This is a genomic window from Dysgonomonas sp. 511 (assembly GCF_010501105.1).
Lineage (GTDB): Bacteria > Bacteroidota > Bacteroidia > Bacteroidales > Dysgonomonadaceae > Dysgonomonas.
The window spans coordinates 2631-60301 of the sequence record NZ_QVMQ01000010.1; the positions used below are offsets into that span (position 1 = coordinate 2631).

50 protein-coding genes and 1 pseudogene (1 of these 51 only partly in view) are annotated in these 57671 nt (G+C 41.7%); 8 read left to right on the plus strand and 43 right to left on the minus strand.

Going from position 1 to position 57671, the window contains the following annotated elements; all coding sequences use genetic code 11:
• From D0T57_RS16080 to tssD (D0T57_RS05805), 26 genes and pseudogenes are all read right to left on the minus strand, one after another.
• A pseudogene (locus D0T57_RS16080) lies at positions 1–102 on the minus strand (hypothetical protein); the annotation flags it as partial.
• Between the two features lie 357 nt (positions 103–459).
• The gene (locus D0T57_RS05685) at positions 460–1011 is read right to left on the minus strand and encodes a hypothetical protein (RefSeq protein ID WP_163271768.1); all 552 of its coding nucleotides are present in this window, start codon (positions 1009–1011) and stop codon (positions 460–462) included.
• A gap of 47 nt (positions 1012–1058) precedes the next feature.
• Entirely contained in the window at positions 1059–2459 is a 1401-nt protein-coding gene (locus D0T57_RS16015) for an RHS repeat domain-containing protein (RefSeq protein ID WP_163271770.1), read from the minus strand.
• A gap of 328 nt (positions 2460–2787) precedes the next feature.
• A complete protein-coding gene (locus D0T57_RS05695) occupies positions 2788–3495 on the minus strand; it encodes a hypothetical protein (protein ID WP_163271772.1) in 708 nt (235 codons plus the stop codon).
• A 55-nt stretch (positions 3496–3550) separates the two neighbouring features.
• On the minus strand, positions 3551–8098 hold the full coding sequence (locus tag D0T57_RS16020; RefSeq protein WP_163271774.1) for a DUF6531 domain-containing protein: 4548 nt from the start codon (positions 8096–8098) through the stop codon (positions 3551–3553).
• An 89-nt stretch (positions 8099–8187) separates the two neighbouring features.
• Positions 8188–8454: an immunity 17 family protein gene (locus D0T57_RS05705; RefSeq protein WP_163271776.1), complete on the minus strand. Its 267-nt coding sequence runs from the start codon at positions 8452–8454 to the stop codon at positions 8188–8190.
• A 107-nt stretch (positions 8455–8561) separates the two neighbouring features.
• Positions 8562–9905 carry a hypothetical protein gene (locus tag D0T57_RS05710; RefSeq protein ID WP_163271778.1) on the minus strand — a complete coding sequence of 448 codons (1344 nt, stop codon included), beginning with the start codon at positions 9903–9905 and terminating at the stop codon, positions 8562–8564.
• A gap of 6 nt (positions 9906–9911) precedes the next feature.
• Positions 9912–11726, minus strand: coding sequence for a type VI secretion system Vgr family protein (locus D0T57_RS05715; protein WP_163271780.1), 1815 nt, complete (start codon positions 11724–11726; stop codon positions 9912–9914).
• A gap of 32 nt (positions 11727–11758) precedes the next feature.
• A complete protein-coding gene (locus D0T57_RS05720) occupies positions 11759–11941 on the minus strand; it encodes a hypothetical protein (RefSeq protein ID WP_163271782.1) in 183 nt (60 codons plus the stop codon).
• A 12-nt stretch (positions 11942–11953) separates the two neighbouring features.
• Complete coding sequence (locus D0T57_RS05725; protein WP_163271784.1) at positions 11954–14440, minus strand: ATP-dependent Clp protease ATP-binding subunit; 2487 nt, start codon at positions 14438–14440, stop codon at positions 11954–11956.
• A 124-nt stretch (positions 14441–14564) separates the two neighbouring features.
• The gene (locus D0T57_RS05730; protein WP_163271786.1) at positions 14565–16364 is read right to left on the minus strand and encodes a type VI secretion system baseplate subunit TssF; all 1800 of its coding nucleotides are present in this window, start codon (positions 16362–16364) and stop codon (positions 14565–14567) included.
• Between the two features lie 27 nt (positions 16365–16391).
• Entirely contained in the window at positions 16392–18914 is a 2523-nt protein-coding gene (tssR, locus tag D0T57_RS05735; RefSeq protein WP_163271788.1) for a type VI secretion system protein TssR domain-containing protein, read from the minus strand.
• A 12-nt stretch (positions 18915–18926) separates the two neighbouring features.
• A complete protein-coding gene (locus D0T57_RS05740; RefSeq protein WP_163271790.1) occupies positions 18927–19817 on the minus strand; it encodes a PKD domain-containing protein in 891 nt (296 codons plus the stop codon).
• A gap of 3 nt (positions 19818–19820) precedes the next feature.
• Entirely contained in the window at positions 19821–20327 is a 507-nt protein-coding gene (gene tssO, locus D0T57_RS05745; protein ID WP_163271792.1) for a type VI secretion system TssO, read from the minus strand.
• A gap of 5 nt (positions 20328–20332) precedes the next feature.
• Positions 20333–20827, minus strand: a complete 495-nt coding sequence (gene tssO, locus D0T57_RS05750; RefSeq protein WP_163271794.1) for a type VI secretion system TssO — start codon at positions 20825–20827, stop codon at positions 20333–20335.
• A gap of 54 nt (positions 20828–20881) precedes the next feature.
• Complete coding sequence (locus tag D0T57_RS05755; protein WP_163271795.1) at positions 20882–21820, minus strand: type VI secretion system baseplate subunit TssG; 939 nt, start codon at positions 21818–21820, stop codon at positions 20882–20884.
• A 13-nt stretch (positions 21821–21833) separates the two neighbouring features.
• A complete protein-coding gene (locus tag D0T57_RS05760) occupies positions 21834–22991 on the minus strand; it encodes a type VI secretion system baseplate subunit TssK (protein ID WP_163271798.1) in 1158 nt (385 codons plus the stop codon).
• Positions 22992–23012: 21 nt separating this feature from the next.
• Positions 23013–23891, minus strand: a complete 879-nt coding sequence (locus D0T57_RS05765; RefSeq protein WP_163271800.1) for a TssN family type VI secretion system protein — start codon at positions 23889–23891, stop codon at positions 23013–23015.
• Between the two features lie 9 nt (positions 23892–23900).
• Positions 23901–25751: a hypothetical protein gene (locus D0T57_RS05770; protein WP_163271802.1), complete on the minus strand. Its 1851-nt coding sequence runs from the start codon at positions 25749–25751 to the stop codon at positions 23901–23903.
• Between the two features lie 21 nt (positions 25752–25772).
• Positions 25773–26219, minus strand: a complete 447-nt coding sequence (locus tag D0T57_RS05775) for a GPW/gp25 family protein (protein ID WP_163271804.1) — start codon at positions 26217–26219, stop codon at positions 25773–25775.
• Between the two features lie 24 nt (positions 26220–26243).
• A complete protein-coding gene (locus D0T57_RS05780; protein WP_163271806.1) occupies positions 26244–26675 on the minus strand; it encodes a hypothetical protein in 432 nt (143 codons plus the stop codon).
• A gap of 21 nt (positions 26676–26696) precedes the next feature.
• Complete coding sequence (gene tssD / locus D0T57_RS05785; protein ID WP_163271807.1) at positions 26697–27140, minus strand: type VI secretion system tube protein TssD; 444 nt, start codon at positions 27138–27140, stop codon at positions 26697–26699.
• The gene (gene tssD, locus D0T57_RS05790; protein ID WP_163271809.1) at positions 27140–27556 is read right to left on the minus strand and encodes a type VI secretion system tube protein TssD; all 417 of its coding nucleotides are present in this window, start codon (positions 27554–27556) and stop codon (positions 27140–27142) included. The genes tssD (D0T57_RS05785) and tssD (D0T57_RS05790) overlap by 1 nt, the downstream gene beginning before the upstream one ends.
• 93 nt (positions 27557–27649) lie before the next feature.
• On the minus strand, positions 27650–29002 hold the full coding sequence (locus D0T57_RS05795) for a DUF5458 family protein (RefSeq protein ID WP_255490517.1): 1353 nt from the start codon (positions 29000–29002) through the stop codon (positions 27650–27652).
• Positions 29003–29033: 31 nt separating this feature from the next.
• Positions 29034–29492, minus strand: coding sequence for a hypothetical protein (locus tag D0T57_RS05800; protein WP_163271813.1), 459 nt, complete (start codon positions 29490–29492; stop codon positions 29034–29036).
• Positions 29493–29692: 200 nt separating this feature from the next.
• Complete coding sequence (gene tssD, locus D0T57_RS05805) at positions 29693–30088, minus strand: type VI secretion system tube protein TssD (RefSeq protein ID WP_163271815.1); 396 nt, start codon at positions 30086–30088, stop codon at positions 29693–29695.
• A gap of 1039 nt (positions 30089–31127) precedes the next feature.
• Here tssD (D0T57_RS05805) and D0T57_RS05810 point away from each other — a divergent pair.
• Positions 31128–31868: a TetR/AcrR family transcriptional regulator gene (locus tag D0T57_RS05810; protein ID WP_163271817.1), complete on the plus strand. Its 741-nt coding sequence runs from the start codon at positions 31128–31130 to the stop codon at positions 31866–31868.
• 205 nt (positions 31869–32073) lie between these two features.
• Here D0T57_RS05810 and D0T57_RS05815 read toward each other — a convergent pair whose 3' ends face one another.
• The 5 genes from D0T57_RS05815 to D0T57_RS05835 form a co-directional block, all read right to left on the minus strand.
• A complete protein-coding gene (locus tag D0T57_RS05815; RefSeq protein ID WP_163271819.1) occupies positions 32074–32466 on the minus strand; it encodes an HIT family protein in 393 nt (130 codons plus the stop codon).
• A 6-nt stretch (positions 32467–32472) separates the two neighbouring features.
• Positions 32473–32940: a transcription elongation factor GreA gene (gene greA, locus D0T57_RS05820; protein WP_163271821.1), complete on the minus strand. Its 468-nt coding sequence runs from the start codon at positions 32938–32940 to the stop codon at positions 32473–32475.
• Positions 32941–33094: 154 nt separating this feature from the next.
• Positions 33095–34273, minus strand: a complete 1179-nt coding sequence (locus tag D0T57_RS05825; protein WP_163271823.1) for a TlpA disulfide reductase family protein — start codon at positions 34271–34273, stop codon at positions 33095–33097.
• 117 nt (positions 34274–34390) lie between these two features.
• Entirely contained in the window at positions 34391–35044 is a 654-nt protein-coding gene (locus tag D0T57_RS05830) for a thiamine diphosphokinase (protein WP_163271825.1), read from the minus strand.
• A gap of 45 nt (positions 35045–35089) precedes the next feature.
• Positions 35090–35761 carry a hypothetical protein gene (locus D0T57_RS05835; protein ID WP_163271827.1) on the minus strand — a complete coding sequence of 224 codons (672 nt, stop codon included), beginning with the start codon at positions 35759–35761 and terminating at the stop codon, positions 35090–35092.
• A gap of 167 nt (positions 35762–35928) precedes the next feature.
• Between D0T57_RS05835 and nspC the strand changes: the two genes are divergently transcribed.
• Entirely contained in the window at positions 35929–37071 is a 1143-nt protein-coding gene (nspC, locus tag D0T57_RS05840) for a carboxynorspermidine decarboxylase (protein WP_163271829.1), read from the plus strand.
• Positions 37072–37490: 419 nt separating this feature from the next.
• Here the strand turns inward: nspC and D0T57_RS05845 are convergent, their stop codons facing one another.
• On the minus strand, positions 37491–38321 hold the full coding sequence (locus D0T57_RS05845; RefSeq protein ID WP_163271831.1) for a hypothetical protein: 831 nt from the start codon (positions 38319–38321) through the stop codon (positions 37491–37493).
• A gap of 163 nt (positions 38322–38484) precedes the next feature.
• On the opposite strand from D0T57_RS05845, the gene D0T57_RS05850 reads away from it, so the two are divergent.
• Complete coding sequence (locus D0T57_RS05850; protein ID WP_163271833.1) at positions 38485–39531, plus strand: tyrosine-protein phosphatase; 1047 nt, start codon at positions 38485–38487, stop codon at positions 39529–39531.
• A gap of 556 nt (positions 39532–40087) precedes the next feature.
• Here D0T57_RS05850 and D0T57_RS05855 read toward each other — a convergent pair.
• Both D0T57_RS05855 and D0T57_RS05860 read right to left on the minus strand, forming a co-directional pair.
• Positions 40088–41230 (minus strand): dipeptide epimerase, encoded by a 1143-nt coding sequence (locus tag D0T57_RS05855; RefSeq protein ID WP_163271835.1) that lies wholly within the window; start codon positions 41228–41230, stop codon positions 40088–40090.
• Between the two features lie 3 nt (positions 41231–41233).
• Positions 41234–42430 (minus strand): C40 family peptidase, encoded by a 1197-nt coding sequence (locus D0T57_RS05860; protein ID WP_163271837.1) that lies wholly within the window; start codon positions 42428–42430, stop codon positions 41234–41236.
• A 195-nt stretch (positions 42431–42625) separates the two neighbouring features.
• On the opposite strand from D0T57_RS05860, the gene D0T57_RS05865 reads away from it, so the two are divergent.
• The 4 genes from D0T57_RS05865 (at position 42626) to trxA (ending at position 49177) form a co-directional block, all read left to right on the plus strand.
• Positions 42626–43888 carry a putative DNA modification/repair radical SAM protein gene (locus D0T57_RS05865; RefSeq protein WP_163271839.1) on the plus strand — a complete coding sequence of 421 codons (1263 nt, stop codon included), beginning with the start codon at positions 42626–42628 and terminating at the stop codon, positions 43886–43888.
• A gap of 46 nt (positions 43889–43934) precedes the next feature.
• Complete coding sequence (locus D0T57_RS05870; RefSeq protein WP_163271841.1) at positions 43935–44696, plus strand: TIGR03915 family putative DNA repair protein; 762 nt, start codon at positions 43935–43937, stop codon at positions 44694–44696.
• Between the two features lie 317 nt (positions 44697–45013).
• On the plus strand, positions 45014–48763 hold the full coding sequence (gene dnaE / locus D0T57_RS05875) for a DNA polymerase III subunit alpha (protein WP_163271843.1): 3750 nt from the start codon (positions 45014–45016) through the stop codon (positions 48761–48763).
• 96 nt (positions 48764–48859) lie between these two features.
• Positions 48860–49177: a thioredoxin gene (trxA, locus tag D0T57_RS05880; RefSeq protein ID WP_163271845.1), complete on the plus strand. Its 318-nt coding sequence runs from the start codon at positions 48860–48862 to the stop codon at positions 49175–49177.
• 635 nt (positions 49178–49812) lie between these two features.
• Here the strand turns inward: trxA and D0T57_RS05885 are convergent.
• The 7 genes from D0T57_RS05885 to nusB form a co-directional block, all read right to left on the minus strand.
• Positions 49813–50592: a metal ABC transporter ATP-binding protein gene (locus D0T57_RS05885; protein WP_163271847.1), complete on the minus strand. Its 780-nt coding sequence runs from the start codon at positions 50590–50592 to the stop codon at positions 49813–49815.
• Complete coding sequence (locus D0T57_RS05890) at positions 50589–51476, minus strand: metal ABC transporter solute-binding protein, Zn/Mn family (RefSeq protein ID WP_163271849.1); 888 nt, start codon at positions 51474–51476, stop codon at positions 50589–50591. The genes D0T57_RS05885 and D0T57_RS05890 overlap by 4 nt, the downstream gene beginning before the upstream one ends.
• Positions 51477–51571: 95 nt before the next feature.
• Positions 51572–52219, minus strand: a complete 648-nt coding sequence (locus D0T57_RS05895; protein WP_163271851.1) for a carbonic anhydrase — start codon at positions 52217–52219, stop codon at positions 51572–51574.
• Between the two features lie 42 nt (positions 52220–52261).
• On the minus strand, positions 52262–52843 hold the full coding sequence (gene coaE / locus D0T57_RS05900; RefSeq protein ID WP_163271853.1) for a dephospho-CoA kinase: 582 nt from the start codon (positions 52841–52843) through the stop codon (positions 52262–52264).
• Positions 52844–52901: 58 nt separating this feature from the next.
• Entirely contained in the window at positions 52902–53885 is a 984-nt protein-coding gene (locus D0T57_RS05905) for a YbbR-like domain-containing protein (RefSeq protein WP_163271855.1), read from the minus strand.
• Positions 53886–53939: 54 nt separating this feature from the next.
• Entirely contained in the window at positions 53940–54278 is a 339-nt protein-coding gene (gene yajC / locus D0T57_RS05910; protein ID WP_163271857.1) for a preprotein translocase subunit YajC, read from the minus strand.
• Between the two features lie 126 nt (positions 54279–54404).
• On the minus strand, positions 54405–55331 hold the full coding sequence (gene nusB, locus D0T57_RS05915; protein ID WP_163271859.1) for a transcription antitermination factor NusB: 927 nt from the start codon (positions 55329–55331) through the stop codon (positions 54405–54407).
• A 222-nt stretch (positions 55332–55553) separates the two neighbouring features.
• Between nusB and D0T57_RS05920 the strand changes: the two genes are divergently transcribed.
• A complete protein-coding gene (locus tag D0T57_RS05920) occupies positions 55554–55979 on the plus strand; it encodes an HIT family protein (RefSeq protein WP_163271861.1) in 426 nt (141 codons plus the stop codon).
• Between the two features lie 106 nt (positions 55980–56085).
• On the opposite strand, the gene der is transcribed toward D0T57_RS05920, so the two are convergent.
• Complete coding sequence (gene der, locus D0T57_RS05925; protein WP_163271863.1) at positions 56086–57399, minus strand: ribosome biogenesis GTPase Der; 1314 nt, start codon at positions 57397–57399, stop codon at positions 56086–56088.
• Between the two features lie 101 nt (positions 57400–57500).
• Positions 57501–57671, minus strand: partial view of a hypothetical protein gene (locus tag D0T57_RS05930; RefSeq protein WP_163271865.1) — the 3' end only. The gene runs 405 nt beyond the window's last position; the window shows 171 of its 576 coding nt (coding positions 406–576); its start codon lies off the right edge, out of view — the gene reads right to left on this strand; its stop codon occupies positions 57501–57503.

Below are 57671 nucleotides of genomic sequence, written 5' to 3' on the forward strand. Positions count from 1 at the left end.
GCTGGTTACCTGTCCGCCAAGGTTGCGCCGGTATTTGCGGGTCAAACCATCGAAACCGATTTCTTCCACCACATCGCCCTGTGCATCGAGCTTGAAGGTGTAGTGTTCGCCGGCCTCGTTGGTTACGGCACGAAGCTGGTCTTCGGTATCGTAAACGAAGCGAAGGGTGGCGCCTTTCTCGGTGCGGCTGGCGAGTTTGTTTTAATATATTTTCACAATATATGGTTGAAAAGTAACAAAGGTAACGCTATTTCGCAGTTTTTCGATTGTTACTTTTTTTCTTCGCTTCGCGCAAAAGCCTTTCTCTTTGGTGCGATGGAAAAAAGTAACAGATGTTACACGTTTGAGGGCGTTTTAATCTGTTACTTTTTTTTAATTTGTCAAAGGGCTTTGAGTATAGATAAAGTCATTAGAAAATTATACTTTTGCCACGCGATAGAATCGCGCGGCAACGAGGAATTATTTTGGAATTAAACGTAGCCTCCGAGCATATATACCTTTTTTATTTATCTTATCATATAAGCAAGAATATTTCTTCTTCGATGTTTTTAAAAAGAAAATAGAATCATCCATTGCAAAATCGCCATTAGGTATCCCATATTCTTTTTGATTGTCAAATTTCACATTATAAAGAGATTCCGTTGCCCAAAAAACAAATAAAAATTCTGTATTTAAAATCAAATTTCCTATATTTATCTCCTCCTCTACAGGAATATTAATTATATCTTCTTTATCCAAATCAGAATCTTTCTCTGACGACCATACTTTGATTAATAAAATATCATCATTATTTCTATAAATTTTCACGATACCTGCCCCTTCTAATTCCCATGCGATTGGCAGATAGTTCTTAAATTTCACATTAAATCCCTCTAAAGTTAAGTCTGAATCGAATACTTCACATAATTGTTCATAATCTTCTCCATCAATCCCATCCCAGTTATTTATTACGCTAGAATCTGAAATGATTAAAGGACCTCCTTCTGTACTAATATATCCAAGGTAGTTCATATATTTATGCTCTTTGTACAACTTTTACATATGTATTTCATATAATATTAAAAGCCACATTGCTTTTTCTTTTTCTTAGAGTAAGCAGCGGCTTTAGCTCCTTGCCTCCTTTGCTCCTTTGGTGTTGCTGCTTTTCCGTTATTAATATCTTGTGCAAATTTTCTACGTTCTGCATTTGTCATATTATATCCTGGCAATGAGCCATCAACACCCTCATAATAATGTTTTACTAACATTGGATCATGGTCAAACTCCATTCCTGCCGGAACAGAGGATTTTTGCGCTGCTGTCGGAGTATTGCCATAATGTTTTTGTCTATTATATGGCTCTGTTGGAAATAATGTTAATTGATATGATCCATCACTATATTCTTCAATCAACCCTAATCTATCCACCCAAGTATTCGTGTCCTTCACATACGAATACAACTCTAATCCTCCTATTATCCTTATCGGATCCTGACTAATATACATCCCCTCCTCCGGAGAGTAATAGCGGAAGCGATTATAGTACAATCCAGTCTCACTATCTTCATACTGACCTTGATACCTGAACGGACAATCTACCTTCCACTGACCCTCAAAGTTACGCACTTTTCCATAAGAATCAAGGGTGCAAGACCAAACTTTTGAACCCATTTCATCATACATCGCTTCGGGCGTGCCCAGATAATTGGTAACGATAGAAAACTCCTGATCTCCAACCAGCTTGGCAGTCGGCACAAATGTCCCTTCCTCAAACACCCAAGTAGTTACAGGCTCTTTCGTTATTTTTAGATACTGCCCTTCCTCTTCACTGTATTCTGTGGAATGTACCTCGCGCCACTCATGTAGCGGCACATTGCCATCCCATACAAACTTGGTAGTAGTGCGTGCAAAATGCTTTTCTGTCCTTCTGCCAAGGGCGTCATACGTAAACAATACCGAACGGCCATCGGGACGCTTCACAATCGACAACATACCAGCAGCATTCCAATAATACTCCCATGTTTCGCCATGCTTGCCCTTCTTTTCTTTCAGATTACCTTCTTTGTCGTATTTGTATGTCCAATCCTCGGCCTTTACAAGCTGACCGCCTTTGGCGTACTTCCTGTCCATGCGGTCGAGGCTCTCGAACAGGTTACCCGTCTTGTCAGGATTGCGGTGTTCGATTTTGCCATCGGGGAAGATCGTTTTGCTCAGGTTGCCCCAAGTATCGTAGCTGAACTTGGTCTGCTTGCCATTGTCATCTATTTGCAGGAGTTGGTCGTTGATGCCCCACAGGTAGGATTTTTCGGACAAACTACGGTTGTTGTGCTGAATACCGTGCCCCGTTACCCTACCCAGACGGTCGCGAGTAGTGCGCGACGACAAGCCGCCTTGCATTGTCCGTCCGATTTCAAGTCCGAAGAGATCGCGCTGGTACTGGGTTTGCCAGCCGTTGGCGTGAAGGCTGGTAAGGTCGCCCATAAGGTTGTAGCCCGCGCGGATGTCGGCTCCCAGATCGGACGTGATGCCGATTAAATTAACCTATTTTTACAATATATGGTTAAAAAGTAACAAAAGTAACGCTATTTCGCAGTTTTTCGATTGTTACTATTTTTTCTTCGCTTCGCGCAAAAGCCTTTCTCTTTGGTGCGATGGAAAAAAGTAACAGATGTTACACGTTTGAGGGTGTTTCTATCTGTTACTTTTTTAAAATTTGTCAAAGGGCTTTGGGTATAGATAAAGTTATTAGAAGATCATCCTAGCCCCACGCGATAGAATCGCGAAGGAGCAAAGGGGAGAATATAGAAAACTAATTTGGCATATTATTAATATCAATTCTTGCCGTATCTTCAATCAAAGCCCAATTCCTAGTAGAAGATAAATAAAAACAATTAAATGCATCCAAACTTAATAAGATTATTCCATTTTTATTATTTCTTATATCATTTTTTTCTCGAACGACATTTTGAGTTATTTCTCTAACTTCGTTCAAGCTATCCTCTTTTGAGCAATTCTTTTTTCTAAATCCTTCCAATATAGAGAATAAAACTTTTATATATGTTATATATTCTTTGTATTTTCCCGATTTTTGAATAATTGACAATAAGTTTTTATTTTCGGTTATAAATTTTTTATCTGCTATTTTAATTGCATCAAAAAACACGTCAAGTTCTTCAATTATATCAATCTTCCACCATAAATCATTTACATACCAATATTCTCTACTGGATAACACTTTCTTTTGAGATAAATCTAATAAACTTCCTATCCTCTGATAAGCTTCGGAAGGCAAAAATTCCGGAGTATGTAAAGGCCATGTATATGACACAGCCATATAAAAAGAGCATGTAAATGTATTACTATATAATCTTGACCGCTCTATTGCAAGAGAAAGGACCATCCCGTTATCTAACTCTTTATAAAAAATAATATCATTTTTATTCCTTTTCTTTTCAAGAAATTTATAACCTAATATCTCTAATTTCACTTTTAGTAAGTCTTTTATTTTCTTTTTCATATATAACACATTGATGCTTTTGATAAATTTAACTTCTAATTTTCACTTAGTTTCTTTAAGGACATTTTTTCTTTGGTCCAATATAAGTACTTGATGTAGGAAGATACTTCGAATCTTTTGGATTATAGTACCAAATAAAAGTTTTAAATTTATTTTTTTGCATCAATGCAGCCCTTTTCTTAGCCTCTCTCCTGCCTGTTCTTGTATTAGGTTTTATAATTACAACAATATTACCTTTTTTCCCATCCTTTCTTACCCTTTCTCCTGATTTTAAATCAATTGTAACTTCTGTATCATAACCTATTTTTTCTATTTTAGCCTCAATTTGCCTATGAGCTTCTTTTCCAATGGAAGCACCAGAACTATTACCACTTGTTCCTGATTTCGCTAATCCAAATTGATCTAACCATGAATTAATATCATGCACATAAGAATAAAGTTCAAGCCCCCCTTCTGTCCTTATCGGATCCTGACTAATATACATCCCCTCCTCCGGAGAGTAATACCTAAAACGATTATAATATAATCCCGTTTCCGAGTCCTCGTACTGACCTTGGTACCTGAACGGACAATCTACCTTCCACTGACCCTCAAAGTTACGCACTTTTCCGTAAGAATCAAGGGTGCAAGACCAAACTTTTGAACCCATTTCATCATACATCGCTTCGGGAGTACCCAAATAATTGGTAACGATGGAAAACTCCTGATCTCCAACCAGCTTGGCTGTCGGCACAAATGTTCCTTCCTCAAACACCCAAGTAGTTACAGGCTCTTTCGTTATTTTTAGATACTGCCCTTCCTCTTCACTGTATTCTGTGGAATGTACCTCGCGCCACTCATGTAGCGGCACATTGCCATCCCATACAAACTTGGTAGTAGTACGTGCAAAATGCTTTTCTGTCCTTCTGCCAAGGGCATCATACTTAAACAATACCGAACGGCCATCGGGACGCTTTACAATCGACAACATTCCAGCAGCATTCCAATAATACTCCCAGGTTTCGCCGTGCTTACCCTTCTTTTCTTTCAGATTACCTTCCTTGTCATACTTGTACGTCCAGTCCTCGGTCTTTACAAGCTGACCGCCTTTGGCGTACTTCCTGTCCATACGGTCGAGGCTCTCGAACAGGTTACCCGTCTTGTCGGGGTTGCGGTGTTCGATTTTGCCATCGGGGAAGATCGTTTTGCTCAGGTTGCCCCATGTATCATAAGTAAACTTGGTTTGTTTTCCATTGTCGTTTATCTCTAACAACTGGTCGTTGATGCCCCACAGGTAGGATTTTTCTGACAAACTACGGTTGTTTTGCTGAATGCCGTGCCCTGTTACCCTACCCAGACGGTCGCGAGTAGTGCGCGACGACAAGCCGCCTTGCATTGTCCGTCCGATTTCAAGTCCGAAGAGGTCGCGCTGGTACTGGGTTTGCCAACCGTTGGCGTGAAGGCTGGTAAGGTCGCCCATAAGGTTGTAGTCGGCGCGAATGTCGGCTCCCAGGTCGGACGTGATGCCGATACGGTTGCCGGCATCGTCATAACGGCTTTCTACAGCATAGCCGTTGGTAATTTCCCTTATCACCCGCCCCAGAATATCCCGCTCGAGGATCACTTCGGCGGCACCGTTCTCGGCCTTTATCAGTGCGCCGTCTTTGCGGTATTCGTAGATTTCTTCTTCGCGGTTCTTACCGGTGGGATCGTAGATCACTTTGGTAACGCGACCTACAGGATCGTACTCGTAGCCTATTTCCTTGCCGTTGGGGCGAAGGACGCTGGTTACCTGTCCGCCAAGGTTGCGCCGGTATTTGCGGGTCAAACCATCGAAACCGATTTCTTCCACCACATCGCCCTGTGCATCGAGCTTGAAGGTATAGTTTTCGCCGGCCTCGTTGGTTACGGCGCGAAGCTGGTCTTCGGTATCGTAAACGAAGCGAAGGGTGGCGCCTTTCTCGGTGCGGCTGGCGAGTTTGTTCACGCCGCGATAGGTGAAGCGCACTTCGCGTTGTTTGTCCTGGGCGTGTATTACGTTACCCTCTACATCGTAGGTCAGACGGCGGATGTTGCCGTCGGGCTCTACCACTTGGGTGACGTCGCCCAACAGGTTGTAAACATATTCGGTGACACCGCCCATAGCGTTGCTATAGCGGGTGCATTGCCCCAGATGGTCGTAGCACCATTCGTTGCGGCCACCGTCGGGCGAAAGGGTTTCTATCAGGTTGCCATGACGGTCGTAGGTCAGGCGCGTGCGCTGCCCCTGCGAACCGGTGATGGTGGTCAGCAACCCGTCTTCGTATTCGAAGTGGGTTACCGCGCCCAGTGGGTCGGTGCGCTTGACGAGGTTGCCGCACAAGTCGTACTCCCATGCCCATTTGCCACCTGCTGCGTCGGTAGCCGAGGTAGGCAGGTATGGCAATTCCGGGTTTTCGTATTCCAGTTTGGTAAATCCGCCGTCGGCTGCGGTCATAGATACCAGATTGCCTATATCGTCGTGTACTTCGCCTGTCATATTACCCAATGGGTCGGTAGTCCATTCGGGTTCGTTGTAGCGGTTGTAGCGGAAATCGTATTCACCGCCGTTAGGATCTATACGTTTGGTTACCAGCCCATAGCGATGATAGTAGATCGTCTTTTCGCCCAGCGAGTTGGTTACCTCCGTGCAGTCGGGGGCCACATAGCTCAGCTTGTGGTGGAACAATCCGCCGCTACCCCTGATTTCGAGACATTTGGCATCGTACTTAGTGCCATCGTAGGTTATATCCCATGTAGTACCGTTTCGCCATGTTTCTTTGGTCAGCAATGTACCTTTATATTCAAAGTACATGGTATTGCCCAGCGCATCGGTCTGCGCTGTCAAGCGTCCGTGCGTATCGTACTCGTAAGACGAGGCAGGGAAATATTTGCGCGGGTCTTCGGCATCGGGCAGGAGGATAGTTCTTATATGCCCCTTTCCATCGGTTTCGAAACGGATAATGCGGCCTGCTGTATCTGTCATGCGGCTAAGGACACCATCGTTATCGTATTCGAGGCGAATAGAATAGCCGTTCTTATTGCTGATACTTTGCAGCAGGTTGGCTTCGCTCTTATTGTGAGGGTTCTTATATATCTTCGCCGTAAAGCGGTATATCAACCCTGTAAGGTCGGTAATATAATAACTGTCGGTATCGTCGCGATAGAGCCATAGCTTTTCCTGCCGGTTGAAGCAGGATTCGCCTACGCCTATATGGTCGAAGATGGTCAGCCGCCCGTCATTCATCCGCAGGGTTATGCAATCGGCATCGGGCGACAGGTCGAGCGCCATATCGTAGCTATGATGCCATCCTGTACCCAGAGGTCCATCGTATTCGCTATACGAATAGTAGGTACGCTCCCACTCTATTGGAATGATACCCGGCAACGAGAAATCGACATTGTCGGTGTAGAAGTTACCGGATGCCACATCGGCAGGGTGAGAAGTTCCTGTTCCTATCAACTTGGATACGGCGGTAAAGAACTTACATTTCAGTTTGGTGTTTTTGCCGTTCGCCTTGCTTTTGGTCGATAGCTTCCTTATCATGGCTTCGTTTTTTCGGCGCATTTTACCTAAACCTGCTTTAAAGAGGCGGGTGCCTATTGTAAGCGGATTGATAGGTGTAGGTATGATATTGGTAATAACCTGCTTTGCCATCGGGATAGGCATAATCACTCCCGACGGGACATAAAGATGGGCTGGGAATATTGGTTTTTTGTCGGCATTACGGTTGGGCTTCTTGTTGTGTATGGAAAAGATGCCGACATCCCAACAATCGTTGTGCATATGCGGTGCTGTACCTGTAAGCGGCGAAGCATCGGCTACCACAAAGAAGCTGCCCAACAGCGAGTGCCCGTTGTTCTTAGCCACCATACGCGAATAGACGGGATGGAAGCCTGCTCCCATCGGGATATGCGGAATCATCTTGGATGGCGTTCCTGCCACTACGCGCGGGAAAGGACCGACCTTGACGCTTGCTCCCAGCATAGAGACTACCATAGTGGCTACAGTATAACCCAGATTAGCTGCTTTTACGGCATTGGCTTCTCCCAAGGATACCCCACCTTCGTTGCCTTCTTCGCCATCGTCTACAGGTGGTACTTCCGGCGGTACAGGAATCAATTCTAAGGCTGCACATGAAACGAAGTCCATCAACCGGAACATTATCCCACCATAGAAATGCGGCATCGGTATCGGGGCTGGCGCCGGAGGAATATTTACCATATGTACATCTATTCCGAATACAGGATCCATCAGCTTGGTCACCGGTAAGATAGCCTGTCCTTTAAAGGCGGCAAGTTTTTGCATTATAGGCATCATCACCGATTCGCTGATCTTTGTGCTCAAAGATGTTATGGTACCGAATGCCATTATTGCGCCTTCGCCAGCATTTAGAAGAGTTGCCGCAGCTTTTTCGCCATCTGTAGCTTTCTTGTTATTGTTAATTTTATCTTGTGCCTCTTTAAGCCCTGACAACTGCTGCGCTACCTGGTTTATTTCATTTTTGGCATGCGAGGTGGCCGTATAGCCATCATTGGGGTCTATATCGAAGACTTTGCCATCTCCTTTTGGCTTACTATTTGAAGATGTATTTTTTTTAGCCATAATGTTTTATTGTGTAGGTTTTATAATTCTTATTGATATCAAAACATTGTGTTTTATTCTGAAAACAAGTAGTAGCCGTAATTATTAATTCACATAAGAAAATATAGAATCACTCCAAATACAATTAATATAGCACCTGTAGTTCCAACAATTATACGTGCTAATTTTTCACTTACATTATATTTAACCCATGCTAGATTAAAAATACGACCATCATCCTCGAATATCCACTTCCAGTTTCTAATTGCTCCCAATAAGAGAATAAACCCAAATAGAGGAAGGATAAGTTTTGCATACTGAGGATTTTCAGAAAAAAATCTCTTTACTGCATCATAAGCATTTTGAATAAACTCCATTTCAGAAAAAACAAATTAAGAATTAAAAATATATTATTGCGAACTACCCTTTCTTTAATATCTTGACCAGGCAATTAAAACCTGATACATAATATACCCAAAGGAAACTAGCCTTCTTCAAACAAATATTTCTCTGATATTTTCTTGAGTTCGTCCCTCCATTCCTGCCCCCAAATGGGTATAAGAATACTATCCAGTTCTTCGTCGCTAATCTGCTTCTGATAATCAGTCTTGAGTAATTGGCTTATCAACATGGTATAACTCGAAGCTTCTATAACGTCCGGTGCGATAAGAGTCCCTAGCTTCGCCCCCTTTACAAGCGGGGTAACAGGATCGCCTCCCCATATTTTTTTTGCAATATATCCTTCCATCCTAAAGGCTTCTACCTGCAATACATAATCGTTGCAGGCTTCGTAGGCCGCACCTGCCGCCTGGCTATCGGCAAGTGCTTTTTCCCATTGCTTTTCCATACTATATATTCCGGCTCGGTATAAAAAAGCCTGTCCCTGCTGCCTATAGTATATTTCGCTGTCGAGAAACTCTTCGCCCATTTGAGAAACGGCAACTGCACTATCGGCATAATAGTACATCTGCTTTTTGTCTTTAAATGCCAGATAGGCATTACTCAGCATCATATACAGGCCGATGAGCTGCGATATCCAATATGGATTTTTAGCAACATTGTCGGTAGCTATTTTCAGACATTCATCTCCATGTTTTTTTACGAGTTTCTTATCTTTCTTCCCTATTGCCTGTATCAGGCAAACAAAAGAATACCGGTATGGAGTGGCAGGGTCTTTAGGATCGCCACTGGCTGCAAGCTGAGCCATAATATTGTCCATATCAACCTCCGGCTTAACGGTTATTAATTGATTGGAATGGTTTAAGGCCAGTTTCCCGAATACGGGGTTTTCTTCGGTATCGCATATTGCAATTCGGACTAAAGGAGAAATACCGGCATCCAACGCATCGTTTAACCAGTTATTTATAGCCTTCGTTTTATTACTATAAAACATCAACACGGGGGTGAGCACAGTTCCTTTTTCCAGATTCAGGGATTCTGCAAAATTGTTGATATTAGCAATAAATAAATTTGCCGAATTATCTTTCGACTCCAATGTGTAATCGGGCTTCCAGTCGATTGGCTCGAAGTCTATGCCTTCTGCTTTTTCTGCAGTGTTCCATTCGTTTAATATCTCTTCCAGTTCTTCGAGAAGGGCTTTACTGAATGTATCTTTACTGCTAAATTCGGTTTCGAAACAGAATGCGATATCATCGGGCAAGGATTCGGGGCTTAAGAGATATTTAAAGAATGTATCGACAAACTCTATGTCTTCATTGCGCTTTGCATGCACTCTGATAATACGTCCCTGCTTGTTTTCAGTGGCTTCGATCCACTTCTCGGAAAAGTCTTCGAGCTTCTGGTCGACTATTGTGGTTTCTCTGTACATGATTTATTAGTTAAGTTTCACTATCGCTCCGTCTATTACCGTCTGCCCTGTTGCTGTAATCATAGTCTTTGTTTGCCCCGAAACTGTTGTTGTATTTCCGCCATGTACAGTAGTTTCTGTACCGGTAACATTAGTCTTAGCTCCTTCTGCGGCAAAACTGGCACTGGCAGCACCACTGGCTATGGTTGCCGAAACTGCACCATTTACGGTCACTTCTTCTCCCTGAATCGTTATTTTTCCCGCACTTGTCATAGAAATCATGGATTTTCCCGTAGACAGGGTTATGCTCTGATTAGAATTGACCGAAACATTTCCTTTTCCATCGAGTGTAACTGTAGAGTCTGCTCCTTGCTTGTCTTTTATGGTAATACTTCCTGCCTCGTCGTCAAATGTTATTGAATTGCCACTGCGGGTAATAATACTTTTGATATGATTGTCAGACGTTCCACCGGCTGCATTGCCTGCGTGGAACATGCTACCCATCACATACGGACGGTTAGGGTCGCCATACTCGAAGCCTACCATCACCTGATCTCCTTTTTCGGGAATAAATACCAAGCCCCGGTTTGTACTTGCGGCATCGCTCGAACCGGCATCGGGGGTCATCACACGCATCCAGATTTTACTATACTGGTTGGCAAATGCGAAGTCGACCTGCACGCGTCCCTGATTTTTAGGGTCTTCGTTGCTGGTTACATGCCCCAATACAGACTCAGCTACAGGCATCTTAGGTTCGGCTACAGGCATGGTCTGGAGGGAGGCTGGAACGGCTTCAAATTCATTGCTGTATCTTAAACGTTCGTTTATGCGGTGTATGGATTTTACGACGCGATATGTCCCAAGTTCCTTATTCATCGAAAATTCACCCGGTATGCAAATGGTTATTAAACGGCCTATGGTAGATTCGAAGGTCTTCGATTTGCCTGTTACATAAACCGTCTGGGCTGCGGTACGGGTTTTATCCCTCTTTACCAGTTCTTCCAATCCCGAACGGTCGTTTACCGGAGCACCAATCTGGTTTACTGCCGGCTTTTCGGATGTCAATGCAAGGTTTTGCTCTGCGGCTTTGTCGAGGAAGGGATTGGAATTTTCAATTTTATCGGGGGATTCCTTATCCAGAAAAGAATCCTGTTCGGCAACATACTGATAGTAAACGGATTGATTTGGAAGCATCCGCGTACAGAACTCGATATCCGAGATTTCTTTGTCGTATGTCAATTTGATGGCTTCCCATTCTTCATAGGCTCCGAATAGTATTTCGCTACCGCTATAGAAGAGGTTTTCTCCATATAGATATGCTATACGTTTGAGAAACTCCCAGTCGGTTTCGTTATACTGCATCAGGAAGTCTATCTTATTTTCGTAAGTAGGCTCGTTCACGCACTTCATATAATCGGTATATACTCCCTCTATCAGCTTTTTGAATATATTGCGAAGCGTCATATCCGAATAGACATCCATACGGCGGCCTCTTTCGAGCATAATGGTCGGGCTTGAGCCTTCGAGTATCAGAAAGCCATTACGGCCGTCGATACCTGTCATCCTCACTTTTGTTACAACGCCCTTGAATACATAGGCTCCACCATTGTTCTCTCCGTGACGGATGTCTATGACCACCATACTGCCAATCATTTCTATTTGCTCGGTGGGTTTGCCCATAAAGGTTTTTCCTGCTATATCGGAATCTAACCGTACGGTGAAATGATGGTGTTGTCCATATTCCTGCACGATTTCCAGATCTACAAACTCTAATTCTTGTCCTCCAACGCGTAAAATGGCGTTGACCATATTCTTTTTGTCGAGTAAGCTTGTGATATTCATGATTGAATGTTTATTGTGGTTAAAGTTTCTTTTTACTTCTTATCTTTCAATGCATCGTCTTCAATACCTATATGATATTCTTTTTCTTTTGTCCAGTAGGTGACATAATCTATCTTGTAGCGTATGCCGGAACGGTGGGAGCGGATTTTCACTTCATTATCCCCATATAATTCTTGTTGCTGTTGCAGCTGGCTTATTAATTCACTGATTTTCATAGGCTCACATTTTTAATTTATATCCCATGTCAATTCATCATTTCCATCTTTCCCCACAGTGAGCTTCTGCCCGTGAGACAGTTTATTGCCAACTATCAACCGGGATATCGGCCGTCGCAGATAAGTACGTATCGTCCCCGCAATCTGCCTTGCTCCATACTTTGGTGTAAATCCTCTTGAGGATAGCATTTTGCGGGTTTCATCATCTACCTCCAATTCTATGCCTTGTTTGCTCAATGCATCTTCGAGGCTGCGAAGCTGGATGTTGAATATCTTAAGCAACATGGTTTCGTTGATTGGCGAGAATGGCACAATTTCGGAAAGGCGAGCCAGAAACTCTGGGCGAAAATATTGTCCCATCACTTCCATCAACTGCGTAGTTTCCGGTGTAATACCCTGATTTAACTGTTCGGTAAGCCACTGGCTACCAACATTGGATGTAAACAGTACAATGGCATTCGAAAAATCACCTTCTTTACCCAAACGGTCGTGCAGCTTACCTTCGTCCATTATCTGAAGGAAGATATCGTACACCGACTGGTGCGCTTTCTCAATCTCGTCGAACAAGACCACAGCATAAGGCTGTTGGCGTATTTTATTTACCAATAATCCCCCCTCTTCGTATCCTACATATCCCGGAGGTGCACCATACAGCAAGGCTGCCGAATGTTCTTCTTTAAACTCCGACATATCGAAACGGATCATTGCCTTTTCATCGTTGAACAATACTTCGGCCAACGATTTTGCAAGTTCTGTCTTCCCCGTACCTGTTGGCCCTAGTAAGAAGAATGAACCTATTGGCTGCCCGGCTTTATTCAATCCGCTTCGCGATTCGAGAATGGCATCTACCAACGATTTGAGTGCACCATCCTGCCCTACCACCCTGCGGCGAAGCAGGTCTTCCATATTCAGCAGGCGTTCTTTTTCCTGTGCCTGCACTTTTCCGATAGGAATACCTGTTTTGGATGATATAATAGCCGCAATTTCGTGAGGTTGTATCGCTGTTATTTTTTCTTTTGCGAAATCGCGCAACATATCCAGAGCCTTGTCGATATAATCGAAAAGCTTTTGTGGATCTTCTATTTCTTTTGCATCCGTTTCGTCTGTAATAATACCCAGCATAATAGGACTCAACCTGTTTTGCATAGAGAAATGGAGAAAATGCAAATCTTCGAGCTTTTCTTCATCTGTTTTTTCAAAAGATCCTTCAATATTCGCCAATTCCTGTGTAAAATACTGGATGTCATCTTTTGCCGTTTCATTCACCATCTTGGTAGCCGACATGGTTCTGTCCATCAAGTCGATAGCCGAATCGGGCAAACGACGGTCTTTATCATAGCGTTTGGCTAGGCGTACGCATTCTTCTACAGCATCTTTAGTTATTTCCAGTTTATGAAATTCAGAATAACGGGGCAAAACCGAATGCATCATCAGTATCGCGGAAGAAATATCCGGCTCGTTAACCTGCAATACTTCGAAGCGGCGGCTAAAGGCATGGTCGGGTTCTATCGTCTTACGATATTCGTCGATAGTAGTAGCCCCGATAACGGTCAAATCGCCTTTCGACAGTTCAGGTTTCAGTATATTGGCGGCTCCGGAGTTTCCTTGCTTCGAGTCGAGCAAGACATGTATTTCGTCAATAAAGAGAATAGCATTGTCTACTCCGCGTATCTCTTTGATAATGTTTTTTATCCGGTCTTCTATTTCTCCTTTATATGTTGCCCCCGCAATCAAAGCGCCTGTATCCAATTCATAGACAACTGCACCTGCCAGGTAAGGCGGTACTTTTCCATTTACTATATCGTGGGCAAGACCATCGACAAGGGCTGTCTTTCCAACACCCGAATCCCCGATAATCATTACATTGGGCTTGCTATGGCGTCCCAGTATTTCCATCATCATGCGGGTTTCTTTGTCGCGGCTGACGATACTATGTACCTTCAAATCCAGAGCCAAAGCCGTTTTGTCTACGCAATATTTCATCAAGTTGACCAAAGGCATCGCCCCGCTTTCTTCCGAGCCGATGAAAGAAGATGCTGCCGGTACGCCTATAGACGAAACTACCTGCTTGCCACTGACATAGAGGTCGAATATTTCATTCTCGCGCAAGGGGAACGATTTTAACTGATCGGGTGTAAAAGCTACGCTCGGACGGGCTAAAGCAGCCAGTACACAGATTGGATTTATTTCCAGCAAGCCCAATTTCAGTCTCACATTATCGGCCTCTTCGAAAAGAACGGGAATTTTGTCATCAGGCAGTATTTCGGCAACGACTCCCGCCTTCGGAAAATCTTCGATACGCATCTCAGCCCATTCTTCGAAATAGCCGAGGTCTTTGTCCATACTCTCCAAGAAGGGCTTCAATCCTATTTCTTTATGTAGGAGGGCTTTTAATAAATGCCCTGCCCCGTAATGGGAATTATAATATTCGCGGGCTATAGATTGGGAAATCCTTACCGCTGTTTTTACTGATTCGTTTAGATTTATAAAATCTGCCATAAAACCATTATTTTTCTATTAAGTATAATTCATTATCAAGTTGAGCGTATGGAGGATTCTATTCCTCCATACTGCTCTTGGCAGAAGATAAGAAGCCTGTCGCCGACGGGCAGCTATCCTCCTTTTAGTGCGGGAAAACCAAAGGCGATTGTTCCCCTATGTTTATGTTATATATAAAATCGTCGGGCGAACGTTCCTGCAAGCGCACTTTCAGGCTTTTCAACGTTCCTTTACGGCACAACAAATCCGGATAACCAGCTGATGGATATAGCGTTATATTAACAACCCTTATAATCCCCTCTTTCGGCTTCGGACTTATTTTCCCTCCCAGGCTAATTTCTACTTTTTCGATGGCACGCCCCAGTTCGCTTTCGCAAAAACATTTGATATTGTGCTCTGTAATTATCCTGTCTTTGGATGTAAAAAGATACCTGTCGATAGACATTATATCCTGTATATCGGTAAATTCCTTTGCACCATAAACTTCGCAAAGAGATTGGGCTATCAGCCCGTCTATTTTAGCAGTTTTATCCGATGTGAATATTTTGCCCGACGGTATGTTGTTTAAGTGTTTACCATAAGTCACCCAATAGCTGACATTTACCATCGACGTATTTTTGTAGGGACTTATTAATAGTTGCGTTATTTCTTCTCCTGTGTTTCGGTTGTTGATATCAGTTTTTTGAGCATCCTCATTGCCCGTATTTGCTAAAGTAGACATGACTTGGGTAACCTTGTCTTTGTCGATAGCTGAAAAAACAGTACGCTCGTCGTCCATCATATCCAACAGATGCTCGATATAATCGGTAAGGCCAAACTCTTCGATAAATACTTTATTTACAGATTCGAGATGATATGTACCGGGATCGTTGTTACCGGTAATTACATCTAATGTGAAACTGCGATCTCTATTATCAGTTATGGAGTCGATAGATAACAGTTTTTCTCCCAATTCGGACGAAAGCATTGTCATCTTCGACAGGTTTTCCCTGATAATATTGGTCTTCATTAGTTTCTTGTTCGAAACAGGGAAGGTATTGACGGCAATTACAATATTCTGAAGAATATCGACGGTGAAATAGGATAAAAACTGTAATTTGACCCAGTATTTGGGTTTCAGGTCACTTACTTGCTCCAGATTAATTATATCTTTCAACTCTTCTGGCACAAGTTCCTGTTTCAGATTATTCACCTCTACTTTTTCGTCAATCCTCAAATAGTGATCGTTGTAGAAATGCAGTATATCGAGGTCGAACTCCATCGATGGCTCTTCCTGAGCCGGAAAACCTTGTTTGAGGCCAATCTCTTTTCCATTTATAAAGCATTTGGTAAAAGGCAATACATCGTACAATTCGTGTATCTCCGATAATTTAGGAAAATCTATGTAAAAGGATAATCCTTTCAGGTTTTCCACCTCCTGATTGATATCTAAGCCCAACCATAGAGAATTGCTAACCGGCTGCTTTTCGGCATTTACTATTAATTGCTTCTTTAGATTACTATCTACAGCGTATAATTGCTTATAGTGGAATATATTGTCTATCTTGATATTGTAAAGGCACGTATTTGCTACCGGATGGAATATGATGGCATCCGCTTTTTCGTCGACAAACCCGTCGGGCACCCATTCGAGTGTAAATGTGTTGTTTTGCTCAAGCAAAACTACAGGATGGTTTGGTGTCATGTGAAGAATGGTATGAGCCGGCCGTACAGACATGTATTTCTCGGGAGTCAATTTCCTGGCAATTTTCTCCAATAACGTCGTATCTATATCATTCAGCTTGTTTTGTACCAGATACAACTCATTGGCAAGTGTTCCGACCATCATTTGTACCAAGAGGTCTAAACGCTCAATTTTCCTTGTACCCCATATCTGGTTGGTATAGGATAAAATCTGGTTGCGTATGGTTTCTTTACTTTTCATTCACAAATTCCTGTTTTTTCGTTCTGCTTAAGGCAACAACTTCCTGTCTACCCAATAATACGTTTCGCTGTTCGACTCGAATTGCTCTGCTTTATCGAGTTCTTTCTTCATCTTTTTGTAATAAATTACCAGATTATCAAGCTCTTCGTCCGTTACAAGTTTTTTGTCTTTCAGTTCCTTTATCGTTATAGAGTTTAACAGTTGATTTGATGTTGGACAACCTGTTATCCGGTATTGAGCCTCAGCCAAGGTCAACGTATTCAGTATCTTTCCCTTTTCTTTGCACAGCTTGCAATACTTGATAGGGCTGAGAAATACTTTTACCAAATGTTTGCGGACTTTTTTCGTGTTGGCATAAGTCCCTGCTTCGGGCAATATGGATGTATTCACCGAATCTGTTGCTGCACCATCGTTTCCGGCCTGAGGCTCTCCTCTTTCGAGTTCGGCAAATAAATCGTCTTCGGGGCAATTGCACGGCTTGCGCTTTTGTTTCGCCTTCTTCTGTTCGATAACCAGATCCACTTCTTCTTCCGACAGGGAAGCGACAAATTCTTTGAGCTCCTTCATTTCCGCTTCGGACAACATCAGTCGGTAAGCCAGTGCATTATTGGCCGAATCATCCAACAGTACTATTCTGGATGGCATATACCATCCCGGGGTTTCGTTTACAAAACTGGCTATAAGCTTCTTTTGAGGTATCCGGGCTGTATCTATGCCGTAATGCTGAACAAAAAGACTGTCGAAGCGGGTGCGATTGTTGCCAACCGAGCGAAAAGCCCGCGACATATATTGTGTAATACTGCTGTTGTCTTGTCTGATCTGCTGTATCATGGTATCTACATTATGCGTCAATATTTCCATCGGCAGTGTCTCCGATTTCTGCGGAAAGAATAAAGCACCCTGTGTAATACTGTTGTCGGGAAAATCGAGGCGGTAGCTGTTTTTATGCTCCCCTACCTGTTTGTAGTAATTCATCCGTTTTATCTGTTCGGGAGATACCAGAATATCCCGTTTTTTCTTTATCATGCCATCGGCATAATGATTTATCATATCTTCTATTTCGAGTACGAAGTTGTTGTAATCGTCCCCCTCTCCGGCATAGACCTGAAAACCGATTATGCGACAATTGTTTTTCAGTATCCGGTTTACAAAAACGGAGTCGATACCCGAACTGGTTACTTTTTTATCACCGATCAACACAATCAGATTATTAGCATCTTTATACTTGTCGAACAATTCTACCGACTTGCGTAAAGCAGGCCAGGAATTACGAGGGGCTATTATCGGACGCAGCTTGTCTTTCAGGTTGGCCTTGTCTGACAAGTAGTTGACTATTTGTGTATAATCGTTTGTAAATGCAGTGCTGACAGGGCGTAGAATCCTACCACTTTCGTCGAATGTCATAACACTGTTGAACTGATAGCTATAATTATCGTCTTGTTGTTCGAACAGCGGTTGCAGGTTTTGCAATGCATTTACTATTTGGGGAAATTGAGCAATGGTCTGGTCGCCGCCATCGAAAACAAAAGAAATATTTATCCTCTTAAGCCCTTTGGTAATATTTTTGAATTTTTTGTAAGAAATCGGGCTCCCATTTACATTGAATATATAGTTGTTGCTATAATCGAATACCGGCATTACCATCCGTGTTCTGAACGCTACCAAAGAGTCTTTTGTGGAATATGACGATACCGGAGTATATTTGAGGGTCTTATATTGGTCTGACAGCATCCTGCTCGCATCTGTAATATCTTCCGTCAATGTAATATCTTCATACTTACGGATAAAGAAGCGTTTCTGTGCCTGAGGTACAGTTCTTAGATTTACATGAAGGCCTGTGCCTATATCTTTTATCAGCGAATTATCTATCCAGCCCAACACATCATTTTTCACCTCATCGGGTTGGAGGTAAGGCTTCCGGGCTATGAGGCTCATAGATTTATCTTCCGATTGTTTCAACTGATAGACAACACTATAAGGAGAAAGCACGCTCGCCGGAATTTTAAATTCCAAGCCTTTGTATAGCTTGATAGAATCGTCGGCAAAGAACTTTTCGGGTTCGTTGATCGATATACTGTCGGCAAATATGGTGAGTGTTTTATTTTTCTTGCCGCTCGAAATATCTGTTACCGACTGCTGGTAAAGCAATAATTTCGACTTGTGCATCCAGCCATAGTACTCTGCTTTTTTATAGTCCAGTTTGCCATTTTGCAATATTTCGGGTGTATATTTTATCAATTTGAGATACTCTCCTTTTCCTTTCTTGCCAATCACGAGAAACGGATCGAGGAAATCTACATCTTTGGCTTTAACCTTCCCGCCGGCTTTGTTGAAACTTTCGTTTTTCGTTCTGTCCGAGTACACTATCCAAGGTTCGTTATTCAGCTCGCTTCTTGGCGCTTTAATATCTTCGCCACAATAGTTAAGAGAATATTGGCGCGGTATTTTCTGAACTCTCGTAAAACGATGTACAGGACCGCACGAAGTGCTTATCAGAATGAGTATCCCCAATAGAAGTATAAGCGTTTTATATATAGTCTTGTTAAGCATATTTCTTTCAGTCTATAAATCTGTTTGAATGACAATTAGTTTAGTGACACAGACACCCTCTTCCGCTTCTTTTACATCAATAAGCACATCTTCTATTATCACTTTGTTTTTACCTATGATCTTCAATCCCTGACAATATGAATAAAAATCGTTTTTCTTATTGTTATTTACAATTACCAATGCATTTGGATTTCCACATAAATATTTAGTCTTTATATGATTATAGTGCGTATTGAAAGACTTCTGATCCACTATAGCTTGCAAATGTTCTTTTATATCATTGCCTTTGACCGAAGCATTATCTTGGGCACCTTCTTCCGAATATAAAGGGATAATATCTATGATATGCTCAATCGGATATTTAATTTCTTCTGTATATAATTTTACAATATAGCGTCCGGGCTTTTTATATTGGCATATAGTAGTTTTCTCAAAAGCATCCATATGCCCTGTTTCTCCAAACATCCAACGCCACTCTTTAGATGACCCCTCTCCGCGAAATGTTATGTACTCGTCTACTAAAGCCTCTGTAGGCCCTATAATTTTTATTAACTCCAGCGACTCGTCTCTTTTCGGTCTACGTACGCTTACCGTAAATGTCTTTTGCATATTGTTGTTCACAGTGAGGCGTACCTTATATCTGCCTACAGAATCGTAGATATGTTGCCCTCTTTGGGCATAAGATGTAGTAATAGCTGTATCACCAAATTCCCAACACCATTTTTCGGCACCTCGTGTACTATCCGAAAATGAAATAGGGCTGCCCAATTCCACTTCCAAAGGATCTACAGTAGCCTCTATTTCTTTATCGTACATACAAGAACGCACAAAAAAAGTAATAGCCAAGACGAACAATATGGATATGAATACAATATAAATCCGGTGATTCAATAATTTACCCATAGTTTATTTTTTTATATTCTTCAGTTCTTCATTCTTTTTCTCTAAGCCTACGCGGCATTCTTCAAGATTCTGTCTGACTAGTACAATATTTTGCTTCCTGCTCCAAAGCTCCCTTCTATCAGAAAACCACATGTTGTAAAAGACAGATGTTTGCGAGAATATCTTATACCGGCCATCTGTGGCATTTTTGTTGTATATTTCTTTGAAGCCATCTAAGTATATCCTTATATCATTGGCCTCATACGTAGCCTTAACAGACAAATCGAAACATTTTATTTTATTATAAATAGAATCAACAATTATCATTTGTTCATTCTGAACGTTTTGGAACTTACGGATATAATCCATTTTGGCGATAACAAATCTTTTGTTTGTTTCAAATTTTGTATCAGCATAGTAAAACAAAATGCTACAACAGATAAAGGTGACCAACAGGAATAATGCGGATACATATACAAAACCTATGTTTTTTTCACGTTGGTTTTTTGTTATTTTCTTTTTTTGCTCCATGTCCTCTATTTTTTCGCAGTGTTGCCACTCTTTATTTGCTGTGCTACCTCTGTATTTTTATTTCTACATGTTTTCAATTCTTCTTTTGCGAAATCCTCATCACCTTTGATTACACTGATAGAATCCTTCACACTCAAAAAGACATTGATTTCATTCATAAGCTTCTGATAAAGACGAATATCGCGACTGTTCATGCCATCCATTACAGACAGGATTTCCTGTTTATGCCGGCTCACCAAATGATGTAAATGAACGTCATGATATTTTGTATTAAACAACGTTGTATATTGGTAAAGCGAATCTATCCGATTGGTCAGGTCTATTTGTTTTACATATATTTTGTCGTATTCATCAGTCTTTTCTATTATACGATTGACCTCGACATTCGAAGTCCAGATGTAGCAGGTATAAACCAATACTCCCGTAACGACACAGGCTATCAGATAACCTGAGAATTTCAGATATCCACGGGTAACTTCCTTATGATTTTTAGCGCGCATAAATCAGCATATTTTATTTGTGCAAATTTCTTTTAACTTCTTAGTAACTGTTACTTACAATCTGGTATTTATTCCCAGATAGGCTGTATGCGTTTTGTCCGACAAGCGGAATTTTGCATATTCTTCCAATGTTTTATATCTCACATTCCTTTGTGTATTTGCAGGAAGCATCATCGTTATCAACTGTTCGAGAATAAGGTAATTGTTATAACCTTTCGAAAACGACTTCACTATTTCAGGATGTACGGGCCCTATGGTAATATTTATATCCCTGTATCCATCCTTGAATGTGTTACCCAATGTTGAATTTACTCCCAGTTTCCACTTTCCGGGTGTTATCTTTAAAGGGATAGCTGTTTTTATTTCCGACAATTCGCCCAATTCTACTTTGACCGGAGCTTCGAGGATTATCCCCATCAGTTTCCCTACCAAATCGAAACTTGTAGTTACACGATGCAGGATAGGGATTATCTTGATGAAAAAGACCGCCTGTTTCAGCGTCAAAAGCTTCAAGACAGACCAGTAGCCGGAAAAGATGTCTTTCAGATTACTGTGGAAATTCTTTTTATCGAACTGCCGCTCGTATAACTGTGCATCTATCAACAATTGATCGACAGCCATTTCGAAAGGCTGGAAATACCTTCTAGCATAAAATTCTTCCTCGCGATGGCGGCGTATCTCATTGATTATATCTTCCTGCGTCTTTCTCTTGGCTGTTTCGAACGGCTGATGAAAAACATTTTCGGGTATGGCATCGTAAATGCTGTTCCGGTTGGTATAGATATAGAGGTATTCCATCAGGTCTTCTTTGGAGAAGTCGTTTTTTACTTCAGCAATGTCTTTCGAAACATAACGCTTATCCCCTTTCTGACGAACAATAAGTATCTTATCCGCATCTAAGCCAGATTCTATTATCCCGGCAGCTACGACTTCCGCTCTATAATCTGTTTCCAGATTATTTATAGCATTATATTTATTGTTTTCCTCTCTCATTTATCATTGTCTTTTAGTCCAGAATAGTCCAGCCACCTACTTTCTTCACTATTTCGTGGCTGTTAGACCTCTCTCCTATAACGATATTTTCTTTGTGTTGCCCAATGTATTCGAGTGAGCTCAACTTGATCCACAGCTCGGAGATGATCCTCAGGAATGTTTCAACCTGCATCATCATCGCCCTTATATTGTTGTGGTCATAGATAATACCCAATGTGTTAGACAACAATTCTTCGAACGAGCCCGGCTTTACATCGCTCCATTCGTAGAAATAGCGGAGGAGTTCTTCTTTCTCTATCTTATTGATAAAGTTCATGTTGATATAGCAAATATGCGCCAGTGTAGAGAAATAGTTGACGATGGTTATAGGAGTTGCATCTAAACCAACATTGCGGTAATTGAAATAGACGGAGGCAATATAGCGCATCATATCTTCGCACATAGTACCGATATGAGTAGCTATGGTCGAATTTTGACTACGATTGCGTATCTTGGCAATAATAACCTTTGAGGCATTTTCTATATCGTTCATCAGCGAACCGAACTGTTCGAAATAACGTGTCAGGTCGGTATGGCTGGCCATAGATGTGCATGGTGGAATAAAGTTGGAGTCTACAACATAGCGTTCGCCAAAATGGCGGATACGTCCTATCACCAGATGATATGTTCCCAAAAGTTCGGTATTAAGTTCTCCCTTAGGCACAATAGACAACCCGTAATATGTGCTCACATCGGGGTGGCGCGGAGGAGTTTCCGAAGCATCGGGCATACCCGAAGGAACTCTGCGGTATGGGTCGGCAGTGATAATAACATCCCAATAGACAGTGTCGGAAAGGTTTTCCTTGGTGTTTGCATCGAATGTATGCACATATTCCATTGCTTCGCCGAAGGAAGGATTATAGTTTATCCGGCAGCCACCTATCATAATAGCATTACATTTGCGCAATTTTATTTCTACCGTACCTGTCACCCTTTCGCTGATGTCGAACTCACTCGAATTAGCTTTCCTGTCGGCTGACGGCAATAGGCCAAAGTTGTTTTTATTTAGCTGTATTGCTGAAGACTGGCATATGAAATTGGTAAAATAATTTTCTGTCTGTTCAAACAAATCGAAACGGACATCCATGCCTTCTGTCCAGTTTACCCGTTTATATTCCATTTTGTTGCTCATTGGTATATTGTTATATTTCTATTAATCTGTTATCTGGCTAAAATCCTCGTAGCGTGTCCTTTTCGCTATAATGATCCGGTGTTCCTTAATCTTATTTTTGGCAAAAGACAAATCGGGGTCGATATACCGTTTGCGTCCAAGTATCGACGTAATAGTATAGAATATCCACCCGTAAGAATTTTCGTAATCGGCATAAACAATAGGGGAAGCCGACGACTTGATATTATAATCGTTAATAAACACCTTGAACCATACCCCAAACGGCATATCTTCCTGAGCCTTCGCCTTTATATTGAGAGGAACCGTATCTGATATCTGGCGAAACATTTCCATCTCCACTACTGTAATCTTACCGCTATCAATCATTTCGCCATCCCAGCTATCTTCTTCCTGGTTATCGTATGACCATATTTTATATACCTCTAATGGTATATCCATAAAAGTCTGATATGCTTTACGGAAAACCGAAGGGAATATAAAAGGTAGGATACAGGTACATGCCCACAGGCCATATTGCAGTTCGTTGCAAAGGTTGAACACCAATGAGAACAACGTTCCGCCTACAACCATTATCACAAATACAAACAGGAATTCAACATAATAAGGTTTTTCTTCGATACCTTTTATCACCGATTTCAACAATTTCAGGGCATACCATCCCAAGAAGAAATACAATACCTGCAAGCTTATATAGGCATAGGGCATAAACCAATAGTCGATAAAGCCCAACAGACCCGGCAGGGCAAGTATCAGGCTGGCTGCCAAAAAGAAAAAAATCAGTTTCTTGTCGCTCAACAGCTGGTTTTTCTGAGCGATGATATATGTAACAATCCCGAAAATGATCCCTATAAGGGGTAATAGTAAATACAGTAATACAAATTCTCCTATTGCCAGTTCCATATATATATTTTAGATTTTATTATTTATATATACCCGGTAATTGAATGTTGCCGGGGAGTTTTCTTGTAATAGTTGTTTGAATACCTGCACTTCTCTCTCATCGAAAAAGTGCTGAAGTTCTTTCTTCGGCGCAAATAAGATATCCGTGGTACGGACAAATCCCTCGTTTTTTTCCGGGCTTTCCATTACTCCTTTACGGATTTCCACATCGTTAATCATATCGCCAAATCGTTCTTTGCAAAAACGTATTATATCGTCATTCGTGGTCAGCATCTCCCTGTCTGTCAATGATTTTACACGAAGCTTTTGCTGCTCCGAAGCTTGGGGCCTATTTTTGCCCCCGCTTGTTGGCGAAAGGGTGAAAAGACTAGAAGTGTCTATAGAAATATTCGATGATGTACAGTCTAAAGCGGTATGTTGCTTTATATTGTTGGCCTGCTCGCAATTTGTTGTCCAGTATTTTACAAAAAACACATCGTTTTTTTCGAACTGGTCGATCAATATATAGCTTTGTACTTCCAGTTTTTCTTTGGTCTTCGCTAATTGTTTTTTTATGTGCTTTATTAGGCTATGTACCCCCTGTAGGGCTTCGCCGTCATTATCTCCCGATCCGTTATCGACTCTGATCGACGAATGGCTTTCCAACTGATTAACCAAGTTTGTGAGGTATTCTACCCCCTCGCGCTTGCTATAGCGTTCGTATCCTCCCCGCCGTAAGGAATATGTACTGTATTGCTTTTCCGATGTATTGTCGAATGGAAGTTCGCAATATAACTTACCCTGTGTATTTGTTACCGAATGCACCGACAGCAGCGATTCGTTGTTTACGGTTTCTAATGCTATTACCGGCAAGACATCGTTTACTTCGACTGTCTTTTCCCTCAAATTTTTATTAGCTACCGGAAAGGCGTTAATACTCACTACCATTGTATCTATTACAGCTGTCTGCAACCTCGATGAATATTCGATCTCCAGCCATAGCAAAGGTCGGGTAAAATCTTCGGTGAAATGCCCCGGAAAGAAATTGACTAATTCGTCCGGAAATCTCTTTTGCTCTGCATTAATATTCAGTTCGTCGGTAATGGTGAGAAAATGGCGGTTGTAAAAATTGAATATCGAATTATCTAATTTTTTCGAAATATCAAAACTATCGAACAGATCAACGATACGATCTTCCGAATTATGTTCTATTTCGTATAATCCCTGCTTGCTGATCAATTTTCTTCCGTTTAGCTTCCATGTCATGAAAGGGAGCATACTCAAATACTCACCTTTATTGGTTATTCCTAAAAAATCGAAATAAAAAGACAGGTCTTTCAATATTTCGACCGACTCATCAAATTCTAAGGCTACCCAATACGACCTTTTTGCCAAAGGCTCAGCATTGCGGGAACGGAAAATAAGCGTTTTGTTCTGATCGGTATCTATCTGATAGCATAGACCATCATGAACGATATACCGTATCCCCCCTTTACGCAACTTTGTATTACAGACCGAATAAAAAGTCAAATTATCCAGACCTTGCGGTAAGTGTTTCTTCTCTTTAAGAATAAAAGGAATTTCACCGGACAATACAATCTCATCCTCATTGGGTGCAGCGTGTAAAATACAATGAGCCGGATATGCCGAAAGAGAAATATCGGTGCAAAGCATGCCCGACAAGGTATCGAGCATACGGGATTCGATATTACCTATTTCGTCCGACAGCTTATAGATTTCCTCTGCCAACGACTCGATGAAAAGGGTAATTATCGGGTCTAGCGAGTCAACATGCTTAATGCCTAAATAATTAGCAGCAAATCTGAGCATCCTCTTCAGGATAGCCCGCTTGTTCATATTATGTACATTATTCTTATTCATTATGCATATTCTCAATTATACCTACTCCGTAGATAAAGGACCTAGAAACAAAGCGTACTGAAATTTGCAGGGCTCGTTGTTAGATACCAATCGTGAACGGATATATACCTTTACTTCTTTTTTTATAGCTGTTGTTTGCAATGTATAATCCTGGCGCGAAACTTCTTGGATGTTCAGGGTTACACTCACATCTTTCAGCCGTTTTTCATATGTTTGTACAGCATTTAAGATATGAGCAGCAAAATCATCTTCCCATTTTTTGCGCGAGACGACTCTTTCGAAATCCATATCCCAGATACGGCAACCAAATTGTTTATCGAATTTATGTTCACCCGGACAGGTTGTTAACAGTAGCTCTATATATTGGTCTATGGAACTCACCTCGCTGCACGTGCTCATTTTTTTTCCGTCTTCGTCGAAAACGGAATCAAAATTGATTGGCAACTTATAGTTTCTATGAGAGTTCATAGTATAATTTCCTCTTTTTTTATATTAGTGTCTTCTTTCTATAGCATTCAACGGGCTGCCATCGAACCGAGCACGCCCGGCTTTCTTCCGAAATACCGACCTGCGTCTTTTCGATAGAGAGCTATCTTCTATGGCTGTTCTGGTTTCGTCGAAACCATAGTTGCCGGATAATTTCAGCACATATACCTTTTCTTTGTAAGACAAAGTAGTACGGCATACCGAAATCACCATTATATGTTCGTGCTTGCTTATTGGATATAAGTCCAACAAATAAAGCCCTATATTCAGTTGTGCTTTTGCATACGACTGATTTTCATAATCTTCGAAAGGTTTTCTCAAAAAACATCCATTAATATTGCCTTGCGAAATATATCCCCAGTTGCCGACTTTTCCGCCCCTGAATAAATCCAACTTGAGCAGCAGGTAAAACTCTTGTATGGTATAATGGTCTTTCATCCGCCTTTCCCTATTATACCGTTACCATTTGTTTTCGTACTCTTCGTTACCAATCCTCAAATGTCGTGGCGAAATGACCAAAGTAGTCAGTACTCCTGCGCCTTGCGGATTCATTATTTTCTGATAATTGGTACAATAGGCATCCTTGAACTGGATATGCAACTGTGCACCTTCCCTTATCATACCATCATTCATAAGAAAACGAAATTCGCCATCTTCTTTCTTGTAGGTATCCATCATCCACGAATTGATATTTTCGTCAGGGATATCACTGATCGTTACGGTAATACGACCTCCTTGAGTTTGGCTATCGGGTTTATTCTTAAAGTTTATATCCTGCCCAAACTCCAGATCAAATTCTTCGACGATGTATTTCTTGCCTTTGAATCGAAGATGGACAACCATTGATGGCTCCTTCTTGCCAAAAAACAAGCGTCCACTACGTATTTTATCAAAAAAACCCATTATTTGTAGCTGTTTTCATATTCAGTAGCTCCTATTATCAACTTTTGCGCGTTGATAGTCAATAGCAGCATCACATTGGTTGTATCTCCCGGCTCGTAATGGAAGCGGAAACTGACAGGGCGTCCTTCTTCGAAATAAACCTTTTCGAGCGATTCGCTAAAGGCGTCGTTTATTGTCACTTCACCATTATATTTTCGTTCGGCATCGAATACCCACGACATTATATCATCGTTGGGCAAAATAGGTAAGGCTACCTGAATATTTCCACCGGCAATATCAGAATTTACCTGTCCTTTCCTGTCAACGGTCTTATCTAGCGAGTATTCACAATACATCAATTCGTAACTTTCGCGATAGAGATGCTGAATATTGTCTGTCTTAGGACTTCTGAGTCTGAGTATTGCTTTTCCTTCCATTTTATCTGCCTTTTTTTGTATCTCAAGCACCCGTCCATTATCAGACGGATGCCTGGATACGACTTCCCAATCTTAGCTTATTTATAATGGGGATTATTGTTGTTCTACCTCTGAATTCCATTCATTCTCATCTTCGCCCTTAGTACCGTCAAGTTTGATTACGAAACTTTTGGCAGGGAAATATGGAGTTATATGAATATCGAGGAAAATACGGTCTTTTTGATTTGGGTCGCGTTCGAAACGCATAATCTTGAATTTCTCGATCAAACGGCCGGGACCTTGTACGCCATCCAAAAATTTAATGATCTGAGAGCGAAGGTCGCGTTCTGTTTTGCCACTCCAGTTTTCGAAAGCACGGCGGTTCAGGAAGTCGAACAATACCTTCATTATATAATCGAATACACGCACTACCGAGTAGGTCTGAAGCCCCAGGTTGTCTCCGTTGAATAGTGTTTTGCCCGAGAAAGCCATAACCTTACCATATTCGTTTACCATCGGTATCAAGCCCATTTTATCCAGTTGAGATATCTCGCTTTTCTTCAATGGGAATACAACACTGTCTACTTCATTGATGCCGCCGTATTTTTTACCTGCTGTAATCTGAGACATGAGCGTAGTATATACTTTTCCGGCCAATGCTGCTGCCGGAGAAACATGCACGTCGTGCTCTTCACCCAGCTCGCTATACTTGCCACGCCCTATCAGCCAGTTACAAGCCATACATGTATTGGCCTTGAATACATCGCCTCCCGAAAGGTTGGATGTAAAGAACATATCTACTACATCGTCAGGGTTTTCCAAGTCCATAAAGTCGGTATAAAGCATCACTTTGTTTTCGTAAGCTATTTTCGACCATTTATCCATGATCTTGGTTCCGCCCAGATAACCCGGTAATACAAGCAACGAATAATTCATCCGCAAGTCTAGCTTATCATAGTTTTGTTTCAGCTCGTTGGCAATGTGATCTATAAAACGGGAGTTGTCCAAATCTGTGATCTGGTCGCGCGAAGCGTTGACTACCGATATATTTGTTAATTTATCTGATTCTGTATTTTTATAAAACAGCATGACATTGCGATAAGATTGCTCCAGGTCGCGAACTGTTTTCACTGCTGCTAACTGATTTTTCTTCAATAATTCGGAAGCGTTGGCTGCATTTTCGACCGACTTCTCCAACATTTCTGTTGCCGATGACGATGACGAAAGCAACTCGAGCCACAGGTCGATATTATTTATTAAGTTCTTTCTTGATGCCTTATGTGCTTCATCGTACAAAAAAGCTTTTTTGCGCGCACCTCTGGCCGGATTCATTGCTGCTATATTGTCTACAACCGATTCGAGGAATCCGAATCCGCCATAACGAGCCAGACTATCGACTGCTTCGCTATAAGAACTGGCTGCTGCACCTTGTTTTTTGCCTACCTTCGCTTCAGCAACAACCGTCATTTCTTTTTCTTCTGCCATATTTCGTAATTTTTTATTCGTTATCTGTTGCTTGTATTTCTGCCTTTATGCTTTCCAACAAAGTCATAAAAGCTTGTTTCGCTTCTGGATTTTCCAATACACGTTGTAGTACTTTATTGGAACGCAATTGTTTGGTCTGGTTCTCAAAAAAGTTTTTCTTTGTATTTACATCGCTGAGGAACGAGCTTTGCTTTGTCATGTTCTTGACATCGAATTCGCCTGTGTTTCTGAAATGAAATGTTTCATTTACAGGTTGTCCCTCTGCGTTTTCAAACTCTACATCTATTTGCGGTTTGTAGTGTTCAAAAACCTGTTCAATAGACGTTAGGCCTGTTACCACTTCTGGATTGATAGGCTCGTCGGATGTTAATTTCTCAACTATCAGCGTCCTGTTTTCCGGAATTGCGGCGATTGCTTCCGAAGCATCTATTTTCACTTCGTTACCACCGATTCCATATTCCATTATTGCCATATGTGTATCTTTTAAATTATTTTGATTCTGAAAATTTATTTATCTTTGTCCTTATTTCCTGAATGTGGGCATATAAAGGCATATGGCATTGCACAAAAGCCTATTTAAACCTATAGGGAAATAGTTAATAAGAAACGGAACGGAGGGATCGCTCGGTACTTAGCAGGAACAGAGAAATCCTCTCCGCATCCGTTCTGTTTTTACTTGTCTGTTGGCCAAGATTGCTCGATTTGAGCTCCACCAATCTTAAGAATTTGAGCAGAAACCCTGAAAGACAACATCATTGGCTGTTTTCCGATCACGTCAATGTCTTCCTTGAAGTCGATAATGTAGCCATTCTCCCAAATGAGTTCTTTCATTTTAGATTCTTCGTTTCCTCTGTTGAAAACTACACTACCCGAACCAGGCTTAAATTGATTTGTCATCGCTTCGATTATAGATGTATCTTCTGTTGACTCCAGAGTCACATCTATAGTTCCACCATAAATGTCTGATGACGGACGTCCTTTAGCATCTACGTCTCTTCTTAAATGATAACTGCATTTTTGCACATCAAATTCTTTTCCATCAATGGAAAGGGTTGCTTTAAAAGCCATAGTTATTAAGTTTAAAATGATTATTAAATACCAATGCAACAGCATTGGCTTGCATTCTTATTTATCTTTTTATTTTTATGAAACTTGTTTCTGGGTATAGTTTGTGAGATTTTTTACATTATAGTTTCCCTGATTGTTTTTTGTGTTATAAAATGTTACTTTTATCCTTTTCCATGTCAATAATCAAAGCATTTAGTTAAATTTATGTGGCATTGCACAAATATATACATGTTTACTTTCTCAAATATAGATAAAAAAACTATTATAAAATAGACCTATTATGTTATTTTAACCATATATTAAGTAACATAAAACCTAGAACAATTTTAACAAAACACAAGAAAGAGTCATTCACCACAAGCACCCCCCCTCTCAATACGCCAAAAATACACAAGAAACAGAAAAGCCAAAATCACCGATTTACAGGCCACAAAAGCCCTTGCAAAGCAACAGCAAATACAGAGAAGACCAGTTGACGGAAAAATAGATTTAACACAAAACGACTCCGACCCGCAGACATTTTCATTGCAAAAAAAACACTTTCGAAGCTAAAAAAGCAACCCTCCTCTTTTTAAAACAATTATTTACACAATAACAATTGCTCTCATGCCGGCAGCAACAAAAACACAAAAAAAAGAACCGACCTGGCGGCCACGCACAAACAGAGCCACCTGGACAGGCAAACAGCTTCATTATAAGAAATAAGAGTAAATATTAATCTCCTTTTTTTTAACTATTAACATTTTTCTTTTTCTCATTTATTAATTATTTATTATGTTTGCATTGTAAATAAGATAAGCAATCCTAATTTAGTATATACATAGAGTAAGCTCATATCAGTTTGTTATTTTCACATATAGCAGATTTGCATATAGCTGTTGCATTACAGACTTAATAAATAATTATACTTTTCTATTAGATATTGACTAATAGTCTAGTTAACAACCCAGTTGCAAAGATAAACGGTTTCTATCATCTAACGTATTGAAACCTGTAGGCCTTAATAATACCATAGTCATAATTTTTATATTTTGAAGGGATGAAGAATAGCAAAAATAACCGAAGAAAAAGGAGAACGAACGAAGATGTTCAGTCTGATCTGTTAAACGCTGCCGAGCAATTAATCAAGGAAAAAGGGTTCAAAAACATAGCAATCACCGAAATAATGAAGAAAGCTGATGTAGAACCCAGCGTAGTATATAAAAGATTTAAAGATCTGGACGACTTGTTTGACAAATATGTTCGAAAACATGACTATTGGTTTCACGACCTCATAGAAGCCCATATCGAAGAAAAGCATCCTATCTCGTCCATGAAGAACATATTGGAAGGACTAACAGACACTCTTTATGAAAATAAGGTTATACGACAAATCTTATCGTGGGAGATCACTGACAAAAACAAGACTACCTGTTGGACTGCACAAAGCAGGGAGCTGCAATCCGAACCTCTGCTTAAATATTTCAGGAAAAATATGCCACAGACAATTGATTTCGATTGCTTGATAGCTATAATTATAGGAGGTATTTATTATGCAGTACTTCATAAAGATGTATCTACGTTCTGCAGTATTAACTTCGATGACGAAAAAGGTAAATCCTTACTATTAAAAACCATAAAACAAATTATTGACTGTGTATATTCGCAAGAGATTTCGATAAGCGAAGAAAGCATAAGACAGCAAGAGAAAATACGAATGGCCCAAGCCTTATACACTAACAAAGTGGATATGAGAACAATAGAGAAGGTAACCGGGCTTACATTTAAGGATCTCAGATAAAAACAGTTACAACACAAGGCTCCTCCTTTTGATATGCCTTGAAGTCTATTGCTGACGGGATGCTCCTCGGCAGAGCCTATTCCGTGTCAACTTCGCTCGTAAGATAGGATTAGTTTGTAGAAATGCGCCGACTGTTTTTCAGTACTACACTACCCAATTGGGGTACGCGCATAAAAAAACCGGCATAACAGACCGGTTTTATTGTTCATATAAGTTCTCTTATATTTTTTGCTATTGCTTCAAATTCAGCTTTCTCCAGCTTTTGTCTCTGGTTAGACAATATCATGTCCGACTCTTTGTTTATCGGAATAAGGTGTATATGTGCATGTGGTACTTCCATACCCACCACCATCATACCTACACGTTGGCAGGGGATGGCTTGCTTGATTGCTATCGCTACCTTTTTTGCAAAAATATTCATCTGGGCCAGCGTGGTGTCGTCGAGGTCGAATATGTAATCCGTCTCTTGTTTGGGCACTACCAACGTATGGCCTTTGGTCATAGGATTTATGTCGAGAAAGGCGTAGAAATTATCGTCTTCGGCTACCTTGTACGAAGGTATCTCTCCTTTTATTATCTTGGTGAATATTGTTGCCATAGCCTTTTAGATTGAAATATTCACTATTTCGAACGACATGATACCCGATGGCACTTTTATTTCGGCTACATCGCCTACTTTTTTGCCCATCAGTCCTTGTGCGATAGGTGTACTTACAGCTATTTTGTTTTCTTTGAGGTTAGCTTCGCTTTCGGCTACCAGCATATAAGTCATCTGTTGGTTGTTCTTGGTGTTGCGGATAGTAACTTTGTTTAGTATCTGCACTACATCCGTACCTATCGAATCTTCGTTTATCAGGCGGGCATTTGCCAACAGGTTTTTCATCTGGGCTATTTTGGCTTCCAGTAAGCCCTGAGCCTCTTTAGCCGCATCGTATTCTGCGTTTTCCGACAAGTCGCCTTTATCGCGGGCTTCCGCTATCTGCTTTGAGATAACAGGCCTTTCGCTTTCGAGGACGGCGATTTCCTCTTTCAGTTTTTTGTAACCATCTTCGGTCATGTAAGAGATAGCCATAGTAAATTAAAAATAAAAATTAGTTAGTGACTATTATGTTTTTTTATGAGACAAAAAGAAAAAGAATCCTTGCCATGTATAGGCCAGAACTCCTTTTCTTTTCAGTCTATTAAAACAAAGATAGGATTAAAATCCCATATATTCAAAATATTTCTTACAATATTTTCCCAACTTCGGTAGCCAGATCGTCAGACGATGACATACGTTTCATAATCTCACCTTTCCTATTGATTAAGAATGTAGTAGGTATTCCCTGCACATTATATTTTTGCAAAACATCGCTTCCCGGATTCATTTGTCCACCTATGCGGGCACATACCCAAGGCAGGTTGGCGGCACTGTTGCGCCATGCGTGTTCGTCGGTATCTATTGATATCTGATATACTTCTACATTTTCTTTGTATTTGGTATATACTTCGTTGATGGCGATGTTGCGTGCAACCGAAAAATCTGTTTTATATGCAGTAAAATCCAGTATTACTACTTTTCCCTTCAGCGACGAAAGGCTTACACTTTTGTTTGTCTTGTCGGTCAACGTGAAGTCGTAATATGCAGAATGGTCACTTACTTCTACGCTTTGTATATTTTCCAGAGCTTTTTGCTGGTTTTCCATTTGTTTTATTTCGGCGAGGGCAGTCAATGTAAATGTTTTCAGATGTTCGGCTCGCGGCGAAGTCGATTTGTACTGATCCCAGACTGTAGCCACGGCTTGGAACAACGCAAGGTCTTTCTTGTTGTAGGGGTCGAAAATCAGGTAGCTGTCTACTCTTTGGAACAAAGCGAAGTAGGAAGCCAGGCTATTGAAATTCTTGTAAATAAGGTTGCGGGCTTTTTCCTTGTATTCTTCTACAGATTCCTGAACGCCTTGCGAAAATTCTTCCTGCGAAATGGCCTTTTCTTTAAATCTTTTGTTCAGGTCGGTAAAGGATAGACTCAATTTATTCTGCGCCATTACTACTTCTTTTATCAGCACCGAACTACCAGACCCTTCTACACTATAGTCGAGAGCGAAACGGGCTTTAGGGGCTTTTACCGTAATGGTTTCGGTAGAATCAACCGAGAGGTTGATGGTTTGCCCGCCAAGTTTCAGTATATAAAATTCCGGATATCCGGGGTCTGCTTCTGTAAACTTGAAGTTACCTTCTTTATCGAGCATTACCGAATCTATGATTGTAGTCTCATTCAGCGAACGCCTTTCCAGATAAAGTACTGTGCTGTCGGCATCGGTTATGGTACCTTCTATTGTAAATGCGGGGGTTTTGTCTTTACAGCCGATAAGTGCTACACAGGCTGAGATAAGGATTATGGCTCTTGACCAGAAAGATGTTTTCATGTACAATTTTGTTTTTATAATAGCGAAACAAAGATATTAATAATAATTAGATGTAAAAGCTATAGGGGATTTGTTTTTAATCACAATTTGCTGTATTCTCGTCCCCTACTTTATTTTTCATTTTTCATTCAGAAATGCCCTGTAAACCAACATCCGCCCGTCTGTCTCTATCGTAAATTCGTCTCCTGCGGCTTCGTTGAGACTTGCTTGCCACCAGTTGGTAAATACCCGCCGGACGACAGGGTATTTCAGGTTGTGGGTAGTAACGGTACACCTGTCGATAGAAAAAAGCGATACCTGTTGGCCCTCGCAACTTTGGAATGTAGCAGTCTTGTCTATTGCTGTGAATATGCCATAATTGCTTATTATCTGCACATCGGCATAGGGGAGGTATTCGCACAAAAGGCTCACGTTGGCAATGGTATGGTCTTCGCGCTCGCCAGTAGCACCCAGTATTGTTATTTGTGTGCGCCCTTGTTCTACGCAGAAGTTCACGGCTTTGGTCTGGTCGTTTGTTTCCTGTTCGGGTATGCAATGAACAATATTGGCGAATAGCCTTGCATTCTCTTCTGTCAACGAATCGCAATCTCCTACTATGGCGTCTGGTTTCAGCCCTGTTTTTATCAGGCTGTTTATTGCTCCGTCGCAACAAACCAGATAATTATTGTTGTTCAATATAGTAAGAGGTACGATATGTGAAGGGAACTCGCCATTCGCCAATATCACTGTATCTACACCCAGCCCTGCTACGGGCAGCTTGTATATTTCCATTTTTGCTGTTTACTTAAATCAACAGCAAAAGTAATGAATTGTTTTTTATTCTTCTTCCTGCTCGAATGTTCCTACTATCGGCACAACCGGAGCGGCAGGCGCAGCTTCAAATTCGAATACATTGCCTTTGCCTTTGCTGTCGAATTCTATCATCTTGTGTTGCACACCGTTTTTGTTTACTCTCACACCCCATTTCTGAGTGCCTTCGGTGTACCAGAATGTATATTCCCACTTGTTTCCATCGTTGAGGTTATACATATTTTGTTCTTCGAGGTACTTGAGTACATCGTTGTATCCGAACTTGTTGCGTCCTTCTTCGAGATCGGTAATTGTACAATTGCCGGTTGCATCGCACTCTATGTGTTTTCCTACTTCGAGCTGGCTAGGCAGGTAAACTACTTTTTGTTTAAGCTTGCCATTAGGATAAAACTCCTTGTACACTATATGCATTGCCGGATACGGAGGGCGTTCGAATACTTCGATATTGGTATTGCGCCCATACGATTTTATTTCTACCAATGTCCCGTCTTCGCGGGTTTCGGTAATATTAAGGCGTGCGCCCCTGTTCCTGTATTTGGCTACGTTGAAGCTTTCGTAATCCATAAAGACCTTACGGTTCGGATAGATTTCGGTATATTCTACCTGAGCAAAAAGCGGTGAAATATTAAATAATACGCCGCTTAACAATAAAAAGAATAATGATTTAATGTTACGCATAGTTTTTTGTTTTTTGTGTTAATACTCTTCTAGTTTGCTTATTTCGTTTAATTTAGAGTAAATTAAGTAAGGTATATTAATTATCGCCATTCCGGGGGCTAAGATAGTTATTTTGCCTTTAAAATTTAATATCTTTGACGCAAAAATATATTAATGGTTTAAAACATATGGTGGAAATAAACAAGATACCCTCACCTTGTTATGTGATGGAAGAAGAATTACTAAGAAATAATCTTACCCTTATCAAGTCGGTAAAAGAGAGGGCTGGAGTAAATATAATACTTGCATTCAAGGCTTTTGCCATGTGGAAATCGTTCCCTATAATCAGGGAATACATCCCCCACTCCACAGCCAGCTCGATACACGAGGCGCAACTGGCTTACGAAGAGATGGGAAGCTATGCCCATACTTTTTCGCCGGCTTATACCGAAGAAAACTTTCCGGTATTTATGCAATACAGTAGTCATATTACCTTCAATTCGCTATCGCAATACAACAGGTTCTACCCCGAGACACGGGGTTACCAACGACATATATCGTGCGGCATACGCATCAACCCCGAATTTTCGGTAGTCGATACCGATTTGTATAATCCTGCCACTCCGGGTTCGCGGCTCGGTATTTCTGCCGACCAGCTTGCAGATGGGCTTCCCAAAGGTGTAGAGGGACTACACTTCCATACCTTGTGCGAATCGTCGTCGTACGATCTGGAAAAAACTCTGGAGGTGATAGAAGAAAAATTCGGGTATCTGCTTCCTCTGGTCAAATGGTTCAATATGGGTGGTGGCCACCTTATGACCCGCAAAGATTATGATGTGGAACATCTGATAAAGGTTCTGAAAGCATTCAAAGCCAAATATCCTAACCTCGAAATCATTATGGAGCCGGGCAGCGCATTTGCATGGGAAACAGGCACGCTGGTTTCTACTGTGGTAGATATTGTGGAAAACAGGGGTGTAAAGACTGCCATTCTCGATGTATCGTTTGCCTGCCATATGCCCGATTGCCTCGAAATGCCTTACAAGCCACGCATACGGGGAGCCTACCACGAACCTGTGGATAGCCTGCCTACGTACCGCATGGGAGGCAACAGCTGCCTGAGCGGCGACTTTATCGGCGAATGGTCTTTCGACGAGCCTTTGCTGATAGGCGACAAAATTGTCTTCGAAGATATGATACATTATACCACTGTGAAGACTACCATGTTCAACGGAATCTCGCATCCGTCGATCGCCCTGTGGACTAAAGATAATAAGCTGGAGATATACAAACAGTTCGGATACGAAGACTATAAGAACCGTATGAGCTGATCTCGGGCTAAATGTTAAAAAACAAAGGGCATACAATAAGTATAATTCGGGGGCGTTTCATAATATGGTAACTAAACAAGGGAATCGCCTATGAAAAAAATCTTTACACAAGAAAGTAAGAAACCTAACAAAGAGGAGGTTGTCGTACCGACTCAGAAAACATTGGATTTTTTGAAACAATTTGCACGCGCATATTATGTAGAAAAATCATTACCAAATACGGTAAACGAATTTTGTGTTAATTAATTTTAAGTTCCTTCGGAACTTTTGTAAAAGGCATAGACCGTAGGAGTTATGCCTTTTTTTGTATTACTGAATGACCGTAATGGGTTCAAAAATAATTGATAATAATAACGACTAACTATATACGATTTTTCACCAAGACAATATAGGTTAATTGTCTTGGTGAAAAAACCACTTTATACAGGCTTATTCTCTTTTACACCTTTTGCCGATTTTATTATTTCCTGCCTTTCTTTCTTATAGTTTTGACGAAGTTCAGTAAGTTTTTGTTGTTGAACATCGGGAGCTATGCGGCTACGTTCTATAGCCGATTTTTCTTTGACGAAATTCTCCTTTAACGACTTCAATTTATCAATACTGGCCTGATCGAGTTTGCCGTAGCCTCTTTTTCCCTTGTGTGCAAAATGGCGGTTTTTACCAAAGTCTTTCCTCAGCTCTTTCACCATAGCTTGTTGTTCCGGTGTATAAACTTGATTTAAAGCTTCCTCTCGTTCTTTTGCCAATTCCTTCGATTTGGCTCTGAAATCTTCGTTAATGGCTTTGATTTTTTCTTTTTGGTCATCGGAGAGATTCAGGTCCTTCATCTGGCGTTTCATCTTATCACCTCTCATCGCCATTTGCCTGTCGTTTTGCTTCTTTCTTTTCACATCAGCCTTAGAGCGTCTCTCATCACGGTCTTTAGCTCTTTTTTCTCTCAGCTCTTTCATTTTGGTCTGTTGTTCGGGCGTCAATATCTTGTTTACAGAAGCAGCGTGTTGTTCTCTCAGTTCCTTTACCTTAGCTTGTTTTTGTTCTTTGGTAAGGTCCGACTGTTTTTGTACATCCCCCATCTTTTTTCTGAAATCAGCCCTCTCGGTTTCCATTTTCTTTTTCTGTTCGTCCGACAAGTTCAGTTCTTTTTCGATAGCGGAGTTACGTCTTCCGCGTCCTTCCCTTTGTTGAGCAACTACATTTGTAGTCAACGATATACTCATCAATATAGCCAACGATAAAAATAATCTTTTCATAACATTTCCTTTTTTTAAGTTCTATGTGATTAGATATATTTTAGCCATTGAGGTTTAACCAGTATCCGATATTTAACATTTTATCACATCCACTATGTTCTGTATATCATTTATTAAGCGAAACTTTGAGTAACTTGCGCTATTATTTCAATCTTATAACCATATGAATAAAATACTTTTCTACATGACACTAGGAACGGCAATACTATCATCGTGCGCCAAACAGGAAAACAAGCCCGGATATTCGGGCAAAGATGTTACAGCAGATGTATCTATCATCAGAAGCAAGAAAGACAAATCGGCTTCGTTGCAAATCTATACTTCCGGGAAATGGACTCTTTACGGAGGAAACAGTGTGGATAATATTGATTTTTCGAATCCGATAGCGCAAGGCCAGGATAGCGGGACATTCCCTCTGGATGTAGCAGATTCGGTACGCTCATATTTTCAGATTGTGACCGAAGAGGGCAAAGCCATCCTTGCCGACAGGCATTTGCCTATGACCGGCGGTTACAACTTCAGAGATTTGGGTGGATACCGCACTACAGATGGCAAGTACGTGAAATGGGGCAAGATATTCCGTTCCGACGATCTGCATAACCTGACAGATGCCGACCTTAAATACTTATCGGCTATACCTCTGACTTCTATTGTCGATTTCCGTTCGGAGGAAGAAAGGACATTGCAGCCTGATATAAATCCGGCATCGGTAAAAGAAAATTATGCATATGCTATTTCGCCGGGCAATCTGATGGAAGCTGTTTCGAAAGACATAAGGCTGTTGACGGCAGAGAAAGTAGATACCCTGATGATGGAAATGAATATATTGCTGGTAACCGATTCTGCTTGTATAGCTCAATACCGGAAATTTTTCGAACTATTGCAGAATGAAGCGGATGTGCCATTGATGTTTCATTGCTCGGCCGGAAAAGACCGCACAGGCATGGGAGCTGCTCTTGTTTTATCGGCACTGGGAGTAGACGAGCAGACTATTATAAGAGATTATCTGGATTCGAATATTTATCTGGCAAACAAGTATGCTAAGTTTAAGACTGAATATCCACAACTATCGGCATTATACGAAGTTAAGCCTCAGTTTCTACAGGCGGGTATCGACAGGATAAAAAAAGATCATGGCTCTATAGAAAATTATCTGACTAAGGTTTTGAATGTTGATATTCAAAAAATGCAACAAATGTATTTGTATTAACGCAAGTTCAATATAATAATATTCAGATATCAGTTAGTTATGGGGTTCCCTTGTGAACTTTGTGTAAAACTTTGTGTTCTTTGAGGTTAAATCTCATTTTTTCACCACAAAGGACACGGAGTTTTACTCCATATGCTTTGGTAAACAATTGATTGCATACTACAACTCTTTATGTCGAACTCACGTTAATATATGTAATCGGAAGCAGAAAAATTTATCTATATAAGCTCCCTACACCAAAAGGAGGGGGAGTAGAACGAAGCTAAAAGGGGAGAAAAGTAACAATAAAAAAAGTAACGAAATACTGTTACTTGTGTTACTTTTTGCCACCTCACTCCCGCTCTCTCCAAAGGGAGAGAGCCGCAAAGCCACGACAAGAGAGAGAAAAGTAACAATGAGAAAAATAACGAAAAGGTGTTACTTGTGTTACTTTTTAACTATATATTGCAAAAATAGGTTAAAACAATGCGGGTTTCCGCAAACGCTAACGACAGAAAGGGGCAAAAAGTAACAGGGATGCTTAGCCGGTTATCCGGGTTTGATAGACGATCAAGCTTTATCGAACCCTCCTGACGCCTATACCCGGCAGGTCGTTCAGGGTCATTTTCCCGTTTACGACCGTTGTACCTTCGAAGCAGTCGTTGCTGATAAGCAGGTTACCGTCCAGATCTGCCCATTCGGCAACAGGCGACAATTGCGTGGCAGCCGATATGGCACACGATGTTTCTACCATGCAGCCTATCATCACTTTCATGTTGGCAGCATGGGCTACGGTTTGTATTTTCCATGCTTCGCGCATGCCTGTGCATTTCATCAGCTTTATGTTGACGCCGGTAAATGCACCCTTTAGCCGGAGCACATCGGTCAGCCGTTGGAACGATTCGTCGGCAAATACAGGCAGAGGGCTACGTTCGGTAACCCATGCAGCATCGTCGAGATTATATTTAGGAGTGGGCTGTTCTACCATGACTATACCGCGTTCTTTGAGCCAAAGGATCATATCGAGAGCCAGATGTTTGTCTTTCCATCCCTGATTGGCATCTATGGCAATAGGTTTGTCCGATACCGAACGGATGGCTTCTATCATACGTTTGTCCTCCTTTTCGCCCCGTCCCAGCTTCACTTTCAGTATGTTGTAGGGCGAAGCCTCTTTGGTTTTCCGGCGGACTACATCGTCGGTGTCTATGCCGATGGTGAATGTAGTAGACGGCGTATTTTCCCTGTTCAGCCCCCATATCTTATACCAGGGCTGGTTCATTAGCTTGCCGGTGAGGTCGTGCAGGGCTATGTCGATGGCAGCCTTCGCAGCGGTATTGTTTTCTGCTATCCGGTCTACATAGGCCAGTATATCGTCCATCTCGAACGGGCTGGCGAACTGTTCGAGGTTTACTTTTTTCAGGAACTCCACAACCGAAGCCTGTGTTTCGCCCAGATAGGGAGGCAACGAAGCTTCACCATATCCTGTAATGCCATCGTAGGTTATTTCCGTGAGAACAACAGGCGTAGTTGTCCGCGACGAATTGGCAAGGGTAAACACATGGCGCATTTGCAGGTCGTAGGGCTTGAAGCTGAGTTTCATCCTCTTATCAGCCAGAGATATCACTTTCCGGTTGTTGAGGGCAAATGCCTCGAAAGAATTTATGGTAGCTAAAGCGCTTGTTATTGCAGCCGCTTTCAGAAAGTTTCGTCTTGATGCCATATCTTAGTCTTGTGTCTTATACAATGGGTTATTTGCTATTGTCCACACGCCTTCGGTATCTGCTGCGCCTACCATCCTTCTGGCGCTTACCAATTCGGTGGCATTGCGTTCGTCATAGTTGGGTTTGTCTTTGTCGAGGCTGCTGATGCGGATGCACCCTGAGGCATGTATAAACTCATGGTTGCCAATATAGAAGCCGACATGGCGGATCCGTTGTTTTGCCGTTTCTGTCGCCTTCTTTCCGAAGAATAGCAGGTCGCCCGGTCGAAGGTTATCGTATCCGTCGGATATATCTACCGGAATCCCTGTATTTACCTGTTGCGAAGCGTCGCGCATGAGAATGATACCGTGCATAAACAGCACTTGCTTAGTGTATCCGCTGCAATCCATCCCTTTTACCGATGCACCTCCCCACACGTAGGGGATACCCATCATGGTAAGTGATTTCTTTACAAGGCTTTCTCCTGTAAGTTGTAAGCTGCTGCGCCATCTGTCGTATGGCATTGCCTGCGATTTCGATACATAGGCCTCTTTTCCATCGGGATAAGATACTTTATAAAACAAGCCTTTCTCCCCTTCCCACTTCAGGATATTGCCTTCTACAAGGTCGGAAATGGTTTGGCTGTTTTTGTCAGCATCTTTGTAAGCAAAGCCAAAGTAATCGGTGAATATCACTTTGGGCGCTTCTACCCATGTGTTGAACTCATCTTTGGTCATAGCATGGAAATTGGCATCCTGCGTCCAGCCTATATATCCGTCGGGGGTCTGAATCCTGTACCAGCCATCTTGTTGCAATATGCGTATAGGCGTTCCCAAAATGGCTTGTGTTGCCATTCCCGAAGTGAAATCAGGCTTCTCGCGAATATCGGCAACCGAAAGCTTTACCACTCCGTAGGTTTTGCCTTGCAAGTCTTCGGAGGGCAAGAGGCGGAGTTCGTTAACGATGGCAGGATATATCTCTTTGCTTCTTTCTATCAGCTCGTTGTATGCTTGTTCGTCGGAGGTTTCACCTCTTAGTATAGTGGTGATGGAGTCTTTGATCTGTACGTCATATACTTTTACACGTTTGTCGGCTATGTATTTGTCTTGCACTTGGTTTACTAATTGCTTCAAATCCAGGACATGCTTTTCCTGCTTTTTCGCACACGATGTTATTAGCAGGATGGAAATGGCTAGAAAGGAGAAGGTTGCTCTTGTCATATCTTATCTTATTTAGATGCTTTCCTACAAATGTAGTAAAAACAATATACTGATACAATGCCGATTCTATTATTTTGTTTATTTCACTGATTTATAATCAATTAATCTCACATGTACAACTTTTCAACAAACAGGGCTATTTTAAGGTTTTTTGTTCCGCATCTCTCGGATGAATTTCCTTTCTTTGTAACTGAGATGAACGAAAATGTACTCGAAAAACTGAAAGTGCTGGCCGAATCAGCGAAATACGATGTTTCGTGTTCTTCCAGTGGAACTGTCCGCAAGAATAAGGCCGGAACGCTCGGCAATACTGTGGGTGGTATGGGTATTTGCCATAGTTTTACCGAGGACGGGCGTTGTGTGTCGTTGCTGAAGATAATGCTTACAAATCACTGTATCTACGATTGCGCCTATTGTATCAATCGCCGGAGCAATGACATTCGCCGCGCAACATTTTCGGTCAGCGAACTTGTAGAACTCACCATTGAGTTTTATCGCCGCAACTATATCGAAGGGCTGTTCCTTAGTTCGGGGGTGATCAACAATCCCGATTATACGATGGAGCGTATGGTGAGGGTGGTAAAAGATTTGCGGCAAGTTCACCGCTTCAATGGCTATATACATATGAAAAGCATACCCGGAGCCAGTCAGGAGTTGATTAGCGAAGCCGGACTGTACGCCGACCGTATGAGTGTGAATCTCGAGATTCCGACCGAAGCCAACCTCAAGTTGCTTGCTCCCGAAAAAGACCATCGCAGTGTATATAAGCCTATGCGCTACATCCAGCAGGGTATGATGCAAAGCATAGAAGACCGTAAGAAGTTTAGGAAAGCACCCCGTTTTGTGCCTGCCGGGCAAAGCACGCAAATGATAGTAGGGGCAACCGACGAGCGCGACAAAGATATCTTGCGTGTTTCGTCTATCCTCTACAACCAAACGCAGATGCGCAGGGTATATTACTCAGGTTTTATCCCTGTGAATAGTTACGACAAGCGGCTTCCTACGCTCAAGCAAGCCCCATTGGTAAGGGAAAACAGGCTGTATCAAGCCGATTGGCTGATGCGTTTTTACCAGTACCGTGCCGACGAAATAGTGGACGACTCTTATCCCGACCTCGATCTCGAAATCGACCCCAAACTGGCATGGGCGCTTCGTCATCCTGAGTATTTTCCCATAGATATCAATAAGGCTGACTACAGCATGGTACTCCGTGTGCCGGGAATAGGTGTGAAATCAGCACAATTTATTGTAATGGCTCGCAGGCATGGCAGGATCAATGCTTCGCAGCTGAAAAAGATAGGCGTGGTAATGAAGAAGGCACAGTATTTCATCACTTGCAACGAATTGCCGATGTACACGGTCAACGAGGCCACACCGGAATATGTGCGTAAGGTATTGACAGCTCCGAAAAAGAAGAAGGGGGACGAAAATCAATTATCTATAATTTTTCCCGATTGATAAATTAAAACTTGTACCTCGTACCTTGTTTACTTGTATCTGAATAATGATAGTTTTTTTCTACGATAGAACTTTCGAAGGATTGCTTACCGCCATATTCGACACATATAGCCGGAAGGTATTTCCTGATATGCTTTTAGGCGAAGGAGATGTACCTCCCCTGTTTATGGACGACAGTTATACCGTAATCACTCAGGAGGACAAAGCCGGCCGTGTGTGGACAGCTTTGGAAAATAAAATGAGTACATTGGCACGCAGCATGCTTACATACGCATGGCTGTCGGAAGAGAAAGAAAGCGACAATCTCCTTTTTCGCTATATCAAAAAGACTATCGACAGTAAAATCCCTATAGAAACCAACTTCGGAGACGATGACGTATTGCGGGTACACCAGATAGCCAAAAAGGTATCGCACGAAAAACAGTATATCAAAATGTTCCTCCGCTTCCAGAAAGCTGCCGACGATATATTCTTTGCCCCCATCGCACCTCGTCACAACGCAATGCCACTGGCTATCCCGCATTTCAAAGACCGCTTTGCCGACCAGAAATGGGTGATATATGACATTAAACGCCACTATGGGTATTATTACGACCTGCAAAAAGTAGAAGAAATTACCCTGGATAATGACGAACACCTGTTGAGCGGAAAACTCGACGAAAACCTGATGGCCGAAGACGAAAAAATGTTTCAGGATCTATGGAAAGGGTATATTAAGTCGATGACGATAAAAGAACGTATCAACCTAAAGTTGCAACGTCAGCATATGCCGCGCCGTTTCTGGAAATTGCTTACCGAAAAGCAATAGTAAGAGCCTGTTTAAATTTTAGCGAAAATATTTCTTATAGGTTCTTTAATATAGTTCTTAGCAACTTTTTTATGCTCTTTTTAGCGTATTTTCCATATTTTGCTCTCGGTTTAGCCCGCTAAACCAGCGAGCAAAACACGTAAAACACATCTGAAAATAGCTATAAAAAAGATTTGCTATAAAATTTAAACAGACTCTAAGATTTATATATACGACATAGAAAAAACTTACATGTTGAAAACCGGATGCAGATTTTCTTCCTTATGCATTCTATTTGTAGTAACTTTACGAGTCGAGAATAAGCAAAAATATAACCTATGAGTAATTTTGTTCACCTACACGTCCACTCCCAATACTCCCTGCTCGATGGCCAGGCCAGTATCTCCAAATTGGTAGATAAGGCAATAGCAGACGGCATGAAAGGCATTGCCCTCACCGATCATGGAGCAATGTATGGGGTTAAAGAGTTTTTTAATTATGTAAAGAAGAAAAATTCGAAATACGATGGTGCGATAAAGGACTTGAAAGCCCAGATAAAGAATCTGGAGGCTGAAACAGACTCCCATAATACCGAAAAGGTTGCAGAACTTAAAATAAAGATACACGAAGAGGAATCTAAAAAGTTTAAGCCCATTATCGGGTGCGAATGCTATGTAGCCCGCCGGGGACGCAAGAAGAAAGAAGGCAAACCCGATATGAGCGGGTGGCATCTGGTTGTATTGGCTAAAAATAAGACAGGCTATAAGAATCTCATCAAAATGGTATCTTATGGTTGGACAGAAGGTTTTTATGCCCGTCCGCGTATAGATAAAGAATTACTCGAAAAATATCACGAAGGGCTCATTGTATCTACTGCCTGCCTCGGAGGTGAAGTGCCGAAGAAAATAACGGCTGGAGAAACCGAAGAAGCAGAGAAGGCCGTGCAATGGTTCAAAAACCTTTTTGGCGACGATTTTTATCTCGAACTTCAACGCCATAAAACCAATCGCCCCGATGCCAACAGGGAGGCATACCCTTTGCAGGAAAAAGTGAATACAGAGCTATTGCGGATAGGCGAAAAATACAATGTAAAGGTAATAGCAACCAACGACGTACACTTTGTAGACGAAGACGATGCCGATGCACACGACCGCCTTATATGCCTCAGCACAGGTAAGGACTTCGACGACCCGGCACGTATGCGCTATACCAAGCAGGAATGGCTGAAAACAACAGCGGAGATGACCCAGCTTTTTCACGATGTACCGCAGGTTATCAGCAATACGCTGGATGTTGTAAACAAAGTTGAATATTATTCCATCGACTCCGATGCCTTAATGCCTTTCTTCGATATAGACGCTTCCTTTGGAACAGAAGAAGGCTATAAGATAATGTATTCGGAAGAAGACTTGGTGAAAGAATTTGGGGAAGATGCTTATAAGCGTTTAGGAGGTTACGATAAAGTAATCCGTATCAAGCTCGAATCTGACTATCTGGCTCACTTAACCAAAGTTGGAGCAGAGAGTAGATACGGGAAAGACATGAATGAAGAGACGAAAGAACGTCTGGAGTTTGAGCTGAACACAATGAAGACGATGGGATTTCCCGGGTACTTCCTCATAGTACAAGACTTCATTAAAGCTGCCCGTGATATGGGTGTTGCTGTTGGGCCCGGGCGTGGTTCTGCTGCCGGGTCGGCAGTAGCCTACTGCTTGGGTATCACCGATATCGACCCTATAAAATACGACCTCCTGTTCGAACGTTTCCTCAATCCCGACCGTATATCCATGCCCGATATAGATATCGACTTCGACGACGACGGGCGCGGCAAGGTCTTGAAATGGGTGACCGAAAAATATGGGCAGGAACGTGTAGCACACATCATTACCTATGGTACTATGGCTACCAAATCGGCTATAAAGGACGTGGCACGGGTTCAGAAGTTGCCGTTGTCCGAATCGAATCGTTTGGCAAAATATGTACCCGACCGTATTCCTGATAAGAAAAAGGTTACGCTGAAAGACGCTATAGATTATGTGCCCGAATTGAAGGAAGCGGCATTAAGCTCCGACCCGACAATGCGAGATACCTTGAAATATGCACAAATGCTCGAAGGCAATGTGCGCAACGTAGGGGTACATGCCTGCGGAATAATCATCGGGCAACAAGATATTTCGGATATTGTGCCCGTAGGTACGGCCGAAGATAAGGAAACCGGAGAGACTATCCTCGTGACCCAATATGAAGGCACGGTGATTGAGGAAACCGGACTGATAAAGATGGACTTTCTCGGTCTGAAAACCTTATCTATTATAAAGGAAGCCCTCGATAATATAAAGCATACTACAGGCGAAACGATAAATATAGATACCATATCGCTCGACGACCCTGTAACATATGAGCTCTATAGCCAGGGAAAAACAACAGGTACATTCCAGTTTGAGTCTGCCGGTATGCAGAAATACCTTAAAGAATTGCAGCCTACCAAGTTTGAAGACCTGATAGCCATGAATGCCCTGTACCGTCCCGGTCCGATGGACTATATTCCGTCTTTTATCGCCCGCAAGCATGGACGCGAAGAAATATCGTACGATATTCCGGAAATGGAGAAATACCTTAACGATACGTATGGTATTACGGTATATCAGGAACAGGTCATGCTCTTGTCGCGCCAATTGGCCGGCTTTACACGCGGTCAGTCCGACGAACTTCGTAAGGCTATGGGTAAAAAGCTCATCGACAAGATGAATGCCCTGAAAGAAAAATTCCTGAACGGGGGAGCTGAACGCGGACACAACAAGAAAACATTGGATAAGATATGGGCCGACTGGGAAAAGTTTGCATCATACGCATTCAACAAATCGCATGCCACCTGCTATTCGTGGGTAGCATACCAGACCGCATGGCTCAAGGCTAATTATCCGTCGGAATATATGGCGGCGGTCTTGTCGCGCAACTTATCGAACATTACGGAAATCACCAAGTTTATGGATGAGTGTAAAGCCATGAACATGAATGTACTCGGGCCCGATGTGAACGAATCCTTCCTAAAGTTTTCGGTAAATAAGGCTGGCGATATACGGTTTGGGCTTGCTGCCGTGAAGGGTGTAGGAGAAGGCGCCGTGATGAACATCATCGAAGAACGCGAAAAGAACGGGCCGTTCAAGGATATTTTCGATTTCGTAGAACGCGTGAATCTGAGTTCGTGCAATAAGAAGAATATAGAATCGCTGGCTTTGGCAGGAGCTTTCGATGCTTTTACAGAAATCAGCCGCGAACAATTCTTTGGTTTAAACAGCAAAAATGAAACATTTATCGACATGCTTATCCGCTATGGGAACAAATATCAGGTGGATAAGAACCAAGCTGCCAATTCTCTGTTCGGTGACGATTCGTCGTTCGATATTGCCCATCCCGATATCCCTGTGGTTTCGCGATGGTCCGACCTCGAACGTTTGAACAAAGAACGCGAACTTATCGGCATCTATCTCTCGGCTCATCCGCTTGACGATTACCGTATTGTGCTCGACTATGTGTGTAATGTAGGCATGGCCGAAATAGAAGATAAAGATGCATTGAAAAACAAAGAGCTAACATTCGGAGGCTTAGTTTCGGGCGTAAGGGAAGGTATTACCAAGAATAATAAGCCTTACATGATAATTAAGCTTGAAGACTTTACCGGTAGCGGAGAGTTGGCTCTTTTTGGCGACGACTATATCAATTTTGGCAAATACGGGCGTCCGGGGCTTTACCTTTATATAAAAGGGAAAGTGCAGGGACGTAAGTTCGATGCCAATCAAATGGAATTGAAAATACATTCTATACAGCTTCTTCCCGATGTAAAAGACCAGTTGATAGAAAAAATAACGATCACTCTTCCTTTGCATGACATGAATAATCAGATAGTTGAAGAATTATCAATATTAACCAAAAACAATCCGGGAAATTCGTTGTTATATTTTAAGATAATTGACGGAGAGCGCAATATGAAGGTCGATCTGTTTTCCAGAGGTTTTAAAGTAAATGTACAAAAGGAACTTATTGATTATCTGACTGAAAACGAAAATCTGGATTTTAAGTTGAACTAACTATTTTTATATTAAGAATAGATTATTTACCTTTGTACGGCAAAAAAAACTAATAGATTAAACTAATAACAATTATAAACTCAATAAATAAAAGTTATGGCTTTAGAAATTACAGATGCAAGTTTCGAAGATTTATTGCAATCGGACAAACCTCTGGTTATAGATTTTTGGGCAGAATGGTGCGGTCCTTGCCGTATGGTTGGCCCTATCGTAGAAGAATTGGCAGAAGAATATGCCGATAAGGTTATTATAGGAAAAGTAGATACTGAGTCGAATGATGATATCGTAGGCAGATATGGTATCCGCAACATCCCCACTATTTTGTTTATCAAAAACGGAGAGGTAGTAGACAAGCAGGTTGGTGCAGCTCAGAAAGCTGTTTTAGCAGAGAAAATAGAAAATCTTTTGAAATAAGATAAAGAAACGTATCACTTACAAGGAAAAGAGGGTGTAAAAAAGTCTGAATACACGCTCTTTTCCTTTTTTGGGCTTAAGCAACTGTTACTAAGCAACTTTTCATCAATAAAATCCGATTTTGCGCAAAGCCATAAATTATTGTTAAAAAAAGAAGAAAAGATTGATATTCAAACCATCCCTACAATTATCATATTATTCCCACAAACTCCCCCTCTCACTCAAAATACATCTATATTACGCTTATTATTATCAAAATGCACAGCAAAAACACCCTAAGCAATAAAAAAGAGAAAACATTCTCCATTTAATACAAATTCACATTAAAAAACATTTGTTTATTGAAAATTTATGACTTACTTTATATTGCTTAAATGACAATCGGAACAAACTAATTAATGGTATGAGGATATTTTATTATCTTTTTAGCAGCAATAAGGAAATCTACAAAAGGTTAGCTGAGGAGTATGACGTAAAACCTATAGACGTTTACGACTTAGCTCATGGAAAGCGAGCAATAAGTTTGAAAGATTACAGCATTTTAGATGAGTTAGCTAAGCTTGGACTCATCAGTGGTTGGATGTATAGGTAACCAGTCGCCGTTACGGGGTGTCTATAACTACTTAATCTAATCCTTACTTACAACAATCGCATCCATTGTGTTTTTCCAAAACACGGTGAGGAAAATCGCCATGTCCGATAATTTCTATCGGGCATGAGGAATATGTGCTCTCAAGCCAGGAGGAAGTAATATCTGCGCCGGCATGATAGTGTAGTCCTTCGTTGACGCAAGCGATATTCTTTACAAGCGAAATAACTGTACCCACATCGTGCGATACAAGTACTATTGCAGTTTTGTGGTTAATTTCTTCGAGCAATTTGTAGAAATTATTCTCAAAACGTTTGTCTACATACGAATTGGGCTCGTCCAACACCAGCAGGTCGGGCTGGTCGATAATAGCGCGCCCCAGCAGTACGCGTTGCAACTGTCCGCCTGAGAGCGCCCCTATAGGACGGTCGAGCAGTTTTTCCAATCCCATATGGGCAGCAGTTTCAGCTACCAGCTGCCTTTGCTCGCGCGTATATGGCGAAAAGAATCGACGGCGTGGGGTAAGCCCCGACAGAATAACATCGTGAACCGAAATAGGAAACTTCTTGTCTATCTGGTTGATCTGCGGAAGATAACCTATGTTTATCCGGTCTGTCTTGTGCCCGTCCTTATAGAAGGAAATTGATCCCTGCGATGGCTTTACCAGTCCGAGTATAGTCTTCAACAGGGTAGTTTTGCCACCGCCATTAGGTCCTATAATACCCAGAAAATCATCGGCTGAAACATCTAGGTTGACATTTTTTAGTACTGCAGGGTGGTCTTCGTAGCCCACGGTAACATTCCTTAGTTCTATCAATGTATTCATAAGCTTTCCGTTGCCAAAGCTTTAGCTATTTTAATCATTTCCTTGCTCCAGTGATATGTAGTAAGGTTGATGGGTATCGCCTTGCCACCAATGGCGTTCGCTATGGTTTCGGCATTTTTGGTATCAAATTCGCGCTGTATAAAAACGACTTTTACGCCCTCTTCTTTTGCTTTGTCTATCAATGCTTTGAGTTGCGAAGGCGAAGGGCTTTTCCCATCTTCTTCCATCGCATATTGGGTCAACCCGTAGTCTTTGGCAAAATAGCTTAATGCCGGATGATAAATGATAAACGCTTTGGATGGGGCTTTGTCGAGGTAAGAGCGGATAATGCTGTCGGTACGGTTAAATTCGGCAAGCAGCTTGTTATAGCCTTTCGTATAATCGGCTTTATTCAGGCTATCGAGCTTTGTTACAGCATTATACATATTTGTTGCCATTAGCTTTGCCGATGTCACCGAACTCCATGTATGCGGATCGCCTGCCATATGCCCGTGCAGATGCTCATCGCCATGATGGTGTGAACAATTCTCATCCCCTCCGATAATGTCGATGCCTTCGGATGAATCTACAACAAGGAGGCTATTATTATTTTCCAGCGCTTTTTCTATCAGGCCATGCTCTATACCGAGATATCCAACCTTAAAATATGCTTTGCTCCGGCTGAGATGCCTCATCTGCCCGGGAGTAAAATCAGTGCTTTCTGGATTACCTCCTGCCGCAACGATGCTCACCACATCGAAGTGATGGCCGACAATTTCGTCGAGGAAATATTTCTGAGGATCTATAGTGACGGCTAATGTAGCCGGGCGTTCTGCTTTGGGGGGCTTGCAAGCTAATGCGAAGAATGTTGTAAAAACTAAAGTAAGTATGAATTTATACTTCATTTTTTCAATATTGGGATTTTTTATTTCAATGCGTAAAGTTACAAAAAAATCAACGGTTACCTATTGCTTTCGTTCAAATAGAACTATGCTGCAAACTATTTATCCGTCAGATTGTAAATCTTACGAATGCGATCCAGTTCTTTTTCAAAGTCTATCTTGAGGTCGATAAGCATACCGTTTTCGAGATCGTAAACCCAACCTGCTACACGCGGATAGCCTGTCTTGAGATAAGACTTCTGCACCTCTGCCGTCTTTATCACATTGAGGCTTTGTTCGTAGACATTGAGTTCTACCAAACGGTTGTGGCGGGCTTGTAAGTCGGTTATAGCATCCAGTTCTTTCTCATGCAGGCGGTACACATCGCGCACATTCCTGAGCCAGGGGTTGAGTATCCCCAAATCGCGTGGCTGCATAGCTGCATTTATCCCTCCACAATTATAATGTCCGCAGACTATAATATATTTTACATTGAGGTATTCCACCCCAAAATTGATTACCGACAGGGCATTCAGGTCGCTATTGACTACAAGGTTTGCAATATTGCGATGTACAAAGACTTCGCCCGGCTGCAATCCCATTATCTCGTTGGCATGCACACGGCTGTCGGAACAACCGATATACAAAAAGTCGGGATTCTGGGCTTTTGCCAGATGGGCAAAAAAATCGGGATCCTCGGCATTTTTGGCATCGGCCCATTTCTTATTGGCTTCGAAAATATTTTTATATAATTCGTCGGAATACATTAGTCGTTACGAGTTACAAGTGACTAGACTCCACACCTCGAACTAGCCCCTCAATTTGTCAACAATCGTTTGTACCTGTGCTATAAGCGACAGTTTATTATCATTAACAATTACAAAGTCGGAAAGTTCGGCCTTTTGCTCGTCAGGCATTTGATTCTGTATGCGTTCCAATACCTTTTCGCGCGGAATATTATCTCTTGCCATCACTCTTTCTATCCTCATATCCAATGGCGTATAAACCATCACAACTTTGTCCATCAGTTTATCGAAACCCGACTCGAAAAGTATGGCCGCCTCTTGTGCTACTACAGGAAAATGAGCTTGGGAGCTTGCCCAATTAATAAAATCGTTCTTTACTTCGGGATGGATAATTGCATTGACTGCCGCCAGTTTTTCTTTGTCGTTGAAGATATGGGTAGCTAGTAAAGCTTTGTCGAGCACACCACCGTCGAAGAGTTCTTCTCCAAACATAGCAATCAGTTTTTCCTTTATTACAGGAGAGGTAGCCACCAGACGCTTACTTTCCCTATCGGCAATATATACGGGTATGCCCAAAAGTTCGAAGAGTTGCGAAACGGTAGATTTTCCGCTACCGATACCGCCGGTTATGCCTATGGTTATCATGGTTAATTATAAATTGGTGCAAGGGGTGCGATAAAGAACTTATCCCCTACCCTTTCGATTATTTCCTTTCGAGAACAAATTCCACTTCTGCCGGAACGGGCACTTTAGCTTCTATATAATCGGGGCTTTCGGTAATCCGCACAGGAATAAGGGGCTCGGTAAGGCTTTTTATGTCATTATAGTCCACCTTTACCTCAAAGTTATTTGCAGTAATATCGTTGTACCTGCTCAGTCCTACAATAATAGGTATTGTCACCGAAGAAGGAAAGAAACGGATATTGAGATTGTCGGGCAGATTGACGATGGTTATAGGTACTTCTATCTCCTTGGTGTTGAATTGGTCGACCGGAACGGAGATGTTTACCATGTCGGGAACGAATTTAACGCCTTTTATCGGCTTGATAGGTACTTCTATCTTTGTGCTTGATGTTACTTCCTTTATGGTGTCGTCTACTGTATGCACGTAGCGAATAGTGTCGAGCGCAGTACGGCTACCATATACAGTTACCGAATCGGGGTTTACAGTCAGATCGCCATCGATAATATAGCCTGTGGCCAACGATATATACCCATCGTAGATTACCGGCAGACGTTTTTCGCGCAGTATGACATAATCATATGCCAAACGCGAAGGTGAATAGCTGATTAGTTCGGATGAAGAAAAAAGCTGGTTGCGGATCAATTGTTCCATACTTTTACTCAGTATCACCGGATCCTCCTGCTCGTGTATCAGTTTTCTTATATCTATTACAAGCGAGTCGTTGCGCTTGGTGAAATAATACCTGAACATGGTTACTCCATCGTCTTTTATACGCACTGTGATCTTATCGACCAACTCGTTGTCGAAAATTATGCTGTCGGGAACGTTTACATATTTTATCGGTATATTGATGGTCGATTCAAATTTCTCGCGATAAACTTGCATCAACCAGAAGATGGACGACAAGAGTAGAAAAAACAAAAAAGTCAGTGTCTTTTTCCACGAAATGTTTCTGAAAGACGACCTGACTTTTTGTATTATTATGTCCTTAGTATCGCTCATGGGCTATACCATCTTTTTAGATAGGGACCGATTCGGTTTTAAAGAAATTGCCTGTTATTTTGCCTGAGTATCTTCCGGGCTGGTATAAACAGATGATTTCTCTATTTTTATTTTTGTATTTTCTGCTATTTCGATGATAAAATAAGTATCTCCTACTTCTTTTACGCGTCCGTGTATGCCGCCGGCTGTTACTACTTTATCGCCTACTTTTATGGCATTGCGGGCTTCCTGTAGTTGTTTTTGTTTCTTTTGTTGTGGTCTTATCATGAAGAAGTACATAATAGCAAACAAGGCTACCATCATTACAATCATGCCTGTACTTCCTCCCAACAGGCCTCCGCCACCAGCTGCAGCTCCTCCGCCTCCTTGTAATAATACGTTTAATAAAGTCATAATTCTTTTTGTTACAAGTTATATTTGTTTAATAATTTTTCCTTTCTTTAGCCTGCCTTCCGACAGGTTTACAAATATACACGATAAATTTCAATCTACGACAACGCGCAAACGGTATAAATATTATTATTTCTTAATTATCCGTTTTTCTTCTTTCAGGTCTTTGACCATAGAGTCGAGGATACCATTGATGAAGGATGCACTTTTTGCTGTGCTGTACGATTTAGATATATCTATATATTCGTTGAGTGTAACGCTTACCGGTATGGAGGGAAATGTGAGCAGCTCGGCTGTGGCTATCTGCATGATTACCATATCCATCATGGCTATGCGCTCCGTCTCCCAGTTTTTCGTATATTTATCTATCAGGGCACGGTATTCTTTTCCGTTGAAAAGTGATTCGCGAAGCAGTTTAAATGCAAATTCGCGGTCTGTTTCGTCTTTAAACATCGGCAGCAATTCCTGTTCTATGCCATTCTTGGGATCGAAACGTTTGATTGTTTTCAATACAAACGATTCTACGATTTCTACATCATCGTTCCAATATAGGCTTTCGTCTTCGAGCGTATTGCAAAGTTCTTCGTTGGCCGATATGATTTGTTTGAATATTTTCCGCCAGAACTCCCGGTCGATTTCGTAGCTATGATCGTTGTTTGCAGCATATTCCTTATATGCTTCCGAATCGAGGATATTATCGAGCAGGTTGCGCAAGAAAGCGTCATGTTCGCTCCACGCAAATGGCCTGTCAGCCATATATTTCACGAAATAGACATTGTCGCGAAGCTGCTTTATAAAAAGGTTTTCTATCAGCCGCATATTGGGCGAACGGTCTTCTTCGGTAGGACGCAGTTTCGCTTTACGGGCTTCTATGCGTTGCTTGTAGGCATCGGTAAGCTCTACCATGAGCGCAAGTAAGTAGTAATAAAGGTCGTAAGATTTTTGCAAGCTGAGCAAGAGCTCCGATTCGGCTTTTCTCAAGTCGGTAGTTTCACTGTGGCAACATGCAAATACTATTTGCACCACCCTGATACGGATAAGAACGCGGTTTATCATTTTTTGTACTTATATAGCCTGTGGCATAAAAATATTTCAGCGGGCAAAATTAAGCATTTTTTTGTTATTGTACGTTCTTATACAGATAATAAATCGCTTAAAGGTAAAAAACTATCGGGGTCATTCTGGTTTTTCTATTTGTAAATCCTTTTTGTTTCAACAGGTTTCCGGCTAAAAGTTTATCTTTACATCATAGTTTATTAACATTAAAGAAAAAACAGCATGAAAAGTGATCCTAAAGAATGTTTGTATTGCCAAAACAACGAAACCTTACACAACCTGATGATCGAAATCGCCCCGTTGCGTGTTTCGCGTGCATTCTTATTCAAAGAACAGACCTACAGCGGACGTTGCCTTGTTGCTTATAACGGGCATATCAACGACCTGAACGAACTCAGTGGCGACGAACTCAATGCCTTTATGACCGATGTGGCTCAGGTTACGCGTGCAATGGATAAGGTTTTCAGCCCCGAGAAAATCAACTATGGTGCATATTCGGACAAGTTGTCGCACCTGCATTTCCATCTTGTACCTAAATATATTGACGGGCCCGACTATGGTGGTACTTTCCAGATGAATCCGGATAAGGTTTATCTTTCGGATAGTGAATATGAGGAGATGATAGGGAAGATAAAGGCGGCGTTGTAGGTACTGAGGATATAATTATGAAACAGAAACGAGGCTGTGACAAAATTAATTTGGAACAGCCTCGCTTATATTCTCTATATCAGAAGAACAGATAAAAGTATTAGTCCTATTTTTCGCGTATAAAAATATTTATCGGTGTGCCGGACAAATCCCAGTGATCGCGTATACGGTTTTCAAGGAAACGCTTATATGGGTCTTTAATCCATTGCGGCAGGTTGCAGAAGAAAACGAACGAAGGGATCTGCGTATTTGGCAACTGGGTTATATATTTTATTTTTATATACTTCCCTTTGTTCGACGGCGGCGGAGTATGCTCTATAATCGGCAACATTACTTCGTTGAGTTTGTGAGTAGGAATACGCGTTTTGCGACGACCATATACCTCTTTTGCCACTTCGAGCACTTTCAATATACGCTGCTTGGTTTCGGCAGAAGCAAAGATGATAGGAAAATCGGTAAATGGTGCAAGTCGGTTGCGGATAGCATTTTCGAAGGTCTTGATAACTATCTGCTCTTTATTTTCCACCAAGTCCCATTTATTGACACAGACTACCAATCCCTTTTTATTCTTTTGGATAAGGGAAAATATATTCAAGTCCTGGCTTTCGATGCCCTTTGTGGCATCTATCATCAGAATACAAACATCCGAATTTTCGATAGCTTTGATAGAACGTATTACTGAATAGTATTCGAGGTCTTCGGTCACTTTTCCTTTCTTGCGGATACCGGCAGTATCTACGAGGTAGAAGTCCATGCCGAACTTGTCGAACCGTGTATATATCGAATCGCGCGTAGTACCGGCTATATCTGTCACTATGTTGCGTTCTTCCCCTATCAAGGCATTCAGCAACGACGATTTACCGGCATTTGGGCGTCCTACAATAGCGATACGAGGAATTTCCTCTAATTGCTCATCTTCACCCTTTTTCGTAAACTTAGTAATGATGATATCGAGCAGATCTCCTGTGCCCGAACCGTTTATAGCCGACACATTGATAGGATCGCCAAGCCCCAATGCATAAAATTCTGCCGAATGTGCATGCAGGTTGAAATTGTCGGCTTTGTTAGAAACCAGCAATACAGGCTTTTTGGTACGGCGCAACATGTTGCCCACCCCCATATCGAGGTCAGTCAGCCCGTTCATTACATCTACCATGAAGAGTATAACGTCTGCTTCTTCGATTGCGATGGATACTTGTTTGTTTATTTCACTCTCGAAAACATCGTCGGAATTGACCACCCATCCTCCGGTATCGACCAGAGAAAACTCTTGCCCGCCCCACTCTGTTTTTCCATATTGGCGGTCGCGCGTGGTTCCCGAAGTTTCGTCTACAATAGCTTGCCGGCTCTCGGTCAAACGATTAAACAAGGTGGACTTGCCTACATTAGGCCGCCCGACTATAGCTACTAAATTTCCCATAATTTGTTATATTATCTCTAAAACAGGTGCAAAGGTAGGTATTTTTAGCGGAACTTCGTTTCCTTAATCCAAATTCTTATGTATTATTGTCCAGCTATTTGCTATTCGAAGATGGTATTGCGTGTAGCGAAGATTAAGGTATCCGATATGTTTTTCATCTCCGATATTGTTCCGAATCCGGCTTCTTCTGCGGCTGTATCTCCGGTCATGTCTCTCATTGGCTTTGCCTGTTGGACAACGAAATCTCCCTCACCATTTTTCTTATACGTGAT

Excerpts from the sequence above, each read along its gene's own strand:
- D0T57_RS05685 (WP_163271768.1), bottom strand. The coding sequence starts at position 1,011 with ATGAACTACCTTGGATATATTAGTACAGAAGGAGGTCCTTTAATCATT.
- D0T57_RS16015 (WP_163271770.1), bottom strand. The coding sequence starts at position 2,459 with ATGGGCGACCTTACCAGCCTTCACGCCAACGGCTGGCAAACCCAGTAC.
- D0T57_RS05695 (WP_163271772.1), bottom strand. The coding sequence starts at position 3,495 with ATGAAAAAGAAAATAAAAGACTTACTAAAAGTGAAATTAGAGATATTA.
- D0T57_RS16020 (WP_163271774.1), bottom strand. The coding sequence starts at position 8,098 with ATGGCTAAAAAAAATACATCTTCAAATAGTAAGCCAAAAGGAGATGGC.
- D0T57_RS05705 (WP_163271776.1), bottom strand. The coding sequence starts at position 8,454 with ATGGAGTTTATTCAAAATGCTTATGATGCAGTAAAGAGATTTTTTTCT.
- D0T57_RS05710 (WP_163271778.1), bottom strand. The coding sequence starts at position 9,905 with ATGTACAGAGAAACCACAATAGTCGACCAGAAGCTCGAAGACTTTTCC.
- D0T57_RS05715 (WP_163271780.1), bottom strand. The coding sequence starts at position 11,726 with ATGAATATCACAAGCTTACTCGACAAAAAGAATATGGTCAACGCCATT.
- D0T57_RS05720 (WP_163271782.1), bottom strand. The coding sequence starts at position 11,941 with ATGAAAATCAGTGAATTAATAAGCCAGCTGCAACAGCAACAAGAATTA.
- D0T57_RS05725 (WP_163271784.1), bottom strand. The coding sequence starts at position 14,440 with ATGGCAGATTTTATAAATCTAAACGAATCAGTAAAAACAGCGGTAAGG.
- D0T57_RS05730 (WP_163271786.1), bottom strand. The coding sequence starts at position 16,364 with ATGAAAAGTAAAGAAACCATACGCAACCAGATTTTATCCTATACCAAC.
- tssR (WP_163271788.1), bottom strand. The coding sequence starts at position 18,914 with ATGCTTAACAAGACTATATATAAAACGCTTATACTTCTATTGGGGATA.
- D0T57_RS05740 (WP_163271790.1), bottom strand. The coding sequence starts at position 19,817 with ATGGGTAAATTATTGAATCACCGGATTTATATTGTATTCATATCCATA.
- tssO (WP_163271792.1), bottom strand. The coding sequence starts at position 20,327 with ATGGAGCAAAAAAAGAAAATAACAAAAAACCAACGTGAAAAAAACATA.
- tssO (WP_163271794.1), bottom strand. The coding sequence starts at position 20,827 with ATGCGCGCTAAAAATCATAAGGAAGTTACCCGTGGATATCTGAAATTC.
- D0T57_RS05755 (WP_163271795.1), bottom strand. The coding sequence starts at position 21,820 with ATGAGAGAGGAAAACAATAAATATAATGCTATAAATAATCTGGAAACA.
- D0T57_RS05760 (WP_163271798.1), bottom strand. The coding sequence starts at position 22,991 with ATGAGCAACAAAATGGAATATAAACGGGTAAACTGGACAGAAGGCATG.
- D0T57_RS05765 (WP_163271800.1), bottom strand. The coding sequence starts at position 23,891 with ATGGAACTGGCAATAGGAGAATTTGTATTACTGTATTTACTATTACCC.
- D0T57_RS05770 (WP_163271802.1), bottom strand. The coding sequence starts at position 25,751 with ATGAATAAGAATAATGTACATAATATGAACAAGCGGGCTATCCTGAAG.
- D0T57_RS05775 (WP_163271804.1), bottom strand. The coding sequence starts at position 26,219 with ATGAACTCTCATAGAAACTATAAGTTGCCAATCAATTTTGATTCCGTT.
- D0T57_RS05780 (WP_163271806.1), bottom strand. The coding sequence starts at position 26,675 with ATGAAAGACCATTATACCATACAAGAGTTTTACCTGCTGCTCAAGTTG.
- tssD (WP_163271807.1), bottom strand. The coding sequence starts at position 27,140 with ATGGGTTTTTTTGATAAAATACGTAGTGGACGCTTGTTTTTTGGCAAG.
- tssD (WP_163271809.1), bottom strand. The coding sequence starts at position 27,556 with ATGGAAGGAAAAGCAATACTCAGACTCAGAAGTCCTAAGACAGACAAT.
- D0T57_RS05795 (WP_255490517.1), bottom strand. The coding sequence starts at position 29,002 with ATGACGGTTGTTGCTGAAGCGAAGGTAGGCAAAAAACAAGGTGCAGCA.
- D0T57_RS05800 (WP_163271813.1), bottom strand. The coding sequence starts at position 29,492 with ATGGCAATAATGGAATATGGAATCGGTGGTAACGAAGTGAAAATAGAT.
- tssD (WP_163271815.1), bottom strand. The coding sequence starts at position 30,088 with ATGGCTTTTAAAGCAACCCTTTCCATTGATGGAAAAGAATTTGATGTG.
- D0T57_RS05810 (WP_163271817.1), top strand. The coding sequence starts at position 31,128 with ATGAAGAATAGCAAAAATAACCGAAGAAAAAGGAGAACGAACGAAGAT.
- D0T57_RS05815 (WP_163271819.1), bottom strand. The coding sequence starts at position 32,466 with ATGGCAACAATATTCACCAAGATAATAAAAGGAGAGATACCTTCGTAC.
- greA (WP_163271821.1), bottom strand. The coding sequence starts at position 32,940 with ATGGCTATCTCTTACATGACCGAAGATGGTTACAAAAAACTGAAAGAG.
- D0T57_RS05825 (WP_163271823.1), bottom strand. The coding sequence starts at position 34,273 with ATGAAAACATCTTTCTGGTCAAGAGCCATAATCCTTATCTCAGCCTGT.
- D0T57_RS05830 (WP_163271825.1), bottom strand. The coding sequence starts at position 35,044 with ATGGAAATATACAAGCTGCCCGTAGCAGGGCTGGGTGTAGATACAGTG.
- D0T57_RS05835 (WP_163271827.1), bottom strand. The coding sequence starts at position 35,761 with ATGCGTAACATTAAATCATTATTCTTTTTATTGTTAAGCGGCGTATTA.
- nspC (WP_163271829.1), top strand. The coding sequence starts at position 35,929 with ATGGTGGAAATAAACAAGATACCCTCACCTTGTTATGTGATGGAAGAA.
- D0T57_RS05845 (WP_163271831.1), bottom strand. The coding sequence starts at position 38,321 with ATGAAAAGATTATTTTTATCGTTGGCTATATTGATGAGTATATCGTTG.
- D0T57_RS05850 (WP_163271833.1), top strand. The coding sequence starts at position 38,485 with ATGAATAAAATACTTTTCTACATGACACTAGGAACGGCAATACTATCA.
- D0T57_RS05855 (WP_163271835.1), bottom strand. The coding sequence starts at position 41,230 with ATGGCATCAAGACGAAACTTTCTGAAAGCGGCTGCAATAACAAGCGCT.
- D0T57_RS05860 (WP_163271837.1), bottom strand. The coding sequence starts at position 42,430 with ATGACAAGAGCAACCTTCTCCTTTCTAGCCATTTCCATCCTGCTAATA.
- D0T57_RS05865 (WP_163271839.1), top strand. The coding sequence starts at position 42,626 with ATGAACGAAAATGTACTCGAAAAACTGAAAGTGCTGGCCGAATCAGCG.
- D0T57_RS05870 (WP_163271841.1), top strand. The coding sequence starts at position 43,935 with ATGATAGTTTTTTTCTACGATAGAACTTTCGAAGGATTGCTTACCGCC.
- dnaE (WP_163271843.1), top strand. The coding sequence starts at position 45,014 with ATGAGTAATTTTGTTCACCTACACGTCCACTCCCAATACTCCCTGCTC.
- trxA (WP_163271845.1), top strand. The coding sequence starts at position 48,860 with ATGGCTTTAGAAATTACAGATGCAAGTTTCGAAGATTTATTGCAATCG.
- D0T57_RS05885 (WP_163271847.1), bottom strand. The coding sequence starts at position 50,592 with ATGAATACATTGATAGAACTAAGGAATGTTACCGTGGGCTACGAAGAC.
- D0T57_RS05890 (WP_163271849.1), bottom strand. The coding sequence starts at position 51,476 with ATGAAGTATAAATTCATACTTACTTTAGTTTTTACAACATTCTTCGCA.
- D0T57_RS05895 (WP_163271851.1), bottom strand. The coding sequence starts at position 52,219 with ATGTATTCCGACGAATTATATAAAAATATTTTCGAAGCCAATAAGAAA.
- coaE (WP_163271853.1), bottom strand. The coding sequence starts at position 52,843 with ATGATAACCATAGGCATAACCGGCGGTATCGGTAGCGGAAAATCTACC.
- D0T57_RS05905 (WP_163271855.1), bottom strand. The coding sequence starts at position 53,885 with ATGAGCGATACTAAGGACATAATAATACAAAAAGTCAGGTCGTCTTTC.
- yajC (WP_163271857.1), bottom strand. The coding sequence starts at position 54,278 with ATGACTTTATTAAACGTATTATTACAAGGAGGCGGAGGAGCTGCAGCT.
- nusB (WP_163271859.1), bottom strand. The coding sequence starts at position 55,331 with ATGATAAACCGCGTTCTTATCCGTATCAGGGTGGTGCAAATAGTATTT.
- D0T57_RS05920 (WP_163271861.1), top strand. The coding sequence starts at position 55,554 with ATGAAAAGTGATCCTAAAGAATGTTTGTATTGCCAAAACAACGAAACC.
- der (WP_163271863.1), bottom strand. The coding sequence starts at position 57,399 with ATGGGAAATTTAGTAGCTATAGTCGGGCGGCCTAATGTAGGCAAGTCC.